This is a genomic window from Myxococcaceae bacterium JPH2, from assembly GCA_016458225.1.
In the GTDB taxonomy this organism is placed as follows: domain Bacteria; phylum Myxococcota; class Myxococcia; order Myxococcales; family Myxococcaceae; genus Citreicoccus.
In genome coordinates this window covers 170,125-226,192 of sequence record JAEMGR010000001.1, presented here as the reverse complement: position 1 = coordinate 226,192, position 56,068 = coordinate 170,125, and the positions used below count along the sequence as shown (strand labels likewise).

The 56,068-nt window shown below is 70.9% G+C and carries 51 protein-coding genes and 1 other RNA gene (2 of these 52 running past the window's edge); 33 read left to right on the top strand and 19 right to left on the bottom strand.

Annotation, left to right across the window (positions count from 1 at the left end):
* The 10 genes from JGU66_01015 to JGU66_00970 form a co-directional block, all read left to right on the top strand.
* A protein-coding gene (locus JGU66_01015; protein ID MBJ6759321.1) for a LysR family transcriptional regulator crosses the window boundary here: on the top strand, positions 1 to 810 show its 3' portion. The gene continues 198 nt to the left of window position 1, outside the view; the window shows 810 of its 1,008 coding nt (coding positions 199-1,008); its start codon lies off the left edge, out of view; the stop codon is at positions 808 to 810.
* Between the two features lie 72 nt (positions 811 to 882).
* On the top strand, positions 883 to 1,575 hold the full coding sequence (gene ftsE, locus JGU66_01010; protein MBJ6759320.1) for a cell division ATP-binding protein FtsE: 693 nt from the start codon (positions 883 to 885) through the stop codon (positions 1,573 to 1,575).
* Positions 1,572 to 2,474 carry an ABC transporter permease gene (locus tag JGU66_01005; protein MBJ6759319.1) on the top strand — a complete coding sequence of 301 codons (903 nt, stop codon included), beginning with the start codon at positions 1,572 to 1,574 and terminating at the stop codon, positions 2,472 to 2,474. Before ftsE ends, JGU66_01005 begins: the two co-directional genes overlap by 4 nt.
* Complete coding sequence (locus JGU66_01000; protein ID MBJ6759318.1) at positions 2,471 to 3,589, top strand: peptidoglycan DD-metalloendopeptidase family protein; 1,119 nt, start codon at positions 2,471 to 2,473, stop codon at positions 3,587 to 3,589. Before JGU66_01005 ends, JGU66_01000 begins: the two co-directional genes overlap by 4 nt.
* 69 nt (positions 3,590 to 3,658) lie before the next feature.
* Positions 3,659 to 4,519, top strand: coding sequence for an alpha/beta fold hydrolase (locus JGU66_00995; protein ID MBJ6759317.1), 861 nt, complete (start codon positions 3,659 to 3,661; stop codon positions 4,517 to 4,519).
* 117 nt (positions 4,520 to 4,636) lie between these two features.
* Entirely contained in the window at positions 4,637 to 5,968 is a 1,332-nt protein-coding gene (locus tag JGU66_00990) for a S41 family peptidase (protein MBJ6759316.1), read from the top strand.
* A 92-nt stretch (positions 5,969 to 6,060) separates the two neighbouring features.
* Positions 6,061 to 8,109 carry a PEGA domain-containing protein gene (locus tag JGU66_00985; GenBank protein ID MBJ6759315.1) on the top strand — a complete coding sequence of 683 codons (2,049 nt, stop codon included), beginning with the start codon at positions 6,061 to 6,063 and terminating at the stop codon, positions 8,107 to 8,109.
* A gap of 2 nt (positions 8,110 to 8,111) precedes the next feature.
* Positions 8,112 to 8,366, top strand: coding sequence for a hypothetical protein (locus tag JGU66_00980; GenBank protein MBJ6759314.1), 255 nt, complete (start codon positions 8,112 to 8,114; stop codon positions 8,364 to 8,366).
* A 185-nt stretch (positions 8,367 to 8,551) separates the two neighbouring features.
* Positions 8,552 to 9,523, top strand: a complete 972-nt coding sequence (locus tag JGU66_00975; protein ID MBJ6759313.1) for a D-alanine--D-alanine ligase — start codon at positions 8,552 to 8,554, stop codon at positions 9,521 to 9,523.
* Positions 9,524 to 9,965: 442 nt separating this feature from the next.
* Entirely contained in the window at positions 9,966 to 11,486 is a 1,521-nt protein-coding gene (locus JGU66_00970; GenBank protein MBJ6759312.1) for a glycosyltransferase family 2 protein, read from the top strand.
* 82 nt (positions 11,487 to 11,568) lie between these two features.
* Here JGU66_00970 and JGU66_00965 read toward each other — a convergent pair whose 3' ends face one another.
* Entirely contained in the window at positions 11,569 to 12,090 is a 522-nt protein-coding gene (locus JGU66_00965) for a hypothetical protein (GenBank protein MBJ6759311.1), read from the bottom strand.
* Positions 12,091 to 12,172: 82 nt separating this feature from the next.
* Between JGU66_00965 and JGU66_00960 the strand changes: the two genes are divergently transcribed.
* Entirely contained in the window at positions 12,173 to 13,192 is a 1,020-nt protein-coding gene (locus JGU66_00960) for a PEGA domain-containing protein (protein ID MBJ6759310.1), read from the top strand.
* A gap of 12 nt (positions 13,193 to 13,204) precedes the next feature.
* Here the strand turns inward: JGU66_00960 and JGU66_00955 are convergent, their stop codons facing one another.
* Positions 13,205 to 13,807: a hypothetical protein gene (locus JGU66_00955; GenBank protein MBJ6759309.1), complete on the bottom strand. Its 603-nt coding sequence runs from the start codon at positions 13,805 to 13,807 to the stop codon at positions 13,205 to 13,207.
* A gap of 50 nt (positions 13,808 to 13,857) precedes the next feature.
* Between JGU66_00955 and JGU66_00950 the strand changes: the two genes are divergently transcribed.
* Positions 13,858 to 15,603, top strand: a complete 1,746-nt coding sequence (locus JGU66_00950; GenBank protein MBJ6759308.1) for an aminopeptidase — start codon at positions 13,858 to 13,860, stop codon at positions 15,601 to 15,603.
* A 9-nt stretch (positions 15,604 to 15,612) separates the two neighbouring features.
* On the opposite strand, the gene ftsY is transcribed toward JGU66_00950, so the two are convergent.
* On the bottom strand, positions 15,613 to 17,178 hold the full coding sequence (ftsY, locus tag JGU66_00945) for a signal recognition particle-docking protein FtsY (GenBank protein MBJ6759307.1): 1,566 nt from the start codon (positions 17,176 to 17,178) through the stop codon (positions 15,613 to 15,615).
* A 69-nt stretch (positions 17,179 to 17,247) separates the two neighbouring features.
* Here ftsY and JGU66_00940 point away from each other — a divergent pair, with 69 nt between their 5' ends.
* A complete protein-coding gene (locus JGU66_00940; protein MBJ6759306.1) occupies positions 17,248 to 17,805 on the top strand; it encodes a hypothetical protein in 558 nt (185 codons plus the stop codon).
* 251 nt (positions 17,806 to 18,056) lie between these two features.
* Here the strand turns inward: JGU66_00940 and JGU66_00935 are convergent, their stop codons facing one another.
* The 4 genes from JGU66_00935 to JGU66_00920 form a co-directional block, all read right to left on the bottom strand.
* Entirely contained in the window at positions 18,057 to 19,529 is a 1,473-nt protein-coding gene (locus tag JGU66_00935) for a DUF2167 domain-containing protein (GenBank protein ID MBJ6759305.1), read from the bottom strand.
* 98 nt (positions 19,530 to 19,627) lie between these two features.
* An RNA gene (gene rnpB, locus JGU66_00930) (RNase P RNA component class A) lies at positions 19,628 to 20,019 on the bottom strand.
* A 91-nt stretch (positions 20,020 to 20,110) separates the two neighbouring features.
* Positions 20,111 to 20,734 carry a ribonuclease HI family protein gene (locus JGU66_00925; GenBank protein ID MBJ6759304.1) on the bottom strand — a complete coding sequence of 208 codons (624 nt, stop codon included), beginning with the start codon at positions 20,732 to 20,734 and terminating at the stop codon, positions 20,111 to 20,113.
* 23 nt (positions 20,735 to 20,757) lie between these two features.
* Positions 20,758 to 21,492, bottom strand: a complete 735-nt coding sequence (locus JGU66_00920) for a hypothetical protein (protein MBJ6759303.1) — start codon at positions 21,490 to 21,492, stop codon at positions 20,758 to 20,760.
* Between the two features lie 161 nt (positions 21,493 to 21,653).
* Between JGU66_00920 and JGU66_00915 the strand changes: the two genes are divergently transcribed.
* Together JGU66_00915 and JGU66_00910 are read left to right on the top strand one after the other, a co-directional pair.
* Complete coding sequence (locus JGU66_00915; GenBank protein ID MBJ6759302.1) at positions 21,654 to 22,433, top strand: hypothetical protein; 780 nt, start codon at positions 21,654 to 21,656, stop codon at positions 22,431 to 22,433.
* 150 nt (positions 22,434 to 22,583) lie between these two features.
* Complete coding sequence (locus tag JGU66_00910) at positions 22,584 to 22,745, top strand: hypothetical protein (protein ID MBJ6759301.1); 162 nt, start codon at positions 22,584 to 22,586, stop codon at positions 22,743 to 22,745.
* A 90-nt stretch (positions 22,746 to 22,835) separates the two neighbouring features.
* On the opposite strand, the gene JGU66_00905 is transcribed toward JGU66_00910, so the two are convergent.
* Complete coding sequence (locus JGU66_00905; GenBank protein ID MBJ6759300.1) at positions 22,836 to 23,126, bottom strand: TIGR02300 family protein; 291 nt, start codon at positions 23,124 to 23,126, stop codon at positions 22,836 to 22,838.
* Between the two features lie 139 nt (positions 23,127 to 23,265).
* Between JGU66_00905 and JGU66_00900 the strand changes: the two genes are divergently transcribed.
* Positions 23,266 to 24,906 carry a zinc-ribbon domain-containing protein gene (locus tag JGU66_00900; protein MBJ6759299.1) on the top strand — a complete coding sequence of 547 codons (1,641 nt, stop codon included), beginning with the start codon at positions 23,266 to 23,268 and terminating at the stop codon, positions 24,904 to 24,906.
* 163 nt (positions 24,907 to 25,069) lie between these two features.
* Here the strand turns inward: JGU66_00900 and JGU66_00895 are convergent, their stop codons facing one another.
* The 3 genes from JGU66_00895 to JGU66_00885 are packed head-to-tail and all read right to left on the bottom strand — an operon-like array spanning position 25,070 to position 27,935.
* Positions 25,070 to 25,312: a DUF3006 domain-containing protein gene (locus tag JGU66_00895; protein ID MBJ6759298.1), complete on the bottom strand. Its 243-nt coding sequence runs from the start codon at positions 25,310 to 25,312 to the stop codon at positions 25,070 to 25,072.
* A gap of 17 nt (positions 25,313 to 25,329) precedes the next feature.
* Entirely contained in the window at positions 25,330 to 26,631 is a 1,302-nt protein-coding gene (locus tag JGU66_00890; protein ID MBJ6759297.1) for an MBL fold metallo-hydrolase, read from the bottom strand.
* Complete coding sequence (locus JGU66_00885; protein ID MBJ6759296.1) at positions 26,628 to 27,935, bottom strand: MBL fold metallo-hydrolase; 1,308 nt, start codon at positions 27,933 to 27,935, stop codon at positions 26,628 to 26,630. The genes JGU66_00890 and JGU66_00885 overlap by 4 nt, the downstream gene beginning before the upstream one ends.
* A 44-nt stretch (positions 27,936 to 27,979) precedes the next feature.
* Between JGU66_00885 and deoC the strand changes: the two genes are divergently transcribed.
* The 4 genes from deoC (at position 27,980) to JGU66_00865 (ending at position 31,787) form a co-directional block, all read left to right on the top strand.
* The gene (deoC, locus tag JGU66_00880) at positions 27,980 to 28,873 is read left to right on the top strand and encodes a deoxyribose-phosphate aldolase (GenBank protein ID MBJ6759295.1); all 894 of its coding nucleotides are present in this window, start codon (positions 27,980 to 27,982) and stop codon (positions 28,871 to 28,873) included.
* 11 nt (positions 28,874 to 28,884) lie between these two features.
* A complete protein-coding gene (locus JGU66_00875; GenBank protein MBJ6759294.1) occupies positions 28,885 to 29,277 on the top strand; it encodes a TraR/DksA C4-type zinc finger protein in 393 nt (130 codons plus the stop codon).
* A gap of 55 nt (positions 29,278 to 29,332) precedes the next feature.
* Positions 29,333 to 31,060: a phospho-sugar mutase gene (locus JGU66_00870; protein MBJ6759293.1), complete on the top strand. Its 1,728-nt coding sequence runs from the start codon at positions 29,333 to 29,335 to the stop codon at positions 31,058 to 31,060.
* 67 nt (positions 31,061 to 31,127) lie between these two features.
* Entirely contained in the window at positions 31,128 to 31,787 is a 660-nt protein-coding gene (locus JGU66_00865; GenBank protein ID MBJ6759292.1) for a hypothetical protein, read from the top strand.
* A gap of 45 nt (positions 31,788 to 31,832) precedes the next feature.
* Here JGU66_00865 and JGU66_00860 read toward each other — a convergent pair whose 3' ends face one another.
* The 5 genes from JGU66_00860 to JGU66_00840 all read right to left on the bottom strand — a co-directional run bounded on the left by JGU66_00860 (position 31,833) and on the right by JGU66_00840 (position 38,103).
* A complete protein-coding gene (locus JGU66_00860) occupies positions 31,833 to 33,002 on the bottom strand; it encodes a hybrid sensor histidine kinase/response regulator (GenBank protein MBJ6759291.1) in 1,170 nt (389 codons plus the stop codon).
* Positions 33,003 to 33,350: 348 nt separating this feature from the next.
* Entirely contained in the window at positions 33,351 to 34,280 is a 930-nt protein-coding gene (locus tag JGU66_00855) for an ABC transporter permease (GenBank protein ID MBJ6759290.1), read from the bottom strand.
* Positions 34,273 to 35,403: an ABC transporter permease gene (locus tag JGU66_00850; GenBank protein MBJ6759289.1), complete on the bottom strand. Its 1,131-nt coding sequence runs from the start codon at positions 35,401 to 35,403 to the stop codon at positions 34,273 to 34,275. The genes JGU66_00855 and JGU66_00850 overlap by 8 nt, the downstream gene beginning before the upstream one ends.
* A complete protein-coding gene (locus tag JGU66_00845) occupies positions 35,396 to 36,853 on the bottom strand; it encodes an ABC transporter ATP-binding protein (GenBank protein MBJ6759288.1) in 1,458 nt (485 codons plus the stop codon). The genes JGU66_00850 and JGU66_00845 overlap by 8 nt, the downstream gene beginning before the upstream one ends.
* A gap of 53 nt (positions 36,854 to 36,906) precedes the next feature.
* Positions 36,907 to 38,103 (bottom strand): BMP family ABC transporter substrate-binding protein, encoded by a 1,197-nt coding sequence (locus tag JGU66_00840; GenBank protein ID MBJ6759287.1) that lies wholly within the window; start codon positions 38,101 to 38,103, stop codon positions 36,907 to 36,909.
* 80 nt (positions 38,104 to 38,183) lie between these two features.
* Between JGU66_00840 and JGU66_00835 the strand changes: the two genes are divergently transcribed.
* Positions 38,184 to 39,488, top strand: coding sequence for a thymidine phosphorylase (locus tag JGU66_00835; protein ID MBJ6759286.1), 1,305 nt, complete (start codon positions 38,184 to 38,186; stop codon positions 39,486 to 39,488).
* A gap of 24 nt (positions 39,489 to 39,512) precedes the next feature.
* Here JGU66_00835 and JGU66_00830 read toward each other — a convergent pair whose 3' ends face one another.
* Positions 39,513 to 40,622, bottom strand: a complete 1,110-nt coding sequence (locus JGU66_00830) for a hypothetical protein (protein ID MBJ6759285.1) — start codon at positions 40,620 to 40,622, stop codon at positions 39,513 to 39,515.
* On the bottom strand, positions 40,619 to 41,548 hold the full coding sequence (locus JGU66_00825; protein ID MBJ6759284.1) for a VanW family protein: 930 nt from the start codon (positions 41,546 to 41,548) through the stop codon (positions 40,619 to 40,621). The genes JGU66_00830 and JGU66_00825 overlap by 4 nt, the downstream gene beginning before the upstream one ends.
* A 505-nt stretch (positions 41,549 to 42,053) precedes the next feature.
* Here JGU66_00825 and JGU66_00820 point away from each other — a divergent pair.
* From JGU66_00820 to JGU66_00810, 3 genes are read left to right on the top strand one after another with little or no spacing between them, the layout of a single operon-like run.
* The gene (locus JGU66_00820; protein ID MBJ6759283.1) at positions 42,054 to 42,419 is read left to right on the top strand and encodes a PilZ domain-containing protein; all 366 of its coding nucleotides are present in this window, start codon (positions 42,054 to 42,056) and stop codon (positions 42,417 to 42,419) included.
* Between the two features lie 19 nt (positions 42,420 to 42,438).
* Positions 42,439 to 42,843 (top strand): cytidine deaminase, encoded by a 405-nt coding sequence (locus tag JGU66_00815; protein ID MBJ6759282.1) that lies wholly within the window; start codon positions 42,439 to 42,441, stop codon positions 42,841 to 42,843.
* 25 nt (positions 42,844 to 42,868) lie between these two features.
* A complete protein-coding gene (locus tag JGU66_00810) occupies positions 42,869 to 44,200 on the top strand; it encodes a 5'-deoxyadenosine deaminase (GenBank protein MBJ6759281.1) in 1,332 nt (443 codons plus the stop codon).
* On the opposite strand, the gene JGU66_00805 is transcribed toward JGU66_00810, so the two are convergent.
* Positions 44,175 to 45,572, bottom strand: coding sequence for a HAMP domain-containing histidine kinase (locus tag JGU66_00805; protein ID MBJ6759280.1), 1,398 nt, complete (start codon positions 45,570 to 45,572; stop codon positions 44,175 to 44,177). The two genes, JGU66_00810 and JGU66_00805, sit on opposite strands and share 26 nt — an antisense overlap.
* 251 nt (positions 45,573 to 45,823) lie before the next feature.
* Between JGU66_00805 and JGU66_00800 the strand changes: the two genes are divergently transcribed.
* The 9 genes from JGU66_00800 to JGU66_00760 form a co-directional block, all read left to right on the top strand.
* Complete coding sequence (locus tag JGU66_00800) at positions 45,824 to 46,561, top strand: PspA/IM30 family protein (GenBank protein MBJ6759279.1); 738 nt, start codon at positions 45,824 to 45,826, stop codon at positions 46,559 to 46,561.
* Between the two features lie 39 nt (positions 46,562 to 46,600).
* Complete coding sequence (locus tag JGU66_00795; GenBank protein ID MBJ6759278.1) at positions 46,601 to 47,788, top strand: ABC transporter substrate-binding protein; 1,188 nt, start codon at positions 46,601 to 46,603, stop codon at positions 47,786 to 47,788.
* Positions 47,789 to 47,820: 32 nt separating this feature from the next.
* On the top strand, positions 47,821 to 48,627 hold the full coding sequence (locus JGU66_00790; GenBank protein MBJ6759277.1) for a hypothetical protein: 807 nt from the start codon (positions 47,821 to 47,823) through the stop codon (positions 48,625 to 48,627).
* A 174-nt stretch (positions 48,628 to 48,801) separates the two neighbouring features.
* Positions 48,802 to 50,451 carry a hypothetical protein gene (locus JGU66_00785; protein MBJ6759276.1) on the top strand — a complete coding sequence of 550 codons (1,650 nt, stop codon included), beginning with the start codon at positions 48,802 to 48,804 and terminating at the stop codon, positions 50,449 to 50,451.
* Positions 50,448 to 51,158 carry an ABC transporter ATP-binding protein gene (locus tag JGU66_00780; protein MBJ6759275.1) on the top strand — a complete coding sequence of 237 codons (711 nt, stop codon included), beginning with the start codon at positions 50,448 to 50,450 and terminating at the stop codon, positions 51,156 to 51,158. Before JGU66_00785 ends, JGU66_00780 begins: the two co-directional genes overlap by 4 nt.
* A complete protein-coding gene (locus JGU66_00775; protein MBJ6759274.1) occupies positions 51,155 to 52,435 on the top strand; it encodes an ABC transporter permease in 1,281 nt (426 codons plus the stop codon). The genes JGU66_00780 and JGU66_00775 overlap by 4 nt, the downstream gene beginning before the upstream one ends.
* Positions 52,432 to 53,223, top strand: a complete 792-nt coding sequence (locus tag JGU66_00770) for a hypothetical protein (GenBank protein ID MBJ6759273.1) — start codon at positions 52,432 to 52,434, stop codon at positions 53,221 to 53,223. Before JGU66_00775 ends, JGU66_00770 begins: the two co-directional genes overlap by 4 nt.
* Before the next feature lie 110 nt (positions 53,224 to 53,333).
* Positions 53,334 to 55,856 (top strand): protein kinase, encoded by a 2,523-nt coding sequence (locus tag JGU66_00765; protein MBJ6759272.1) that lies wholly within the window; start codon positions 53,334 to 53,336, stop codon positions 55,854 to 55,856.
* 87 nt (positions 55,857 to 55,943) lie between these two features.
* On the top strand, positions 55,944 to 56,068 hold the start of the coding sequence (locus JGU66_00760) for an AAA family ATPase (GenBank protein ID MBJ6759271.1). The gene runs 1,633 nt beyond the window's last position; the window shows 125 of its 1,758 coding nt (coding positions 1-125); the start codon lies at positions 55,944 to 55,946; its stop codon lies beyond the right edge, outside the window.

Below are 56,068 nucleotides of genomic sequence, written 5' to 3'. Positions count from 1 at the left end.
GCCCGCTGTCTGCGCATCCTCGAGGACGTGGAGGAGGCTCGGGGCGCGGCGGGCGCGCAGCAGGCGGTGCCGCGCGGGCGCTTGAAGGTGAACGCGCCCATCTCCTTCGGCACGCGCCACTTGTCGTCGGCCATCGCGGACTACCTGCTCGCGTATCCGGAGGTGGCCATGGACATCACGCTCAACGACCGGAAGGTGGACCTCGTGGAGGAGGGCATCGATGTCGCCATCCGCATCGGGGCGCTGCCGGACTCGAGCCTCGTGGCGCGGCGGCTTGCGCCCAGTCGCTCCATCCTCTGCGCGACGCCGGCGTATGTGGCGCGCGCGGGCATGCCGCGAATCCCCGCGGACCTCGCCCATCATGAGTGTCTGGAGTACGCGTACCGGGCGACTCCGGGGGAGTGGCGGTTTCTCGGCGAGGACGGGCAGGAGTCCGTGGTTCGAGTGGGGGGCCGGCTGACCGCCAGCAATGGGGAGCTGCTGCGCGTGGCCTTACTGAAGGGCCTCGGCGTCTCGCTGACGCCCAGCTTCCTCGTCGGTGAGGACGTGGCCGCGGGACGTCTGGTGCGCTTGCTGCCTGCGCACTCGCCCGCGGAGGTGGGCATCCACGCGGTGTACCCGCGCGGACGCCACCTCTCCGCGAAGGTGCGCACTTTCATCGACTTCCTCGTGGACCGGTTCGCCGGGGAGCCACCTTGGGATGTGTGGCGGACGCCTCCGGTGGCCGCTCCCTCGCGGGCTCAAGCGGGCTCACACGGGCGGGCCGTGAAGGCGCGGGGCGCACCTCGGGCCTCGGCACGCAGGAAGTGAGGCGGCCCCCGCACGACGTGCATGCGGCGGCCCAGCCGGGACGTGGTAGGTTCAGCGACCCACGCCCCGGCCATGATTCAGTTCTTCCACGTGTACAAGGCGTATCCCGGCGATCCGCCGGTGCTCCAGGACATCAACCTGAACGTGGAGAAGGGCGAGTTCGTCTTCCTCACGGGCCCGTCCGGCGCGGGCAAGACGACGCTGCTCAAGCTCATCTTCTGCGGCGAGAAGGCCACCAAGGGGCAAATCCTGGTGGGCGGGCGCAACATCGCGCGCATCCGCGAGTCCGCCGTGCCGTACCTGCGGCGCAACATCGGCGTCGTGTTCCAGGACTTCAAGCTGCTGCCGCACCGCTCGGTGGCGGACAACGTGGGCTTCACGTTGGACGTGCTGGGCGTGCCGCGCGCCGAGGGCCGCGAGAAGGTGCGCCGCATGCTCAAGCTGGTGGGCCTGGAGCACAAGGCGGATGCGCTGCCCTTGCGACTCTCCGGTGGCGAGCAGCAGCGCGTGGTGATTGCCCGCGCGCTGGTGAACGATCCGACCATCCTGCTCGCGGACGAGCCCACCGGGAACCTGGACCCGGCGCTCACGGTCGAGATCATGGACCTGCTCACCCAGGTCAACATCCGCGGCACCACCGTGGTGGTGGCCACCCACGACGCCACGCTGCTGTCGCGCTATCAGAAGCGCACGGTGCGGCTGGAGCGCGGGCAGATCGTCTCCGACGAGGACGGCGTCAAGGCAGCGCGCCGGATGGCGGTATGAGCGCGCTGGCGAAGACGGCGTACTTCTGGCGCTCGGCGGCCGGAGGACTGCGGCACGCGCCGTTCGTCCACTTCATCGCGGTGTCCACCATCGCCATCGCGCTGTTCGCGGCGGGGCTGACGCGCGGGGCTTCGCGGGTGGTGGACAACCTCCTGTCCTCGCTCGGGGGCGAGGTGGAGGTGACGGTGTACCTGGCCCCCGAGCTGGGCGAGGACGAAGTGCACGGCGTGCACGAGCGCGTCCAGCAGCTCCACGTGGGCGACGTGACGGTGGTGCCTCCCGAGGCCGCGCTGGCTCGGCTTCGTCGCGAACTGGGTGACCTGGGCGAGGCCTTGGCCGAGCTGCCCGAGAACCCGCTGCCCGCGACGTTGGAGGTGCGCGTGCCTCCGGAGCGGCGTTCGCCCGAGGCGCTGCGCGTGCTCGCGAAGGAGCTGCGCGCCCAGCCCGGTGTCACCTCCGTGGACTACGGAGAGGCCGCGGTGGAGCGCTTGTCCGCCATCGCGCGGGCACTGCGCTTCGGTGCGCTGGTGGCCTTCCTCGTGGTGCTGGGGACGACCGTCATCATCGTCGCGGCGACGCTCCAGCTCGCCATCTACTCGCGGCGCGAGGAGATCGAAATCCAGAAGCTGGTGGGCGCCACGGACCGCTTCGTCAAGGCGCCCTTCCTGCTGGAGGGCTTGCTTCAAGGGCTGCTGGGCGCGGGGCTGGCGCTGCTCGGGCTGTGGACCTTCGGTCGCGTGTTGGGCCCCACGCTGGGCTCGCTGTTCGCGTTCCTGCTGGGCCCGGGTGTCTCCACTTCGTGGGTGGAGCCGCGTACCGCGCTGGAGTTGGTGGCGGCGGGATGTGGGCTCGGGCTGGGCGGCAGCTTCGTCGCGGTGGGGCGCTTCCTGCGCGTATGAGCCGGCTGCTGGCCCTCATGTTGCTGCTGGGCGCAGCCACGGCTCGGGCCCAGAAGGACGAGGAGGCGGAGCGCGCGGCCGTGCGCGACAAGCTGGCCGCGCAGCGCGCCACGCTCGCGCTCATCGAATCGAAGAAGCTCTCCGTGCTCGAGGGCATGGAGCTGATGGAGGACATGGCGGCCTTCTCGCGCCGTCGCGTCCGCGCGCTGGAAGGGGACCTCGCCATCTTCCGGCGTCGCGTCACCCTGGCCGAGCGCGAGGAGGCGGTGCTGCGCGAGGCCCTGCGCGCACAGCTTCGCCGGCTGTCGCCTCGGCTGCGCACGCTCTACCGCGTCATGCGCCGCCGCCCGCTGGAGGTGCTGCTGTCCGCCGATGACTTCTCCGCCCTCATGTGGCGCGCGCGCGCCCTGGAGGCCAGCATGTCCGGCGACCTGGAGCTCCTGCGCACCGTGCAGCACGTGGCCACGCTCCAGCGTCAGGCCACGCTCGAGCTCAAGCGCCTCCATGCCTCGCTGGCCGCGCGCGTGGCCTTCCTCCAGGAGCAATCGAAGCAGGCCCAGGCGCAGCAGGAGGCGCTGGAGGAAGTCGTCGGGCAGCTCGCGGGCGAGGCGGAGCTGGCCAAGCGCGCGGTGCGCGAATTGGAGGGCGCGGACGCGGACCTCACGCGCATGCTCAAGGACCTGCACGAGGCCCCGGCCACCAGCGGCTTCGGCGCGCTCAAGGGCAAGCTGCCGCGTCCGGCGTCGGGCGTCATCGAGGTGGGCTTCGGCAAGGTGGTGAACCCGCGCTTCAACACCGTCACGGTGCAGAAGGGCGTGGACCTGCGCGCGCCCTCGGGCTCACCCGTGCGCGCCGTCGCCGAGGGCACCGTCGTCTTCGCGGGTTGGCTGCGCGGCTACGGCAACCTGCTCATCCTCGACCACGGCGATGACTTCCACACCCTGATGGCGCACCTCTCCACCATCACGCCCGTGGTGGGCGCCCACGTGGCCGCCGGCGAGAGCGTGGGCGAGGTGGGCGACACGGGCTCCCTCAAGGGCGCCTACCTGTACTTCGAGGTGCGCAAGGCGGGGCAGGCGGTGGACCCGGCGCTCTGGTTGGCTCCCGTTCCCTGACGCGCTGCGCCGAATCCAGGGCATCATTACCTTGCGGCGGACAGTCCCTTGGCAAGGAGCGGTGGGCGCATGGACCTGATGGACGGGATGCAGAAGGCGATGCGGCGCATGCTGATGGTGCGCGGTGTCCAGTCCTCGACAGTGCGCGTGGGCGGGCAGGTGGTGCACCACTACCAGCTCGAGGGGCAGGGCAAGGGACCGCCGATTCTGCTGGTGCATGGGCTGGGCGGCTCGGCCAACGGCTTTGGCCGGACGTTCTTCGGGCTGGCGCGGCGCTTCTCGCGCGTGTTCGCACCGGACCTGCCGGGTCACGGCTTCTCCAGCGAGTACCGCGGCGGGCCGGTGAGCGTGCGCAACCAGTTCGACGTGCTGCGCGCGTACTGCGAGCAGGTGGTGCGGGAGCCCGCCTTGGTCGTGGGCAACTCGCTGGGAGGCGCCTTGTCCGTCACCCTGGCGGCCGAGTGTCCCCAGTGGGTGAAGGCCCTGGCGCTGGTGGCGCCCGCGGGGGCGGAGCTGCCGGAGCCGGTGCTCGGCGCGCTCTTGGGGGCCTTCTCGGTGCGCACCACCGAGGATGCGCGCGCGCTGACGAAGCGGCTGTTCCACAAGGCGCCACTGCCGGCGCTGTTGCTGGCCTCGGAGCTGCGCAAGTTCTACACGACGAACACCGTGAAGGCGCTCACGCAGGAGGCGCTGGAGACGCGCGCCAGCCTGGAGCCCGAGGCCGTGCGCGGCCTGGCCATGCCCGTGCTCTTCCTGTGGGGCGGCAGTGAGCGGCTGTTGCCGCCCGAGATTCTCGCCTGGTATCGCACGCACCTGCCGGTGCACGCGGAGGTGCACGTGGTGGAGGGCTTTGGCCACGTGCCGCAGATGGAGCGTCCGGACGAACTGGTGTCCTACCTCACGCGCTTCGCGGACCGCGCGAGGCTGTGAGCGCCGGGAATCGCCCGCGCGACCGGGTGTAGACTGCCGGGGCGCCGCGAGGGCGCACACGACCGAGCCGGGAAAGGACGCACCGCCGTGACAGGGCTTCTGCAACCGTGGCGTGGGATGCTGGCGGCCCTCGTGCTCCTGGGAGTGCCCATGTCGGCGCTCGCGGAGGGCACGCCCGCGCGCGTCGTCGAGAAGGACGACTCGGCCTACCGCCAGCTCGAGTTGTTCGCGCGGGTGCTCTCCTACGTGGAGAACAACTACGTGGAGCAGCCGGACCGCGCGCGGCTCATCCACGGCGCCATCCAGGGCATGTTGGAGACGCTGGATCCGCACACGCTCTACATGCCGCCGGAAGTCTTCCGGGAGATGAAGATCGACACGTCGGGGGAGTTCGGCGGGCTGGGCATCGAGATTGCCCGCAAGGCCGAGCACATCGTCGTGGTCGCCCCCATCGATGACACGCCCGCGGCGCGCGCGGGCATCAAGGCCGGCGACGAGCTGCTGGGCATCGACGGAGAGAGCACGCAGGGCATGGACGTGGGGCGCGCGATGCAGAAGATGCGCGGTCCGGCGGGAGGGCGCGTGCTGCTCACGGTGATGCGCGCGGGCTTCAACGCGCCCCAGGAGATCGCCATCATCCGCGACCACATCCGCATCGTGTCGGTGGAGGGCGCGCTCTACGACGGCATCGGCCACATCAAGGTGAAGAACTTCCAGGACCGCACGGACCTGTACCTGCGCAAGGAGCTGGATCGGCTGCGCGGGCTCAATGGCGGCAAGGAGCTGCAGGGGCTGGTGTTGGATCTGCGCAACAACCCGGGCGGCTTGTTGGATCAAGCCGTGGCCATGAGCGACCGCTTCCTGCCCGGCAACCTGCTCATCGTCACCACCCGCGGGCGCGACGGCCGCAACGCCACCGAGGAGCGCAGCCGGGACCGGGACACGGAGAAGGACTATCCGCTGGTGGTGCTCGTCAACGCGGGCAGCGCCTCGGCCTCGGAGATTGTCGCGGGCGCGCTCCAGGACCACGGGCGCGCCGTCATCATGGGCACGCAGACGTTCGGCAAGGGCAGCGTGCAGACCGTCATCGAGCTGGAGGATGGCTCGGGGCTGAAGCTGACCATCGCGCGCTACTACACGCCCAAGGGCCGCAGCATCCAGGAGAAGGGCATCACCCCGGACTTCCTCGTGCCAGAGGACCCCAACGGCAAGGCGGGCCGGGATTCCGTGCGGGAGAAGGACCTGCGGCGTCACTTCAAGGCCGAGCCCGCGGTGGCGACCGAAACGAGCGCGGCGCCGCAGACGCTGCCGGCGAACCTGAGGGACTGGGACGTCACCGCGAAGCTCTCGGACTGGCAGCTGCGGGTGGCCCTCAACTACCTCCACGGCGTGTCCGCGGGCCCGCCGAGGCCGGCAAATCGGCCCCCGGGGGGCTCGGCGGGTCGTTAAAGCCCTTTCCCCTCTGGCATTCTGGCGCCCAGTGCGTGTAATTCGCGACGAGCGAGGGTGACAGAGTGATTCGACGTCCTTTCAATCGTGCGATGCACGCGGCGCTGAGCGGCTGGCTGGTGGGACTGTTGGCCGTGGGGCCCGCGGCGGCACAGCCGCAGCACATGACCTTGCGGCTCGTGCCCCAGTCGCTTCCGGCGGCCACCGGCCCCCGGGTGACGGTGGTGGCCGTGCCGTTGGATCCGTCGGCTCGCGAGGATGCGCTCCGGCTGTCCTATTGGGCCGAGCAGGCCCTGGCCCGCTCCGGGCGGTTGGAGCCAGTCCGGATGGCGGACGCGCTGGACGCCGATGGCGCCCAGTCCCGCGAGGCCAAGGCCGAGGAGGGCGCCGCCGCCATCAAGGAAGGACTGCACGCCTACGACGAACTGGACACGCAGAAGGCGCTCCAGCAGTTCGACAAGGCGGTCCGCGCCTACGAGCAGAGCGACCTGTCTCGGCACTTCACCGAGCTGAGCCACGCGCGGGTGATGAAGGCCGCGTCGCAGGTGGCCAACGGTGAGAACAAGGCCGCCGAGCTGGAGATGCGGGCCGTGCTGGCGGTGGACCCCCGCGCGCAGTTCTCGCCCAACTTCTTCCCGCCCGAGGAAGTGTCGATGGTGGAGAAGGAGCGCAAGGCCCTTCTCGCCGCGAACCCCAGCTCGTTCCAGATCCGCTCGCAGCCGGTGCCCGCCGAGGTCTACGTGGACGGCGTCTTCCGCGGCGTGACGCCTGTCGCGGTGACGGGCCTGCCGCTCGCGGACCACTACGTCACGCTGCTGGCGCCTGGCCATGCGCTGACCCAGGGCCGCGCGCGTGAGGGCGAGGTCTCCTTCACGCTCCAGCGCCTGCCCGCGCAGACGCGCGTGGACGCGCTCACCCAGCGCGTGGTGAAGACCCCGAACGGGCCGGATCGCGACCTCGCGCTCGCGGAGCTGGCTTCGCTCGCGGGCGTGCCCCAGGTCCTGGCGCTGCTGGTTCGCGGTGGCCCGGGCACGGCGCCGCTGGACGTCACGGGGCTGCGCCTGGACGCGGCGGATGGACACAACCTCGCTTATGGCCAGGGACCGGTGCCGCGCGGGGACGCGATGGCCACGGGCTCGCAGGGGCTGCTGACGGACCTGGTGGCCGCCGACGCGGCGCGCGTGAACGGCAAGCCGCTCAAGCACTTCTCCGGCGGCGCGAGTTCAGGACGTCGCACCGCGGGCTACGTGCTGCTGGCCACGGGCGCGGCGCTGCTGGCCGGTGGCATCTACTTCGGGCTCGAGGCCTCCTCGAAGCAGGACACCTTCAAGCGGACGCCGCAGGTGAGCCCGCGCGCCCAGGACCTCAAGGACACGGGCAAGACGTACGCCCTGGTGGCGGACGTGGGGCTCCTGGCGGGCCTCGTCTCCGCCGGCATCGGTGGCTACCTGTCCTTCACGAGCGGCAGCTCAGGCACGTCCTCGTCGAAGGGCTCGCGCGCATCGCCGCCCCCGGCGCGTCCGGCCGCGACGCCCGCGTCCTCTCGCTCGCTGTCGATGCCGCCCCCGCCCAAGGGAACGCAGACGCGCGAGCCGACGCCGACGCCCGCGCCCGCCGCGGCGCCCACCCCCACGAAGCAGCTGGCGACTCCCGCGGCCGAGCCTGTCGCACCGGCGCGCCCCGCCGCTGAGTCCGTGGCGCCCGCCGCCGCGCCCGACTTCGAGCCGGTGGCGCCCGCCGAGACACCCGCGGCGCCGCAGCCCGCTCCAGCCCCCGCGCCCCCGCCGGAGCGCCCGCTGACGCGCCGTGAGAAGGCGCTTCAGGAGCGCAAGCGGCGCCTCGAGGAGGCCCGCCTCAAGCGCGAGGAGGCTGCTCAGCGCCGGAAGGAAGAGGCGCAGCGCAAGAAGGACGAGCTGCAGCGCAAGAAGGAGGAGGCCCGCCTCAAGCGCGAAGCGGCCGCGCAGCAGAAGCAGGACGAAGTGCAGCGCAAGCAGGGCGACACGCAGCGCAAGGCGGAGGACGAAGCCCGCCTCAAGCGCGAGGAAGAGGAGAAGCGCAAGCGCGAGGAAGAGGAGAAGCGCAAGCGCGAGGAACCGAAGAAGAAGCCCGCCATCGACGAAGACGATCTCCGGAACTACTAGCCATGCGCCGTCCCTTGCGTTTTTTCGGGCCCTTCGTGGCCCTCTGCCTCTCCGCGTGCAGCCTGCTCGTGGACTTCGACCCGGAGGGGCAGCCCTGTGACAAGGGGCAGTGCCTGCCCGGCTACGTCTGCCAGAACGACGTCTGCGTCCCGGGCGAGTCCGACGGTGGCTCGGACGCCGGCTCACTGCCCGTTACCGACGCGGGTTCTGACGCGGGCCGGGATGGCGGCGCCGACGCGGGTCGCGACGGAGGTTGAGCCTCGCTCGCGGCGGCGGTGTGGCCTCCAGGCCGCGCCGTGGTCGTGAGAACACGGTCGTGGGCCGCCAGAGCGCGGCGCGGCCTCGTCGTATCGCGGGTTTTCGCGTGGCGTCCCGGGGCATCCGGACGCTCCGCGCGTGGCACTCCGCATGCTGTAGGGCGGGCCCAGGAGGCGTCATCGACATGGGCAAGCGCGTCGGAGTGCTGATGGGCGGGTGGGGCGAGGAGCGGGAGATTTCACTGAAGACCGGGGAGGCCGTGGTGGCGGCGCTGGAGTCGCTCGGTCACCACGTCACCCGCGTCTTCGCCGGCCCCGGGTTGGACCGCGCGCTCCGGGCCGCCGACTTGGAGGTCGCGTTCCTCGCGCTGCATGGCCGCATGGGCGAGGACGGCCGGGTGCAGGGCCTCCTGGAACTGCTGGAGCTGCCCTACACCGGCTCGGGCGTGCTGGCCTCGGCGCTGGCCATGAACAAGCCCATGGCCAAGAAGCTCTTCCGGCTGCACAACCTGCCCACGCCTCGGGGCTACCGCGTGGGGCGCGCCGACCTGGCTCGGCTGTCGGAGCTGCACGCGGACTGGGGCTTCCCCTGCATCGTGAAGCCCTCGTGCGGCGGCTCCTCGGTGGGCTGCGCGGTGGTGCGGGACGCGGAGGCTCTCCCCTTGGCAGTGGCGCGCGCGTGCCGCTACGGCGGCGAGGCCCTGGTGGAGCAGTTCGTCGAGGGCCGCGAGGTCACCGTGGGCATCCTCGGCGACGCGGTGCTGGGCTCCTGCGAGATGGACTTCTCCGGGGACGCGTTCGACTTCGACGCCAAGTACAAGGGCGGCGCCCGCTACTTCCATCCGCCGCGTCTGTCCCCCACGCGCATCGCCAACGTGGAGGCGCAGGCCCTCGCCGCGTACCGCGCGCTGGGCTGCCGCGGGTATGCGCGCGTGGACCTGCTCTGCTCCGACTCGCAGAACGACGTGGTGCTGGAGGTGAACACGCTGCCCGGTCTCACGCCGACCAGCCTCCTGCCCCGGATTGCCGAGCACGCGGGCCTGTCCTTCGCCCAACTCGTCGAGCAGGTCCTCGCCGCCGCCACCCGCGACGAGGCCCAGGTCTCCGAGCCGCCCACCGTGGCCGCGCCGCTCGTCCCGCTCCGCGCCGCCATGTAGCCCCTGGGGCGCTCCTGTCGCCGCTGCCCCCACCCAGCCAACCCGCCGCGTGCCGCGCCACGCCAGGGCCCCGCGTGGACTACCTCCTCGCGGGGCTTGAGTGCCTGCAACCCCCTGGATAGGGGAGCCTTGTCGCCGCTTCAGCCCCGGTGACTCGCGCTCCACCTCCGGCTTCACTTCCAGGCAGGTGATAACGCGGGCCGTCAAACAAACGTCTCCGTGGGTCTCAATTCCGGGGAATAGTTTGACACGACCTTGACGCGTCCCTATTGTCCGGCGCCGATCAATTCCCGGAAGATTAAACCCTTGTCTTTTCGGGCACATACGGGGCGGGGGCTCACCGGACCCAGCAGGCGGCGGTCAGCGTGAGGATGGGTGTTCGGGCCGCCGCGCAGGGAAGGACCGCAGGCGACAGTGCCGCGGGAGGGGCTGAGCGTCACCGATGACCACCGTAGAGATCATCTTCCTGGGCGTGTACTTCAGCGTCCTGTGCGTGCTGGCGGTCTACGGATCGCACCGGTATCGCATGGCGTTCCTGTACTACCGGCACAAGTTCAAGCTGCCCACGCCCAAGGGAACACTGAAGGCGTTGCCGCGCGTCACCATCCAACTGCCCATCTTCAACGAGATGTACGTCGTGGAGCGGCTGGTGGAGTCGGTGTGCCGCATCGACTATCCGCGAGACCTCCTGGAGATCCAGGTCCTCGACGACTCGACGGACGAGACGTGCGGTATCGCTCGGGCCTGCGTGGAGCGTCACCGGCAGAAGGGCCATGACATCGTCTACATCCACCGCACCAACCGCCAGGGCTTCAAGGCGGGCGCGCTGGAGAACGGGCTGACGCTGGCCCGGGGCGAGTACGTGGCGGTGTTCGACGCCGACTTCGTCCCCAGTCCTGACTTCCTGATGCGCACGGTGCCGTTCTTCGCGGACGCGAAGGTGGGCATGGTGCAGGTGCGCTGGGGCCACCTCAACCGTGAGTTCTCCATCCTCACGCAGGCCCAGAGCATCTTCCTGGACGGCCACTTCATCATCGAGCACACCGCTCGCAACCGCTCCGGCTGCTTCTTCAACTTCAATGGGACGGCGGGCATCTGGCGCCGCGACACCATCGCGGACGCGGGTGGCTGGCAGCACGACACGCTGACCGAGGACCTGGACCTGAGCTACCGCGCTCAGCTCAAGGGCTGGCAGTTCGTGTTCCTCCCGGAGGTCATCTCCCCGGCCGAAGTGCCGGTGGACATGAACGCCTTCAAGAGCCAGCAGCACCGCTGGGCCAAGGGCTCCATCCAGACGGCGAAGAAGCTGCTGCCCACCATCCTCAAGAGCGACCTGCCGCTGGTGGTGAAGCGCGAGGCCTTCTTCCACCTCACCAACAACATGGCCTACCTGTTGATGGTGCTCCTGTCCGTGCTGATGCCGGTCAGCATGGTGGTGCGCTTCCAGCACGGCCTGTACGGCACGCTGTTCCTGGACCTGCCGTTCTTCATCACCGCCACCGCGAGCGTGTGCGTGTTCTACGTCGCCGCGCAGCGCGAGCGCGGGGTGACGGGGTGGGAGCGGGTGAAGTACCTGCCCTTCCTGATGAGCCTGGGCATTGGCCTGGCCATCAACAACGCGAAGGCGGTGCTCGAGGCGCTGCTCAACCAGCAGTCCGGCTTCGCGCGGACGCCGAAGACGGGCGCCGAGGGCAAGAGCGTCAAGGCGGTGAAGAAGAGCTACCGTGGCAGCAAGACGCTCATGCCGGTGGTGGAGCTGCTGTTCGCCTTCTACTTCACGGGCGCGCTGTGGTTCGCCATCGACGCGCGCATCTACACCTCGGTGCCCTTCATCGTGCTGTTCCAGGCCGGCTTCATGTATGTCGGCGTGTCCAGCCTGCTCCAGGGGCTGGCGGGCCGCGTGAAGCTGTCCGACGCCGCCGTCGTGAAGCCCGCCGAGGAGCACACCCGCCGCGCTGCGTGAGTGCTCGGGCCTGGCCCGCTTCCACCGCCGCCGCGTCCTCGCTCCCTGGAGCGCTGGGCCGGCGGCGGAGTCGTTTCAGGGCTCAGGTGCCCGCGTCGGGCGGCACGCGCAGCAGCTGCTGCTCCAGCCGAACGGGCGGAGGTCCGGAGGTGGCGGCGCGGCAGCCCTCGTCGATGGCGGTGCTGGAGACGGAGCGCAGGGTGAGCCCCGCGTCGCCGCAGGCGATGGCCTCGGTGGGGAAGGCCACGGGGCAGGGGGCTCCGGAGCCGCTGAAGCCCTGGGCGCGTGTCTCGCCGATGAAGCCCTCGGATGTCCGATTCAGGACGATGGAGACGGAGCCCGCGTCGGGGGCCTCGACGCCACCGTCGGCCCAGGCGCGCACCACCGCGAGCGACAGCGTTCCGCCGTCGTCCTCGCCCAGGTAACGGAACGCCGCGTTCTGCGCGTGGCGGTACTCGCCTGCCTGGTTGCGCTCACAGCCGGGCGGCACCTTCACCGGTGGAGCGGACGCGGACGCCTCCGCGCGCGGAGGTGCCTTGGCCGGGCACGCCGTGAGACTGAGGGCACAGACTGCGAGGGCCACGGGAGGCAAGACGCGGTGCATGGCTCGCGATATTCCTCCAACGCGAGGGTCGGTGGGACTCTGTTTGCTTCCCCTCGGATGACTCTCTAACCTTCGGGCCGTCATGATCCTTCGTCGCGTGGTGCTCTCCCTGCTGGTTGCCGCACTGGTCATGCCGTCGTCCGCGTTCGCGCAGGATGACGACCTCATCGAGCCGCTGGGTCCCCAACCGAAGACGTCGCGCACGAAGAAGAGCAAGGCCGTCCGCACGCCCAAGCTGCCCAAGACGCGCGCTCCGAAGAAGGAGCGCACGGCCACGCGCAAGGGGCAGTCCGTCAAGCCGCCTCCCGCGCCGACTCCGGAGGAGGATGATCTCATCGCGCCGCTGGTGCCGGTGAAGACGGAGCTGGTGCTCAAGCTGGGGACCAACGCGCGCGGGGCGAAGCTGTTCCTGGACGGCAAGGAAGTGACGGCGGGCTCGGGCCCGCTGGCCGTGACGCCCGGCGAGACGCACACCGTCGTCGCGCGGCGCTCCGGCTACGCGGAGTACAGCGAGCGCGTCGTGGTGGAGGAGGGCAAGTCCTCGGAGCTGGTGGTGGCGATGGATGCGGTGGTGGGCTTCGCCACCGTGACGGCGGACGTGAGCCGGGCCACCGTGTTGCTGGATGGCGTGGAGATGGGGACCACCCCACTCTCCAACATGCAGCTCAAGCCGGGCACGCGTGAGTTCGAGTTCCGCGCCAAGGACCTGAAGGACGTGCAGCACATCACGGTGCGCGCCGGCCAGCAGTACGTCGTGGAGGGCAAGCTGCGCCCGGTGTCCGTCGCGGACGCGAGCGACCAGCCGCGCAACCCCGTGCTCATTCCGGAGCGCACGCCGGTGGAGCAGCCGGGCCTCGCGCTCAACCCGCAGGGCCAGGAGCCGGAGCCGGTCGTCTCCACGAGCAAGTCCTGGTACCAGCGCTGGTACGTCTGGGCCGGCGTGGGGCTCGTTGCTGCCGCGTCCGTGGGCGCGGTCATGGCGACCCAGAACAGCGCCAAGCCGCTGGCGCCCAACGAGGTGTGCGGCGTGAACTGCGACGGCGTGATTCCCGCCGCGGCCCGCCCGGCGGCGCTGCCCTCCGGGGGCGGGCTGCGCTTCTGACCGAAGGGGTGGCTACTGGCCCCGCAGGTCGTCTTCTCCCCTGCGGGCCTCGGGTGACAGCACCAGGTACACGTTGCTCACCCGGCCCACGCCCCAGTAGTCGAGCGCGGTGGTGCGCACGCGGAACTCGCCGGACTCGGGCAGCAGCTCGGTGACGTCCACCTCGCCGGGCTCGAAGGCGAAGGCGCGGCGGCCCACGTTGTCCACCTGTTGATTCCCGATGAGGACGCTGTCGGTGTAGCCCACGGCGGCCCGGCGCAGCACGGTGCCGCGTCCGTCCACGACCTCCAGCAGCAGGAAGTTGTCCACCGAGAATCCCTCGGTCCCCTTCGCGTCGCCGTAGAGGCGCGCGCGGGCCCCCTCCAGCTTCAGCGGCTCGGTCTGTCCGGTGGCCACCACATGGGGCGTGCGGTCCGCGTCGCGCGTGTCGACCTCCACGTCCTGGCGCAGCTCCTTGAGCCTCGCCGTCTCGCGCTCGGGAGTGTCCTTGAGCAGCAGGATGGCGCGGGGAGCCGCGGGGGAGACAACGGGATGGGCGGCGGGAGCTTGCCGCGCCGCGCAGGCGGGGAAGACGCAGACTGCGGCCAGGGCCAGGGTAAGCGTTCTGGAGGGCATTTCCGGGCTTGTAGCGAGCGGCTGCGCAACGGGTCAATTAGCATGCCCCCATGCGCGCGCTCCTCCGGTGGAGTCTCCTGGCCCTGTTCGTCAGCGCTCGGGCCCAGGCCGATGTGCCTCCAGAAGTGCAGCTGTGCCTCCAGCACCTCAAGCCCTCCGAGCGGGAGCGGGCGGCGCGGGCGCTCGGGCCTTTGGAGGCGCTGCCGCGCTACCGGGTGCAACTGGAGGTCGACCCGAAGGAGCGCCTCGTCTGGGGCAAGGTGCAGGTCGAGCTGACGGCGCGCGGCGGGCGCCCGCTCTCGGAGCTGTATCTGCGGCTGACGCCCAATGCTCGGGCGCGGCGGGTGTCGCTGTCGCAGGTGAAGCTCAACGGCCAGCCCGTCACGCTGGAGCAGGGCCCCGAGCCCACGCTGTCACGACTGGCGCTGCCATCGCCGCTCGCGCCGGGGGCGAGCGCCACGCTGGAGATGTCGGTGAAGGCCACGGTGCCGCGCGCTCCGGCGCAGAGCGGTTCCTTGCTGGGCGGAGGCGGTGCCGCGAGCGGCGGAGACCACGGGGCCTTCTCGGCGACGTCGGACTTCCTCAGCCTGGTGGGCGTGGTGCCGCAGGTGCCGCCGCTGGATGACCAGGGGAAGCCCTGGGCGGGGCCGCAGGGCATCGGGGACCTCGCGCTGTACGAGCCGGCGCACGTGCTGGCCACCGTCACCGTGCCCCCGGGCTGGACCGCGCATGCCACGGGCGCTCCCATGGGCGAAGTGCCCGAGCCGGATGGTCGCGTCCGCTTCGGGTTCGCCGCGGCGGCGGTGCGAGACTTCCCCGTGTTCGTGTCGCGCGGCTATCGGTCCGAGACGACCACCGTGAACGGCGTGACGGTGGAGAGCCACTTCCTGCCCCGGGACGAGGCCAGTGCCCAGCGCGTGCTGAAGTACGCGACGCAGGCCCTGTCCGAGTTCGAGCGCCGTCTGGGCCCGCTGCCCTACACGCACTTCCGCGTGGTGGAGGCGCCGCTGTCGGGGGGCGCCGGAGGCATGGAGTTCCCGGGGCTCGTCACGGTGGCGACGTCGCTCTATCGGGCCTCGACGGACCCGAGCGCGGTGCTCTCCGGCATGGCGGGCATGGAGGACCTGCAGGCGCTGCTGGGCGATGCGGGCGGCGGGGCGATGGCGCAGATGGGGGCGACGCTGGAGCGCACGCTGGAGTTCACCGTGGCGCACGAGGTGGCGCACCAGTACTTCGCGGCGCTGGTGGGCTCGGACCCCATCAACGCGCCCGTGGTGGATGAGTCCCTGGCCCAGTACGCCGCGGTGCTCTACTTCGAGTGGGCACACGGCAAGCCCGCCGCGGAGCGCATGCGTCGCGAGGGACTGGTGACGCCCTACCACTTCTATCGCTTGTCGGGCGGTGAGGACGGCCGGGCGGACCGGGCCACGGGCGACTTCGACGATGAGATGCAGTACGGCGCGCTCGTGTACGGCAAGGCGCCGCTGTTCCACCAGGCCGCGCGCCAGCTCGTGGGGGATGCGCCGTACTTCCAGGGCCTGCGCTCCTACGTGGACACGTACCGCTTCAAGTGGACGTGCAAGGAGTGCCTGGTGAAGGAGCTGGCGAAGGCGAGCCCCGCGCATACGCGAGCACTCGGAGCGTTGCGCGTGCGTTGGTGGGAGGAGGCGCACGGCGACGCGGACCTGGGCGCGCCGGACCTGGGGTCGATGATGGGCGGCCTGGGCGACATGAAGCTGGACGCTGAGACGCGCAAGATGCTGGAGGAGATCCTTCCCCAGCTCACCGGGCAGTGAGCCCGGGCCTCAATCGAACAGGGCCTGGACGAACTCGCGCGGATCGAAGCGGCGCAGGTCGGCGATCTTCTCGCCCACGCCCACCCAGACCACGGGCAGCTTCAGCTCGTCGCAGATGCCGATGATGACGCCGCCCTTGGCGGTGCCGTCCAGCTTGGTGAGCGCGATGGCCGTGACGCCCACCGCCTCGTGGAACTGCTTGGCCTGCTGGATGGCGTTCTGTCCGTTGGTGGAGTCGAGCACCAGCAGCACCTCATGCGGCGCGCCGGGCAGCGCCTTGTCCATGACGCGCTTGACCTTCTTCAGCTCCTCCATGAGCGGCGCCTGGGTGTGCAGGCGTCCCGCGGTGTCGGCGATGACGACGTCCGCGTTCTCCGCGCGCGCGCGCTTCACGGCCTCGAACACGACGGAGCCCGGGTCCCCACCGTCGGCGCCCCTGACGAGCTGCGCTCCGGCGCGCTCGGCCCACACGTCGAGCTGCTCGGTGGCGGCGGCGCGGAAGGTGTCACCCGCGGCGACAACCACCTTCTTGCCTTGGCCCGTGAGCTGCGCGGCCAGCTTGCCAATGGTGGTCGTCTTGCCGGCGCCGTTGACGCCCACGACCATGACGACGTGGGGCGGGCCGCCGCCCTCCAGCGAGCGCGGCACGGGCAGCGCCACGATGCGCTCCACCTCGTCGCGGATGACGCGCTTGATCTTCTCCGGGTCGCTCAGCTCCTTGCGCTTGAGCTTCTCGCGCGCCTCCTCGACGAGCCGGTTCGCGGTGCGCACGCCGATGTCGGCGGTGAAGAGGATCTCCTCCAGGTCCGCGAGCACGGACTCGTCCACCACGCGCTGCTGGCCGAAGAGCCCGTTGAGGCGGGCCATGAAGCCCTGGCTGCGCGTCTTGTCCAGGCCCTGGGCCAGCGTGCGGCCGGCCTCGGCCTGGACCTTGGCGCGGGCGGCGGCCTCCTCGGCGCGCCTGGCCTCCTCGGCGGTGGCGGCCTCGCGGGCGCGCTGCTCCTCCTGGAGGCGCTGGGCCTCGGCGACCTCGCGGCGGCGGCGCTCGCGGGCCTCGTCATCCGCGGCCTTCTTCGCGCGGTACTCGGCGCGCTTCTGCTCCTCCTCGCGCTCCTTGAGCTCGCGAGCCTCCGCCTCCAGGCGAGCGCGCTCGGTGGCGTCGGTGGTGGTGCGCGCGGCGCGGGCGGCCTCTTCGCGCTGGCGGGTCAGTGCCTCGGAGCGCGCATGGGCCTCGTCCAGCTCGCGGAGGCGCGCCAGCTCCAGCTCGGAGGGCGGCAGGTCCACGCGCAGCTCGGGGCGCGGCTCGGGGAGGGCGGGCTTCTCCTCCGCCTTGGGGACCGCGGGCTTCTTGTCCTCGGCCTGACGGCCCCGGGTGAAGAGCTTGCGCGCGGCGAGCACCACGAGGAGGACGAAGAGGGCCGCCACGCCCATCCCCACCACCTCGCCCATGGGGAGGCCATGCTCGGGCGGCGTGCCCGTTCCCGGCTGCGTCGTGCCTCCGCCCGGCGTGGGAGCGGGGGAGGGAGAGGGCGGGACCTGGGTGGCCAGGGCGGCGAGGAGGGGTGGGGTGTTCATGCGCGGCCTCGCATACACCAACGCGCAGTTGGATGCAGCGCCCCCGGCCGAGTAGAACCGCGCATCGCCATGCGCTTCCGTCCCTCGACCCTTTGGGTGTCCGCATCCCTGCTGTTGGGCAGTGCCTGCATCGTCGAGGCCCCGGGAGGCGCCAGCCCCGAGGAGCGGCGCGCGGCCACGGTGACCCAGGTGCCGCCGCTGTCCGTGCGCAATGGCGCCAATCTGGGAGGGAAGGTGGAGCTGGTGGGCGCCACGGTCCAGCCCGGCCGCGTCGCCCCGGGGGACCAGGCCCGGGTGACGTTGTTCTTCAAGGTGCTCCAGCCGCTGGACGACGACTACATCGTCTTCGTGCACGTGGAGGACGCCGACGGCCGCGTGGAGCGCACCAACGTGGACCACAAGCCCGCGAATGGTCTCTACCCGACAACGCAGTGGAAGCCGGGCGAGACGGTGAAGGACGAGTTCATCGTCTCGGTGCCGCCGGGCTCGCCCGTGCGCGCGCTGAACCTGTGGATGGGCCTGTGGGAGCCGCGCACGGACACGCGCCTGAAGCTCACCAACCCGGACGTGGTGCGCAACGACGGCAACGACCGGCTGCTGCTGGCCCAGGTCCCCGTCGGTCGCTGAGCGCCGTCCCGCTGCCTCCGGCGGGAGGCTCGAGCCGGGCGCGGAGGCGGTGACCGCGCGGCTCCAGGCTGGGCTGAACCTGCAGGGTGCCTGCCGCCGCTCGGCGCTTCAAAGGGACTGCCCGTCCTGCTCGGACGGGGTGGGTGGGCTCGTGGGATGAACCGAAGCGCGAGTCCGAGGCGCCGTGCCCGTCATGCTTCATGTCGAGTCAGGCTGCGTGTGCGAAGGACTCGCGTCGTTTTCCCCAGAGGTCACAGATTCTTCTGCAGGAGGGTGTTGAGGTCTCCCTGCACCGCTTCGCCGTCCTGGGCCACGTAGTCCTTGTATCGCGCGCCCTTCTTGAACTGGATGCCATTCAGAAGGTTGAGAAGCGCTGCGTGCACCGCCTTCACCTCGTCGGGCTTCCCGGTGTTGTAGAGCGCTACGAACCCATTGCGGCCCAGAACCCAGCCTTGGTCGATGACCGCCGGAGTGCCCGTCTGCGTGGTGTCCGCGGCCAGGGTGAGCTGGTGTTTGCCGCGATGGTAGGACGGCCGGGTATGCCATCCGGTGATCATCAGCTCAGGCCTTTGGTACCTCTCCTTGACGGTGGCGAGGATCTGGATTGCATCCAGCGGGCGCTCGTCTCGGAAATAGCCCACGTTTTTATAGGTGAGGATGAGTGCCGCCTGCTTGTCACTGGGCATGATGAGCCCTAGCCAGTAGGGCTCCCAGCCCAATGCGCAGCGCGTCTTCAAGAGGTCCTTGGAGCGCTCCTCCCCCAGGAAGAAAAAGCCCGCGGGGACATCGAACGTGAACTTCTCGAACTCCACCTTCATGGGCCCGGCGATGGCCAATGCGCGCATCGTGTTCATGCACGTGGGTTGTTCGGACGGTGCGCTCGGTCGGGCCGCGGTCGTCGTCTGACCGGACGAAGCCTGGGGGCCCGGCTGTGAGCGGGGCTGCGCGGTCGGAGGACTCGCGTCGTCTCCCAGCCGTTGGAGCAGGTCTTCCGCATAGGTATTGAGGTCTTTTCGCGAGGCGCCGTCGGCATGGGCGTCGTAATCCTCGTAGCGCGCCCCTGGCTTGAACTGGATGCCGTCCAAGACCTTGAGCAGCGCGGGGTGCATCGCCGTCACGACCTCAGGCTTTCCGAAGTGGGTCACGGACACGAACCCCCAGCGGCCCAGCACATACGCCTCCTCATGGAGAGCGGGAGCGCCCCCCGTGAGGGTATCCAACGCCCACGTGGCGCGGTGCTTGGCGCGGTCGTAGGTTGGCGGGGTGTGCCAGTCGAGGGTCTGCATCGCCGTCCCCGGGTCCAACCGCTTGCGAGAGGCGAGGAGGAGCCTTTCGTCGAGCGGGTTCTCCTGCAGGTGGCCCACACCGAAGTGGCCGAGGAGAAGCTCGCCCTGCGCCGTGCCGGTGGGCAGGACGAGTCCCATCGAGCCTTCGAGCAGGGGATTTCCGCACTGGCGCTTCGAGAGTTCCTTGGCGTGTTCTGCCCTGAGGAAGAGGAGTCCTGGGGGAACATCGAGTGTGAGCGCCTCGAACTCCACCTTCACGGGCCCGGGCTCCGCCAACGCGCGCATGATGTCTCGGCACGTCTGGGGCTTTGCTGCCGCACTCTTTTGTTTCGCAGCGGCCGCTGGAGGAGACGAACCGGTGGACTGGGGACTCGCGGCCCAGGTCAGGTTGGGAAGCGACAGGCACAGGAGCAGCAGGACGGTGGGACGGACGTTCATGCGCGCACTCAAACGCCAGACGCGCGTGCACATACCGCTGCGTGCACGCCGCGCCGAACGCGAGCGGCTGCGCTGAAGTGGCTGTGACAGGGAAGAAGCGCCAGAGCGGCCCTGTAAGCCGAGTTTTGTCCCCACCCCTTTCGGAATGGGCGATGAACATTCATCTAGGGCCCTGGTTGCCCAGGGGCCTCATCAGCGAGCAACCCGAGCGCTTGGGACGGGCCATCCTTGTCCCCTTTCGGGGACGCGCTCCTATTGGCTCTTGCTCCAGGTGGGGTTTACCGTGCCGTCCGAGTCACCCCGGACGCGGTGCGCTCTTACCGCACCGTTTCACCCTTACCCGCCCCTTGCGGAACGGGCGGTCTGTTTTCTGTGGCACTGTCCTGCGAGTCGCCTCGACTGGCCGTTAGCCAGCACCCTGCCCTCTGGAGCTCGGACTTTCCTCCCGCCACCCATGACTGCAATGGCCGGCGTTCATCCGGGCCGCTCTGGCGCTCCAGGGGATACAACAGCGGTGCCGTTCGGGTCCACTCCGCTCAAGACTGCGCCGCGCGCGGTGAACACGCCTGCGGCCCTTCGCGCTACATGCGCTCGTCGATGGCGCGGTTGCTCATCTCGTCTGCCTCGGCGTTCTGCGCGCGGGGGACATGGGTGAGCTTCACGGCGGAGAAGCCCGCGAGCAGCCGCCGGGCCTCATCGAACAGCGGCTTCAGTGTGGGGCTCTTCACCTGATAGCGGCCCCCGAGCTGCCGGATGAGCAGCTCGCTGTCCGCGAAGACCTCCACCTCGGAGGCGCCCAGCCCCCGGGCGTGCTGGAGGCCCAGGAGGAGCGCCGTGTACTCGGCGAAGTTGTTCGTCTGGACGCCGAGGAAGCGCCCGAGCCGCGCCACCACCCGGCCTTCGACGTCTTTCACCACGGCGCCCGCGCCAGCAGGTCCCGGATTGCCGCGCGCCGCACCGTCGGAATAGACGCGCAGCCGGGGAACCGGGCCCGTGGTTCGCGAGGTCTCCACCGTTGGGGGAATCGGGGCAGGGGACGAGGGCTCGGGAGCGGACGAGGCGCCAGGACCGAGCCGGTCGGCGGCCTCCTCCAGCAACTGGCCCAGGTGCTCCCGGGTGAGGCCCCGGAAGGCCCGGACCGTGCTCGTCAGCGGCTCCTCACGCGCGATGAAGCGGAGGAGGTCGACGAGGGAGGGCCGGGCCATGGGACGAAACAGGACGACCGCGACTACTCGTCAGCGGCCGGCTGCTTCTCCTGGAGCGCCTCGATTGCGTAGATGATGCGGTTGCACGAGGGACACACGTCCGTGCCCAGCGTGGTGCGCAGCATGTTGTAGAGCTGGGGCGGCACGTTCATGTTGCAGCCCTGGCAAGTGCCCGCCGCCACGCCGACGATGGCGGGGAGCTTCTTCTTGCGGATGACCTCGTAGCGGCGCAGCAGCGTGGCGTCCACCGCGGCGGCCACCTCCGAGCGACGGCCCTCCAGCGACTTCACCTGGCCCTCGGCCTCGCCCAGCTTGCCGCGCAGCTCCGTCATGCGCCCCGAGAGGCTCTGCTGACGGGTCGCGAAGTCCGACTCCTTGGACTTGATGGCCTCGCGCGCCGCGGCCAGCTCCTTCACCTTGTCCGTCAGCTCCTCGGACTGGGTGAGGATGCCCTTCTTCGCGATGTCGATCTCCCTCGCGAGCGCCGAGTACTCACGCGTCGAGCGCTGATCGGACAGGCGACCTTCCCACTTCTTCACCTTGTCCTTCTCGTCCGCGATGTTCTGCTCGAGCAGGGCCTTCTGCCGCTCGAGGTCGGTCACGCGCGCGCGCTCCGCCTCGATGGCACTCCGCGCCACCCCCAGGTCCCGCTCCAGCTCGGAGATCTGACGGGGATGCACGTCCGCAGCCTTCCGGAGCGAGGCGACCTCCAGGTCTACCTTCTGCAGCTCCGCCAGGGCCTTCAGTTTCTCCCGCAAGTTTGCTGCCTCCCACACGGCCGCACCGACGCGCGGCGCGGCTCTTGTACCAACAAGGATGATGGGGGTCCAACGCCCAAATGGGCCAGTCGTCATCCCACGCTGCCCGTGCGGCCATCCGGCGTTTGAATCCGCTTCACGCACCCGTTAGACCGGGGCACGTGTTCCGGCCCTCCTTCCTTCGCGCCTGCCTCCTGCTCGCCCTGGCCTCCGCCTGTCGCGAGTCTCCTCCTCCCGCCGCGCCCCCCTCCTCGGGCGCCCCGCCTCCCGCCGCCCGTCCGGTGGCTCCCGTGGCGGAGTGGGGGACCCTGGAGGGCAGCGTGCGCCTGTCCGGCCCTCCGCCCGCCCCCGTCCTGCGCGATACCAGCGCCACCGCCGCTGGCGTCTGTGGAGAGCAGTCCGAGGACCGCTCTGTCGTGGTGGGGCAGGGCGGCACGCTTGCCTATGCTGTGGTGTCGCTGAAGGACGGCGCTGCCTTCGCCGCACCTCCCGAGCCCACTCCCGAGCCGGTGCTGGACCAGCGCAAGTGCTCCTACGAGCCACCCGCCCTGGCGGCCCGGGCGGGGAGTTCCCTGGCCCTACGGAATTCGGACCCGCTGGTCCACAACGTGCGCGCCGCGTCCGCGGCCAATCGTTCAGTCTTCAACGTGGCCATGCCGCTGGAGGGGATGACCCTGCACCGGCCGCTGCCCACCGAGCCGGGCACCGTCGCCATCCGCTGCGACGTCCATCCCTGGATGCACGCCGTCGTGCGCACCTTCGACCATCCCTACTTCACGACCTCGGGCGTGGACGGGCGCTTCCGCCTCAAGGTCCCCGCCGGGAAGCACACCCTCGTCTTCTGGCACGAGCGGCTGCCGGAGACTTCGCGCACCGTGGACGTCCACCCGGGAGAGACCGTCACGGTGGACCAGGCGTGGGGCGCCGCTGACCTGCGCTGACCCCGACACCCCCAACTCCAGGGCGAGACGTGGAAGGAATCGGCCGCTCCGCGTCTAACGCTCTGTGAACCGCGGCGGGCGGTTTCGGTTTCCGTCTTAATGGCAAAATTGTTATGAGGGTGCTTGCACCACACAAGAGGGGGGCACGTCATGCACCAGCCAAAGAAGCGAGTGATGCCACCGGAGCCACGCCCCGCGGCGCCCTCGGGCCGGGCGGCCCGGCCCGTGGGGATGCAGGAGATGGGGCCTGGCCTCTATGAGCAGATTCGCCGCGCCCTGACGGAGCTGTCGCCGGCGTCGTCGAACCCGTAGGCAGCGTTCGCGGGGCGCTGCAGAACGACGAAGAGGCCCCGGGCCTGCTGGCCACGGAGCCTCCCCGTGCATGACACCCACTGCTGCTGGCTAGATTTCGTCTTCCTCGGCCTCGCCGGCGCCAGCCTCCTCGTCGTCGAAGCTCTCGAGGTCCTCTTCCTCCTCCTCGGAGGCCGCGGGCTCCTCGGGCTCGACGGGCTCGATGACCTTGGGCGCGGCAGACAGCCGGCTGCGGCGTCCTTCGGGCGCGGGCTTCAGGGCAGGGCTTTCACGCTGGTCGGCGCCGCACTTGGGGCACACCGGATCCGGCTTCTTCATGTCGTAGAACTTCGTGCTGCACTTGAAGCAGACGAACTTCGTCCCGAGGTCCTTCGCCGACATTCGCCACCTTCTAAAAGGCTAGAGAAGACAGGGAGGCGGCTGAATAGTTGGGCCGACGGGCAGAGTCAACGGTGGGTTTGCGCGGGCGATTTCTGGCGGTAGCATCCGGGCCCGTTTCCCCGCGAGTCGGACACCCCCCTTGAACTTCACCTGCGACAATTGCCAGAAGCGGTACTCCATTGCGGACGAAAAAGTCCGCGGCAAGACGGTCAAGGTCCGCTGCAAGAATTGTCAGAGCGTCATCACGGTGCAGGGCCCCGCCGAGGAAGAGAGCACCCGCGTGGTGTCTCTGGCCGACGTGGAGCGCATCCGCGCGCAGGAGCGCTCGCTGAGTGAGACGGCGAGTGCCTCGGCTCCCGCTCCCGCTCCGGTTCCTGCCGCTGCTCCCGTCGCGAGAGCACCTGTCACCGCGCCCCAGACGCCCTGGGATGATGAGCCGACGCGCGCGGCTCCCGTGCGCCAGGCCGCGGGAGCGCCCTGGTTCGTCATGGTGCGCAACAAGCAGGAAGGTCCTCTGGATGAGGCCGCCCTGGCGGATTGGGTGTCGTCGGGCAGCATCAGCGCGCGCAGCTTCTTCTGGCGCCAGGGCATGCCGGACTGGAAGCGCGGTTCGGACATCCCGGAGCTGGCTGCGTTCTTCGCGCCGCCCCCCGAGCCCGTGGCGCCGCCCCCTCCCGTGGCGGCTCCTCCTCCTCCGCCTGCTCCCATGCGGGCCGCGCCCCGTCGTGAGCCGGAGCCCCAGGCGTTCATGCCCGAGCCCGAGTCCGAGCCGCCCGCGAACGAAGAGGACGAGCCCGAGCGGACGTTCTTCTCCGAGCCCGCGGCGAAGCCGGCGCCCGCCTCGTCTGGACGGCGTGGTCAGGCCGCGCGCGCGGAGGCTCCCGCCGCGAGTGCCGCGCCGCTCAACGAGCTGTTCTCCGACCTGGACCTGCCGGGCAACCGGGGCGAGGGCGAGGATGACGGAGCGCCCGAGTCCGACGAGCAGGGCGCGCCGCTGGGGGCAGACCCCGACGACGAGTCCGCGCCGGTGGAGGACACGCGCTACTTCATGAAGAAGTCGGGCGTCACGCGCCGCAATCCGGCGTGGAAGATCGCGCTCTTCGTGGTGCTCATCATCGTGGTGCCCGTGGGCATCCTGTACGCGCTGTCCGCCACCAAGGTGGTGCCGCTCACGGTCAAGCGAGTGGACGCCGAGGGCCGCACGGTGGAGCAGCCCGTGTTCTCCGTGGAGGGCGTGGGCGCGCTGCGCGACAAGCTGCTGGGCCGCACGCCGCCTCCTCCCCCGTCGCGCCCGGTTGAGTCGGAGAAGCGACCGGCGGCGGCGCCGAAGCCGGCGGAGGCGGGCGCGCAGGGCAGCACTGCTCCGGCGAATGGGAAGGCCCAGGCGGAGCTTGCGGCTGCCTACGCCGATACGCAGAAGGCGGAGGTGGGCCCGGAGGTCCGCAAGGACGCGGAGGTCGCGGCCAAGGACAGTGCCTCCGCGGGCGGTCCCGCTCCTGAAGAAGTGCAGCGCGTGGTGGCCCAGACGCAGCCCGGCTTCCGCAACTGCATCGAGCAGGAGCTGCGCAAGAACCCGAAGTTCCGCGGTGGCAAGGTCACGCTGACCGCCACCGTGGGGGCCTCGGGCACGGTGAAGGCCGCCTCGTTTGATCGGGCGGACATCAACGGGTCGGGAGTCGGGGAGTGCCTGAAGGACCGCGCGAAGCGCATGGTCTTCTCGAGCTTCTCGGGCGACGACGTGGACCTCCAGGTTCCGCTCGTCCTCTCCGGCACGATGTAGCCGAACGCTGGGCTTCACGGTGCTCCTCGCGGGAGCACCTGTGGCCCGGCGTGTCTACGTCACGGGTCGTAGTCGCTCAGGCGCGGTAGAAGACTGACCTCTCCGCGCGCGTTGGGCATCGCTGCGCCTACCTGCGTGCTGAGCAGAGCCCGGCGTGCTCACGTCACAGGTCGAAGTCGCCCGAGGGCGGTGGGGGCTTGCCTCGCTGTGCTCGCTCGCGCGCCTCGCGCACCTCTTCGCGCAATGCCGCCGTGGCCTTCGTGTCCACCGTGAGGGTCTTCAAGTCGATGACGTCGCCCTCGCGTGCGCCAGCCGGCAGTTCGCGCATGGGGCGCGTCACTTCGCGGCCATCCACCACGAGCACGGCGATGTCGCCCTCGATGCGGTCCAACGTGGCCTTCGACATGGGGCTCCGAGTGGGACTCATGGGTTGCAGTCCCGCGCCGGCCGGAGCTTCCGGGCGGCTTCCTCGCGCGTGGCGAAGTGGATGAGGTTGCGCGGGAGGATCTTCTTCGCGGCGGGGCACGAGGGCACGTGGAAGGACTCGCGGATGCGGCTCGCCACGTAGCCCTGGGTGGGCATGGGTTGAGGTGTCTCTGGCGCGGGCGGTTTCCGCGTGGCGGGCAAGTCGTCCACGTGGGTGATGCCCGGACCCTGGCGAGGTGTTTCCGTCGCGGGCTTCGTCTCGGGGGTCTTCGCGACAGCGGGCGCTGCGGTGGGGGGCAGCAGGTCCGCGCCGGAGAAGGTGTAGCGCGTATCGATGGGCACTCCGGCGGGCAGTCGCTGCGGCGTGAGCACGAACTGCCGACCATCGCTCACCGCCTGCACCTCGCCCGCGAGGTCCGTGCGGAAGAGGCGCGCGCTGCTCGTGCCGAGGCGCTCGAGAGTCGCACGCGCGGGCATGCCAGGACCGCCGCCCGCGCCCACCGAGACGATGGCCGCTTGAGGACGCACCGCCGCGAGGAATGCGGCCGTGGAGGCGTCCGAGATTCCGTGCGCACCCACCTTGAGCAGTGTGGAACGAGAGAGTGCTCCACGCGCGACGAGATGCGCTTCGGTCTGGGCTCGCGCATCGCCCATGAACAGCACGGACGTGTCTCCGTAGGTGAGCCTCAAGACGATGGAGTTGGACTCCAGCGCGACCGCACCATCGCCCGGCAGCAGTGCTTCCGTCGGCGCGCGCGGCCAGAGCACCGTCAGCTCCACGCCCGCGCCCACCGGCAACTTCAGGGGTGCGTTGGGTGTGGATGACGAAGGCGCGGGGGAGAAGACCTGCACGCCGCGCGAGCCCACGCGTCCGAGCAGGGCGTCGTAGTCCTCGGGGGCGCCTGGGAGCTGTGGCTCCAAGAGCCGACGCGCGCCCACTCGGCGCAGCAGCGGATCCAACGCGCCGCGATGGTCCGCGTGCGGATGCGTGAGGATGACGAGGTCCAGCTCGCGCCGCAGCAGCTCGGGCAGCCGGTTCACCAGGTGCCCGGCGGCGGAGGCGGGGCCCGCATCCACCAGCACCGAGTTCCCCTCGGGCGACACGATGAGCGCCGCGTCACCCTGGCCCACGTCGAAGAAGTAGACGTGCAGCTTCCCGTCGGGAGGCGGCCCGAAATAGCGCGAGGGCGTGGCGGGCTCGCTCGCCTCGGGTGGCGGCGCGGGGGCAGGCGGAGGTTGCTTGCAGGCCTGGGAGGCAACGAGCAGCAGGCCCAGCAGGAGAGGCAGTCGCGGGCTCATGGGTGGCAGTCCTCCGCCGGACGGCGCTCGCGGGCGGCGGCCTCGCGGCTGGGGTAGACGGTGCGCTCATTGTGCGAGCGCTTCAAGGTCGGGCAGTCCTCACGGTGGAACACCTTGCTGCCCTTCAGCGATACGTAGTGCTGTCCCTCCGCACTCACGGGCGCGCGCTCCACGGGAGGTGGGGCGGGGCGGCTCGGGCTCGAGGGCTCACGGCTCCCGGGCTCTTTCTCTCGCTCCTTCGAACCGCCTGAGCGTCGATGCACGCTGGGCTCGATGGGACCGAGCGCCACCGGTCCTGGGCCCTGTTCTCCCTGCACGACCCCGGGCGCTGTGATGCCTCGGGCCGAGCGCAGGGTGACGGAGGTTCCATCACTCACCGCGACGACCTCGCCGTCCTGGTCGGTGCGGAAGGTGCGGACGCCGGCGGTGTCCAGCCGTTCGAGGACCTCCGGGCTGGGGTGGCCATAGTCGTTGCCCTTGCCGCAGGAGATGACCGCGACGCGCGGCTTCACCCGGCGCAGGAAGGCGGCGGTCGTGGAGTGGCGGCCTCCATGGTGGGCCACCTTCAGCACGGTGGCCGTCAGGTCGAGCGGCTTCTGGAGCAGGACCTCCTCGGTGTCCGGCTCCGAGTCTCCTGTCAGCAGGAAGGACGTGGATCCGAACGTGAGCTTCGTCACGATGGAGTTGGAGTTGGGATCCGAGCGCGTGTCGTCGAGGAACGACTCCTGCGGCACGCGCGGCCACAGCACCGTCAAGGCCACGCCCTCGCCCAGTCCGATGGTGAGCAGCGACTGGGGTGAGCGCGGGTTGGGCTGGGGCGTCATCACCTGGCCCACCTCCTTGCCCACGAAGTTCAGCAGGTCGCGGTAGGCCTCGCTCGGGTGATTGAAGCCAGGGTCCATGAAGCGCCGCGCGCCCACTGCTCGAATCGCCGCGGTGAGTCCACCCAGATGATCCAGATGCGGGTGCGTGAGGATGACGAGATCCAACGGGCCCTTCACCAGTTCGCGCAGCCGCGCCGCCAGCCGAGGCGCCGCTTCCGGAGGGCCACCATCGACGAGCACCGTCTTGCCCTCGGGGGAGACGATGAGCAGCGCGTCGCCCTGGCCCACGTCCAGGAAGTACACCGAGAGCTGCCGGCCCGCACTGCTCGATGGCACGGCGGGTGCGGCGGCAGGCCCTCCGAGTGGAGCGAGCAGAAGGAAGAAGAATCCAAGGAGCCGCGCGAAGAACGTCACGAATCGCACTCTACCGCTCCGCTCCCACCCTCGGCACCTGGGTGCGACCTGTTCAGCAGCACCCATCCGAGCGCTTCCCGAGGGCAGCGAAGTGGGCTAAGGGGCGCGACATGTCCGACTCCGAGGACTTCTTCAAAGCCGTTGAGGAGCTTGCTGACCACGCCCGCCGCCGCATGCTCGCCTGGGCTGAGGCCCGGGGAGCGGTGCCGCCCGGCGCGACCGCCGAGGCCGAGACGACCGCCGAGGACTCGACCGTGGAAGTGCTCGTGGAGCCCGCGCGGCGTGAGCCCGGCGTGAAGACCGCCACCGCGCGCGTTCCTCCTGACGCCATTCGCGGCGCGGCCGACCTGGCGCCCTACATCGACCACACGCTGCTCAAGCCCGATGCGCGCACCGAGGACGTGGTCCGCGTGGCGGAGGAGGCGCGCCAGTACAGCTTCGCCACCGTGTGCGTGAACAGCGTGCATGTGGCCACGGCGGCGCGCGTGCTGGCCGGCGCGCATGCCGTGCCCATCGCCGTGGTGGGCTTCCCGCTGGGCGCGTCGCTGCCCGCAGCCAAGGCCTTCGAGGCGCGCGAGTCCATCCGCGCGGGCGCGCGGGAAATCGACATGGTGATCAACGTGGGCGCGCTCAAGGCCCGGGATTACCGCCTGGTGCACCAGGACATCGCCGCGGTCGTGGAGGCGAGCCACCCGCTGCCCGTGAAGGTCATCCTGGAGACGGGGCTGCTGACGGACGAGGAGAAGGTCGTCGCGTGCGCGCTGTCCAAGGCGGCCGGCGCGGCCTTCGTGAAGACGTCCACGGGTTTTGGCCCTGGCGGCGCGACGGTGAAGGACATCGAGCTGATGCGCCAGACCGTGGGCGATGACGTGGGCGTGAAGGCCTCCGGTGGGGTGCGCTCCGCCGAGGACGCGCTGAAGATGATCCGCGCGGGCGCCAACCGCATTGGTGCGTCGTCATCCGTTGCCATCGTCACCGGGCAGATCTCCACCGCGCAGTACTGACCGCCACGACCGTGACGCCGAAACAGCGAGAGGCCTACCTGCAGCAGCTTCTGGCGCTCCACGCGGAGCTGACGGGCAAGGCCCCCCAGCGCATCGAGCCCAATCGCACGGACGATGCGCGCGTGGGCGGCGATGAGGACGAGCAGCCGCTCAACGAGATGATGCAGGCCATCGCCTCCAGTCGGAATCGCAACACGGATGGCGTGTTGGCCCGCGTGGTGAAGGCCCTGGGCAAGCTGCGCGAGGACCCGGACTCCTTTGGTGAGTGCGAGGAGTGCGGCGACGACATCCCCACCGGCCGCCTTCAGGCGATGCCCTACGCGGAGTTCTGCGTGGCATGTCAGGGCGGGAAGGATGGGCCCAAGGCCCGGGCCACCCGGCGCAAGCTCACCGACTACACCTGAACCGCGACGGGACCGAGCCCGCCGCACCCCACCCGGCGACACGAGGCGACAACACATGGACACCACCGGACTGAGAGAGCGGGCGGAGGCGTGGCGTCAGGCGGATCCGGATCCCGAGACCGCGGCGGAGCTGGCGCAGGTTCTCGCGGGCGGTGACCTGGCGGACCTCGCGGACCGCTTCGCGGGCGACCTGGAGTTCGGCACCGCGGGGCTGCGCGGGGTGCTCGGCGCGGGTCCGAACCGGATGAACCGTGCCGTGGTGCGCCGCACCACCGCGGGACTGGCGCGCTATCTCAAGGCCCATGTGCCCGACGTGACGACGCGGGGCGTGGTGGTGGGCCGCGACGCGCGGCGCCTGAGCCAGGAGCTGGCCGAGGACACCGCCGCGGTCCTCGCCGCCGAGGGCATCCCCGCGCTCTTCTTCCCCGAGCCGGTGCCCACCCCTGTCACGGCCTTCGCCGTGCTGCACCTGGGCGCCGCCGCGGCGGTGATGGTGACCGCCAGCCACAACCCCCCCGAGTACAACGGCTACAAGGTCTACTGGGGCAACGGCGCGCAGATCATCCCCCCGCACGACAAGGGCATCGCCGCCGCCATCGCTCGCGTGGAGCCGGCCAATCAGGTGCCGCTGCGCCCCGCCGCCGAGGCTCGGGCGAAGGGCCTGTGGCGCGACCTGCCGGCCTCGGTGGGCGAGGCGTACTTGAGCGCCATCCAGGGACTGCGCCTGCACGGGCGCGGCTCCGCGTCGCTGTCCATCGTGTACACCGCGATGCACGGCGTGGGCGGCGTGTGGGCCGAGCGGGCCCTGCGGGATGCGGGCTTCGCGCGCGTCACCCCGGTGGCCGAGCAGCACGTGCCCGACGGGCGCTTCCCCACGGTGCGCTTCCCCAATCCCGAGGAGCCGGGCGCGATGGACCTGTCGCTCGCCACCGCGGAGCGCGTGAAGGCGGACCTGGTGCTCGCCAATGATCCGGACGCGGACCGGCTCGCGGTGATGGCGCGGGAGAATCACGGCGCGCTGCGCATGCTCACCGGCAACGAGGTGGGCGTGCTGCTCGGGCACTACGTCCTCACGCAGGGGACCAAGCGCGCGCGTCCGCACGTGGTGACGACCATCGTGTCGTCCACGCAGCTGGGCGAGCTGGCGCGCGCGCTGGACGCCGCCTACGACGAGGTGCTCACCGGCTTCAAGTGGATCGCCAACCGCGCGCTGGAGCGCGAGCGCGCCGAGGGCACGCAGTTCGTCTTCGGCTACGAAGAGGCGCTCGGCTACACCGTGGGCACCGTGACGCGCGACAAGGACGGCGTGGGCGCGGCGCTGGTGTTCGCGGACCTGGCGGCGTGGTGCGAGTCGCGTGGCACCACGGTGCTCGGTTACCTGGAAGAGATCCAGCGGCGCTTCGGTCTGCACGTGGGCGCGCAGCGCAACGTGACGCTGCCGGGCGCCTCGGGGGCCCAGGCCATCCGCGGCATCATGGAGGGCTTCCGTGCGTCGCCGCCCGCGCGCATCGGAGGCGAGGCCGTGCGCGCCGTGCGCGACTACCAGCGCGGTGACGGCGGACTGCCCCCGTCCAACGTGCTGGCGTATGAGTTGGAAGGCGGCGCGCGCGTCACGCTGCGGCCCTCCGGCACCGAGCCGAAGATCAAATACTACTTCGAGCGCAAGGAAGCGCTGTCACCCAGCGAGTCCCTGGCCACGGCCCGCGAGCGCGCCGAGGCCAAGCTGGCCACGTTCATCGACGCGTTTCTGGTGCTGGCGCGTGAGCGAGGCCAGCCGGCCTGAGTCCTGAATCGCAACTCTCTCCCACTGGCCGTGGCCCCCCGCTCGGCCCTTCGCAGAAAGGCACTGTGTGAAGCGTCTCGTCCCAGGTTTTCTCCTCGCCTGCCTGCTGTCCCTCCCCGGCACGGCGCTCGCCCAGCGTGGCCAGGGCTGGTCCATCCTCGGCGCCGATGCGCTGGGGACGGGCAACACCGTCTTCTCGGGTCAGGTGGGCTGGCCCGGCCTCACGCTGGGCTTGCTGCACGGTGGCTCGTCCAACGTGGATGTCGGCGGCAAGTTCACCTTCAACTGGGGCCGTGAGGGCGCGGTCGACTTCGTGGACCCCGGCGTCAAGCTCCAGCTCTGGCTGCGCATCATGCTGGCGAAGACCAACAAGGTCTCGCTCGCGCTCACGTTCCAGCCCGGGCCCATCATCTACTTCGAGGACTTCTACCGGCGCTATCACGGGGGCGCGGACTTCGGCATGGCGCTCCCTGTCAGCCTGACGGCGGGCTTCCCGGTGGGCAGCGCGCTGATGCTGAACGCGGGCATCGACATCCCGTTCCACGTCTACTTCGGCGAGGACATCGGGGCGGTGGTGCCCATCCTGTTCGGCGGCGGCGTGGAGTACTTCCTCAGCAGCCAGATGAACGTGAACTTCAGCCTGAAGATGGGGCCGTCCGTCTACACGCGGCTCGATGACAGCTTCTTCACCATGGAGGCGCTGGCGGGCATCGCCTACCGCTTCTAAGTCTCCCAGGCGCGCGCGGGCCCGAGGGAGGGCGGCCCGCGCGGCCTACCAGGAGGCTGTCTGCTCGGGCAGCTCCACCGTGAAGGTGCTGCCCACGTTGACGAGGCTCCTCGCCATGAGCTTGCCACCCATGGACTCCACCAAGGTGCGCGCCACGGTGAGGCCCAGCCCCACGTTCCGGTCGGGCGCCTTGGTCGTGTAGTACGGCGCGAAGACGGCCTGCAGCTCGTCCTCGAAGATGCCGATGCCGTTGTCCTTCACGAAGAAGCGGGGCCCGAAGTCGCCGAACATGTCGGGCAGCTCCACGCCCACATGCACCACGCGCGGCCGATCCGTGACGTCTTCCAGTGCGTCCACGGCGTTGCTCACCAGCTCCACCAGCACCTGCTCCAGCTGACGCCGGTTGAACACGCCGCCGATGGGGTCCTCCGGCAGCACCATCCGCACGTCCGCCTGGCCCAATCGTCCCTTCGCGCGCATGCGCTTGAGGACCTCGGGCACCAGGGTTCGCAGGTCGAAGCGCTGGATGTCCGCCGGGCCCGTCGGACCGAGCGACAGCAGGTGCTGGCCGTGCAGCCGCATCTGCTCGCCCGCGTGCCCCAGGCGGTGCAGTTCCTCGGGATCCGGAGCCAGGCCCTGGGCCGCTCGCGAGCGCACGTGCTCCAGTGCTCGCTGGAGTCCTTCCCCCAGCTGGCCGAGCTGCTGCGCCACGTCCGCCGCCAGCGTCCCCACGCGCGCCAGCCGCTCCATGCGGACCCAGCGCTGGCGTGGATCCTGGAGTGCCTCGCGCGGCCCGCTGTCCTCGCGGTGGGACTTCAGCTCGAGCAGGGTGTGGACGCGCACCTTCAGCTCCTGTGCGTCCAGTGGCTCGGTGATGAGCAGGTCATCCACGCCGGCCTCCAGCACCTCGCGGCGCGTCTGGCGATCCGCGGACGGCGTGAGCATGAGGATGGGCAGCGAGGGCCGCCGCAGCTCCTCGCGCAGGCGCCGGAAGGCCTCGAGCCCCACCGTGCCGGCGCGCTCCACGTCCAGGAGCACCAAGTCCGCGGTTTGGTGTGCCGCGGCCTCGAGCGCCGCGGTGGTTCCCCGCGCGGGCAGGACGTCATAGCCCGCGGGTGCCAGGATGGAGCGGACTCGCTCCGCGCCTCCCGACTCCACGTCCACCGCCAGGACTCGCGGTCGGTTCGCCGCGGTCGTTCCCGTCGTCTCCCGCATCACGCCACCCCGCCGTCGTGACCGGGCCCGATGCACCCGGGTGTCGTCCTGTGTTTCGCGAACCGCGTGCCGGGCAGGCTCAGACTCCCCCCGGCGTCCGGGTCGACTCCGGCACGCGGTCCGTCATGGCCTTGGGCACATGCCAGCCGCATGCCGTGGGTCCACCCACGCTGAAGCGCGCGTCTTGATTGATGCGTTCCCGACAAGCCCAGTCGTGGCGCGGGCTTGAACTCCCCGCATCGCGATCAGGCGCGTCGGACCGAGCCCCACTCGCGAACGCGAGTGAGTCAATGGAGACCAAGAATCAGAGTTGACCCAGGTTTGAACAGACCCGGTGCCGCACCCGACTCAGCGGGACTCCTGCTCGAAGGGGACACCGAGGGCGGCGGGGGCACTGCTGCGCTGTCCCTGCAGGCCCAGCAGGACCAATGTCATCAGATAGGGGAGGGCGAGCAAGACGCCCTGCGGTACGAGGTCCATCAAGTGGGGCGCGCTGGACGCGAGGCCAATGCGCAGCGCGTTTCCGAACGCGAAGAAGAGCGCGGCGAGGAATGCGCCCACGGGCGTCCAGCGACCGAAGACCATGGCGGCCAGGGCCATGAAGCCGAGCCCCGCGGGAGTGTGCTGCTCGAAGCGATCCAATACGGCCGTGGAGAGCACCGCGCCCCCGAGTCCGGCCAGGAGTCCCCCGCCCACCACCGCGCCCCAGCGCAGCGCGGGCACGGACAGGCCGAGCGTGGCCACCGCGTGCGGCTTGTCGCCCACGGCGCGCAGTCGCAGGCCCAGCGGCGTGCGCGTCAGCAGCCCCTGGAAGAGGAAGGGCAGCAGGAGCGCAAGGTAGGTAGGCGCGGCGTGTCCGGAGAGCGCGCCCAGCACGGGCACCGAGGCAAGTCCCGGGATGTCCCAGCGCGACAGCTGGGTGATGGGCGGCGTGCCGTTGGGGCCGAAGAGGGACTCGAGCAGGAAGGTGCCGCCCGCGAGCGCCACGAGGTTGAGCGCCATGCCGGACACCACCTGGTCCGAGCGCCAGCGGATGCACAGCCAGCCGTGGATGGCCGCCATGCCGGCGCCCGCGCCCATGCCCACCAGCACCGCGAGGGGGGTGGGCATCGCCAGGGCCGCCACGGCCGCGCAGAAGGCGCCCGCGCGCATCATTCCCTCGACGCCCACGTCCACCACGCCCGCGCGCTCGGACAGTACGGCGCCCAGCGCGGCGAACACCAGGGCCGGTGCCGCGTCCAGCGTGGAGAACAGCAGCGAGTGGAGCACCTCAAGCACGGGGGACCTCCACCACCGGAGCGGCGGGCGCGACCACGGCGCGAGGCCGGCGGCGCAGGACGGCGAGCCAGATGAGCCGGCCCGCGACGAACAGCAGCGCCAGCCCTTGAATCAGCTCCGGGAAGCTCTTGTGCACACCCAACAGCTGCATGCGTGTGCCTCCCGCGCGCAGCACGCCGAAGACGAGCGCCGCCACGGTGAGGCCCAGGGGATTGTTGTTGCCGATGAGCGCGATGGCGATGCCGTCGAAGCCATAGGGTGCGCCGAGCGTGCCGGGGTAGCGCCCCTCGGTGCCGAGCACCAGCACCGCGCCCGCAAGTCCCGCCATGGCGCCCGCCAGCACCATGGCCTGTCCCGTGCGCCACGCCACGGGGATGCCCGCCGTGCGCGCCGCGTCCGGTCCCAGGCCCACCGCGCGCGTCTCGAAGCCCACGCGCAGGCGCTTGAGCCACAGGTCCACACCCACCGCCGCGGCGAGCGCCAGCGGGAAGCCCAGGTTGAGGCGAGACAGGTCGCCCAACAGGCGCGGCAGCTGCGCGCTGGAGAGGATCTCCGCGGTGCCGGTGATGGAGGACTGCTGCCCCTGGGCCACGGCCTTGAGCGGCCCGATGACGAGCCAGTTGTCCACCAGGCTCACCGCTACCCAGTTCAGCATGATGGTGGAGATGACCTCGTGCACGCCGCGCCGGATGCGCAGCGTGGCGGCGATGCCAGCCCACAAGCCTCCGGCGAGCGCGGCGGCCGCCAGTGCGGCCGGGATGTGGAACACCGCGGGCACGTTCAGCTGCGCACCCACCACCGCCGCGGCGAGCGCGCCCAGAATCATCTGCCCCTGCGCGCCGATGTTGAACAGGCCGACCTTGAAGGCCACCGCCACGGACAAGCCCGTGAGCGTCAGCAGCGCCGCCTTCATCGCGGCCTCGCCGAGCGGGCGGGTGAGGGCGCTCACCGGTCCGCCGTCGAGGAACGCGGGCCAGTTGCCCACGCCGCCCCAGAACATCTGGAGATAGGCGCGGGTGGCGGTGTCCACGTCGCGAGTCATCGCGATGGCGATCCAACACAGCACCAGCGCCAGGAGCACCGACAGCACCGAGGGGAGGGCCTGCCTCGCGCGCTCACCCATGGGCCGCCTCCGCTCCCGTCATGCGGCGGCCCAGCTCGCGCTCGTCGAACTCGGCGCGCGTGAACGTGCCCGTCACCCGGCCCTCGAACAGCACATAGACGCGGTCGGACAGCGCCAGCACTTCCTCCAGGTCCAGCGACACCATCAACACTCCCGCGCCTCGGGCTCGCGCCTCGCGCAGCCGGGCGTGCACCTGCGCCACCGCGCCGATGTCCAACCCGCGCGTGGGCTGCACCACCACGAGCAGCTTCGGGTCGGCGTCCAGCTCGCGCGCCACCACGACCTTCTGCTGGTTGCCTCCGGACAGCGCGCGCAGCGGCAGCTCGGGGTCCGGCGGGCGCACGTCGTAGTCCCGCAGCAGCTTCTCCGCCCGCTCGCGGCGCCCGGCGAAGTCCACCCACGGGCCCTTGGCGAAGGGAGGCTGGGCGTGTCGGCCCAGGGCCACGTTCTCCTCCACCGTCATGTCCTTCACCACCGCGCGGCGCAGGCGATCCTCGGGCACGTGGCCCACGCCCCGGCGGCGCGCCTCGGCGGGCGTCAAGCGTCCCAGGCCACCGCCGAGCAACGTGCCCTCACCGCTCTCCAGCGAGCGCAGTCCGGTGAGCACCTCGGCCAGCTCGCGCTGACCGTTGCCGTCCACGCCCGCGATGCCGACGATTTCTCCCGCGTGCACTGTCAGGCTCACGCCTCGAAGGGCGGGGCGGCCGTTGTCGCCCACGGCCTTGAGGTCCTTCGCGTCGAGCACCACGGGCCCCGGCGCATGCGCCTCGGTCGACACCTGGGCCGCGACGGGCTGGCAGTCGCCCACCATGAGCGAGGACAGCGCGGCGGCGGTGGTGTCTTGCGCACGGACCTCCGTCACCAGCCGGCCTCGGCGCATCACCGCCACGCGACTGGAGACGCCGAGCACCTCCTCGAGCTTGTGGCTGATGAGCACCACGGTGCGCCCCTGTGCCACGAGTCCGCGCATGACGCGCGCCAGCTCCTCGGCCTCCTGGGGCGTGAGGACCGCGGTGGGCTCATCGAGGATGAGCACCTGGGCGCCTCGGTGCAGCGCCTTGACGATCTCCACCTTCTGCTGCGAGCCCACCGTGAGCGTGTCCACGCGGGCGCGCGGCTCCAACTGGAACCCGAAGCGCTGGCAGGTGGCGGCCACCTCCTCGCACGCGCGCTCCACGTCGAACACGCCACGGCGGGTGGGCTCGCGGCCGAGCACCACGTTCTCCGCCACGCTCAGCGTGGGCACGAGCATGAAGTGCTGGTGCACCATGCCGATGCCGCGCGCGATGGCGTCGCGCGGACTCTTGAAGCGCACGGGCTGACCGTCCAGCACCAGCTCTCCGGCGTCCGGCTGGTACAGCCCGTACAGCACGTTCATCAGGCTGGACTTGCCCGCGCCGTTCTCGCCCACCACCGCGAGCAGCTCGCCCTCGCGGATGTCGAGCGACACGTCATCCAGCGCGCTGACCGCTCCGAAACTCTTGGAGATATGCCGGAGGGAAATCAGGGCGCGACAGCCTGGAAGGAGGCGAGTTCCGCCTGCGTGCCCGGCACCGAGAGCTGACCCGCCACGATGCGCTGGCGCAGCGCCTCCACCTTCTGGAGCGCCTCCGCCTTGCCCGGGAAGTCCACGCGCACGTCGGCCATGCCCACGCCGTTCTCCTTCAGCCCGAGCACCTGCTCACCCGCCAGGAGCTTGCCGTCGAGCAGGTCGCGCGACGCCTGGTACACCGCGAGGTCGGTGTGCTTCACCATGGACGTGAGGATGGCGTCCGGCGCCAGGTGCGACTGGTCCGAGTCCACGCCGATGGCGTACACGCTCTTGCCCGCCGCGCGCGCCTCCTTCACCGCCTGGATGACGCCCAGCCCGTCCGCGCCCGCCGCGTGGAAGACGACGTCCGCGCCCTTGGCGATGAGGTCCTGCGCCACCTGCTTGCCGGCCGCCACGCTGTTGAAGCTGCCCGTGTAGACGCCCATCAGGCTCGCCGCCGCCTTCGGGTTCGTCGTCATGACGCCCGCGCGGTAGCCCGTCTCGAAGCGCTTGATGAGCGGCACCTCGATGCCTCCCACGAAGCCCACCTTGCCCGTCTTCGTCACCAGCCCCGCGAGCGCGCCCACGAGGAAGCTGCCCTCCTGCTCCTTGAACAGGATGGTGCGCACGTTGGGGAGCTGCCGCGCCTTGCCCTGCGCATCCAGCACCTGGCTGTCGATGAGCAGGAAGAGGGACTTCGGGTTCTCCGTGGCCACGTCGCGCACGGCGTTGGCCAGCATGTAGCCATTGCCGATGGTGAGCTGCGCGCCCTGCTCGACGAGGAGCTGGAGGTTGGGGGCGTAGTCCTCCTGGGCCTTGCTCTGGAGGACCAGCGGCTTGACCGCCAGGGGCTTGATGTTCGGGGCGATGGAGGCCAGGTCCGAGGAAATGGACTCGCGCAGCTCCTCGGCCGAGGCGTCCACGTAGCGGCCGCCCTCGTAGCGCTTGCCGGACGCCCACAGCTCCAGGCCTCGGAGGGCCGCGTCGTTGAAGGAGTGGTCGCCGCGCCCGCCCACGTCGATGACGAGTCCCACGGCGTTGGGGGCCTTCTCGGCCGCCTGGGCGGTGGCGGCCGGGGTCGGGGCGGGGCCCGAAGACGGCTCTTCCTTCTTCTTGGAGCACGCGCACGCAAGCGCGGCCAGGGCGAGGACCAGGAGTCGGCGTTGCATCATTTCCCGGTATCTACCAGATGCTCAGGCGCCTTTCCCGGAGTGCATGGGGGGCACTGTTCCTGGTATGGCCTGACCTTGTGCAACCCTACGAGCTCATCAAGGCCAAGCGCGACGGCCAGAAGCTGGACCCGTCGGACATCCGGGCATTCATCGAGGCATACACCGCGGGCACGGTAGCGGACTACCAGATGGCCGCCATGTGCATGGCCATCTTCTTCAAGGGGCTGGACGCGCGGGAGCTGGGCGCGTGGGCCCGGGCGATGCTGGAGTCCGGCGAGGTGCTGGACCTCTCGGACACGCCGGCGGTGAAGGTGGACAAGCACTCCACGGGAGGCGTGGGGGACAAGGTCTCCCTGAGCCTGGCGCCCCTGGCGGCGGCCTGTGGCGTGCCGGTGCCCATGATTTCAGGCCGAGGCCTGGGCCACACGGGCGGGACGCTGGACAAGCTGGAGTCCATCCCCGGCTTCCGGGTGGACCTGCCCACCAGCGAGTACCGTCGGCTGGTGCGCGAGGTGGGCTGCTGCCTCATCGGCCAGACGGCGCAGGTGGCGCCCGCCGACAAGAAGCTCTACGCCCTGCGCGACGTGACGGCGACGGTGGACTGCATCCCGCTGATTGCCTCGTCCATCATGAGCAAGAAGCTGGCGGAGGGCATCGACGCCCTCGTGCTGGACGTGAAGGTGGGCAGCGGCGCGTTCATGAAGACCGTGGATGACGCCCGCACGCTGGCGCGCACCATGATTGGCCTGGGCGCGGAGATGAACCGCAAGGTCGTGGCGCTGCTGACGGACATGGACCAGCCGCTGGGCCGGCAGATTGGCAACGCGCTGGAGGTCCGCGAGGCGGTGGACATGCTCCGCGGCGACGCGCCCGAGGACTACACCGAAATCACCTACGCGCTCACGGCGGAGATGCTGGTGCTGGGCAAGAAGGCCGGCTCGGTGGCCGAGGCCCGCGAGAAGCTGCGCAAGTCGGTGGAGGACGGCAGCGCGGTGCGCAAGCTCAAGGAGATCGTCCAGTCGCAGGGCGGCGACCCGCACGCCATCGACGACTACTCGCTCCTGCCCACGGCGCGGTCCACCGTGGACGTGGTGGCGCCCGCGGATGGCTTCGTGACGAGCATCCACACCGAGGGCGTGGGCCTGGCCGCGGTGGCGCTCGGCGCGGGCCGCCAGCGCGTGGACAGCCGCATCGACCCGGCGGTGGGCTTCACCCTGCTGAAGAAGGTGGGGGACGCGGTGACGCGCGGCGAGCCGATGGTGCGCGTGCACTACAACGACGCGGCCCCCGTGGAGGACGTGAAGGCGCGCCTGCTGGCCGCCTACCGCGTGGGAGCCCAGGCGCCCGCGCCGCGTCCGCTCGTCATCGAGCGGGTGGAGTAGCGAGCGCCAAGCCGGGACCCGCGTCTACCGCGGGTTCCGGTGCGGGCTGCCCTGCGCGAGCGCGCTTCGGCGTGGGGGCGTGAGCGCATCCAGCTCCGCCACCAGGGCCGGGACGTTGCCTCGGGGGATGGTGCGGCAGGGCAGGAAGCCCGCCGCCCGGTCCGTGGCGATGACCGGGATGCCTCGGGCGATGGCTCGGGCCAGTTCGGGCGGCTGGCTCTCGCACCAGGCGGGGGCGAGCACCGCAGCCACACCGTCCAGGGCCTGCTGCTGCTGGGCCGTCACCACGCGGACCCGGGGATGCTCCAGGCGCATCAGGTCCGAGTCCTCGGCGGGGCGCACCCAGAGGGTCCATTCAGGGCGGGCTTCCAGGGCGGCCAGGGCCTCGGGCGCGCCCATTCGCGCGAGCGCCGGACCCGCCAGCAGCGCCACGCGGTGCAGGTGCGTCACGCGGTGACCCGTGGACGTGCGCTCTCTCGAAGCGTCGACGGTCTCGGGGCGAGGGTGCAGCTCTCGAATCCGCTCCGCCGGGACGCCGGCGCGCAGGAGTTGCTCGCGAGCGAAGTCACCCCGCACCCAGATTTCGTCCGCGAGGAGTCGCTCCGCTTCCTGCCGTGCCACGTCGCGGGCGCTGGCGCGATGGTTGCGCAGGAAGTGCTCCTCGGGGTGGCGCGCGAAGGCCTCGTCCAGGTCCGCGTGGAGGGCGCGCAGGTTGGGCAGGTCCTCCACCAGGACGCATCGGGCGCCCCGCGCTCGCGCCGCCACGAACACCTCGCGCGCCGCCAGGGACGGAGCGACCACGCGGGACAGCGCGGCCGGGGTTCGGAGCGCGGCCAGTCGCGAGATGCCCTGGCGCAGCGCGAAGCGAGCGCGGAGCCGGGACTGGGTGGTGGTCCCCCATGCGCGCAGCCCGGCTTCGAGCGCCATCCACCCTGGCACGGAGACCACCTGGCTGCTTTCGGGGGCCTCCAGGCGACGACGGCGGAGGGCCGCGCGCAGGGCGGAGGGAACGAGCGGGGCCGGCAGGTCCGGAAGTGCCCACGGTGCCAACACGCGCGCGCCTGTCCCTCTGCCGAGAAGCTCCGGGAGGTGCGCCACCCACTCGCTCGGCTCCGGCACGATGACCCACTTCATCGGCCTCCTCCTGCGGCGTGGCTTCCCCAGGTCGTTTCCCGCTCTGCGCGAGGGACCTCCACGCGGGCATGGCACGCGGTCTCACCGCACGACAGGCAGGTGCGCCGCCGCTCATGGGCGTGCATCAGGCGTCGGCGGTTCGTGGCGATGGTTCGCTCGTCCAACTCCGAGCCGTCGCGCAGGTCCACCACGCGCCGGACGACCCGGTTCACGCGGAAGCGCCCCTCGGAAGTCTCCTCGACGCGGTCGTCCTCCGCGCGCAGCTCCGCGCGAGTCCGGGCGGGCCGGGCGGCGTGGACGGAGAGCCGCAGCATGTCCCCCGCCACGCGGGCTCCCAGCCGCACCGGCCCCTCCCGAGGGGCGACCACCAGATCCACGTCCGGCCAGGCCACGGTCGCGTCCATGCCCCAGAGGGTGTCAGGCTCGGGCGGGACGGCCTCCAGCGTGTGCCCGTGGCGCTCCAGGATGTGCCAGCCCTGACGCGCGGCCAGGGCGAACAGGGCATTGGCCAGCAGGCAGATTCCGCCGCCCACCGAGGGCGTCAGGCAGCCGCCACTCAGCGCCAGGCCGTGCCGATAGCCGGCGCTCGGGGAAAGGCGGCCCACGGTGCGCCAGAAGGACAGGGGGCGCTCGGGTGTCACGAGCAGACCGTCAAAGGCCGGGGCCGCCAGCCTCACGTTGTGCAGCTTTCCCGCCTCCAGCACCGGGTCCGCGTCCGGGTCCGCCCGACCCACCGCCACGGACAGGGTGCCCAGACACAGCTCAGTGCCCCCGAGCGCGGCGAGTTGGGGCTCCGGCCACCTTTCAGGGCTCGCCACCCACGCGGCCAGCCGCCGGGCTTGGTGCACCACCCGCTTGCTCCGGTACCACCCGAGGGCGGCGAGGGACTTGTCGACGAGCCGGGGCGCGAGCGGGGTGGGGGCCATGGTGGGCGAGTGTCGATGCAACGCGCCTGCCAGCGACCCAGGGGCGGGGTGGGAAGCCCTTTCGGGTCGAAATTTCGGGGCCGGGTGGCGAGAGCTGCCGGATATGATGGGCAAGCAATGGGGCATTTCGAACAGGTGACCGCGTCCACCGCCACCGCGCTTTCGCGCCGGGTGGGCGGGGCGTCGCGCGCTCCGGTCTCCAGGACACCCGTGTCGTGCCTTCCCGGTCGCTGCTGCACGCGGCCTGGGGAGGCGGGCCGGGGCGCTGGGAGACAGGAAAGGCGGGCGGCGGTCCTGTGCTGAGAGGTGCCTTCGATTCAACGGATGGGCGGACCCGGCCGGGTGTCCGCTACAGCACCCATCCGCATGACGGTATTGGAGAACATCCGCCCACTCGTGAGGAGGTGGCTGGGAAGGCAGGTCGGGATGTGGCCGAGGGGGCCCGATTCCTGACGCACCTCATTCCGGTGACGGCGCGGGCATGAGCGGTACGGAGGCAACGGCGATGGCCGAGCAGAACGAGACACAGGGCAGCAAGGCGGAGGACCGGCGCGACTCGCCCCGGGTTCCCATCCGTCTGAAGGTGCGTCGCGCCAACAGCGCGGAGGCCTTCATGGAGCGGGACGGTGACCTGTCCCTGGGCGGAGTGGGCTGGACGGGCGAGGGGATCGCGACGGAGGGCGTGGTGGAGATCCGCTTCAGCCTCCCCGGTGCGCCGAACGAACTCGAGGTGCGGGGCGAGGTGCTCGACGCGCGACAAGGGCCTCATGGGCCGGTCTCGCGCGTGCGCTTCGTGGACCTGCCCATGGACGTGGAGCTGGCCATCGCGCGCCACTTGGACGACGTGCGACTGGCGGGCGGCTCGCGGTAGGGACTCGAAGGAGGGCGGAATGGCGGAGGACATTCCCTGGGAGCGCTTGTTCGAGGAGGCCACGCGCGTGCGTCAGCGCGCGCATGTGCCGTACTCGCGCTTCCCGGTGGGCGCCGCGGTGCTGTACGCGGACGGCTCGGTGGTCGCGGGATGCAACGTGGAGAACGCCACCTACGGCCTCACCGTGTGCGCCGAGCGGGGCGCCTTCGCCGCGGGCGTGGCTCAGGGGCGTGCCTCACCGGTGGCCGTGGCCATCGTGGTGGACACGCCCGAGCCCTGTCCTCCCTGCGGCATGTGCCGCCAGGTGATGGCCGAGTTCGCCAAGCCCGGCCTGCCCGTGCGCAGCCGCAACCTGAAGGGTGACGAGGCCCGGTACACGCTCGCGGAGCTGCTACCGCACGCCTTCACCCGCGACTTTCTGTAGCTCATTCATCTCTAGGACATACCCAGTGGATCTGCTTCTCACCGGCGGCACCGTGGTGACGATGAACCGTGAGCGTGCGGTGCTCGCTCACGCCGACGTGCTCGTGCAGGACGGTCGCATCGCGAAGATTGGCAAGAACCTGAAGCCCAAGGGCGCGCGGCGCGTGCTCGACGTGACGGGCAAGGCGGTGCTGCCGGGCCTCATCCACGGCCACCTGCACGCCTGCCAGACGCTGTTCCGGGGCCGCGCGGACGGGCTCGAGCTGCTGGACTGGTTGAAGCAGTGCATCTGGCCGTCGGAGGCCGCGCACGACGCGGACTCGATGCGCGCCAGCGCGGACCTGACGTTCGCGGAGCTCATCCGCTCGGGCGCCACCGCGGCGCTCGACATGGGCAGCGTGCATCACTACGACGCCGTCTTCGAGTCCGCCCGGGACAGCGGCTTCCGGTTGGTGGGCGGCAAGGCGATGATGGACGCGGGCGAAGAGGTCCCCGCGGGCCTTCGCGAGTCCACCGCCGAGTCCCTGGCGCACAGCCTGGCGCTGCTGGAGCGCTGGCACGGGGCGGAGGGCGACCGGCTTCGCTACGCGTTCGCGCCGCGCTTCGTGCTGTCGTGCTCGCCGGAGCTGCTGCGGGAAGTGGCTCGGCTCTCGCGCGAGCGCAAGGTGCGCATCCACACGCACGCCAGCGAGAACGCCAAGGAGGTCGAGGCGGTGCGGCAGGTGACGGGCCAGGAGAACGTGGCCTACTTCCAGTCGCTCGGCATCACCGGGCCGCAGTCCACGCTGGCCCACTGCGTGTGGCTGTCCGCCGAGGAGCAGGCGGTGCTGCGCGAGACTCGCACGGTGGTGTGCCACTGCCCGGGCTCCAACCTCAAGCTGGCGTCGGGCATCGCGCGCGTGCCGGAGCTGCTGGAGGACGGCATCCCCGTGTCGCTCGGCTCGGATGGCGCGGCGTGCGACAACACGCTCGACATCTTCCACGAGATGCGGCTCGCGTCGGTGCTGCACAACCCGCGCGTGGGTCCGCGTGCCATGACGGCCATGCGCGTGATGGAGATGGCCACGCTGCACGGTGCGCGAGCGCTGGGCCTGGAGGATGAGGTGGGCTCGCTCGAGCCGGGCAAGCGCGCGGACATCACCGTCGTGGACCTGAGCGGCCTGCACACGGCGCCCGAGCCCGAGAGCGTCCTGTCCTCCATCGTCTACGCCTCGCGCGCCAGCGACGTCGCGCACGTCGTCATCGACGGGAAGCTGGTGCTCAAGGACGGCGTGCTCACCACGCTGGATGCGCCCGCGGTGATTGCCAACGCGCGGACGCAGTCGGCCCTGCTCACCGCGCGACTGCGGAAGCGCTGACGCCCTCGGCCTCGCGGGGCAGGCGGAGGACGAAGGACGTGGCCCACCCGGTCGTGTCCTCCACCGCCAGCCGCCCCCCGTGGGCCTCGGCGGCCAGCCGCGAGAAGTAGAGCCCCAGGCCGTAGCCCCTGCGGCCCTCCAACTCGCGAGTGCCCTGCACATACTTGTCGAAGATGTGCTCGCGCACCTCGTTGGGGATGGGCGGGCCGTCGTTGCGCACGGCGAGCCACAGGCAGTCCGCCTCCACGCCGGCCTCCATCCGCACGCGGCCTCCGGACGGCGCATAGCGCAGCGCATTGGTGGCCAGGTTCTCCACCACGCGCACGAGGAGCCCCGCGTCGCCCACAAGCTCCAGCCCCGCGGGCGCGCGCACCTCCAGCTCCAGCTTCCTCAACCGCGCGGCCCCTTCGAGCGAGCGGCGCACCTCGTCGAGCAGGGGCTCGGCGGGGAAGGGCGCCTTGCGCGGCTCCAGGCGCCCCGCTTCCAGGCGCGGCACGTCGAGGAGGTCGGAGATCATCCGGTCCAACCGCGCGGTGACGGCCAGGCCAGTGCGCACGGAGTCCACCAGCGGCCCTCCGGGCGGCAGCTCCTGCTCCATCCACGACAGGGACAGGGTGACGGCGGACAAGGGCGAGCGCAGGTCGTGCACGAGGAACTGCATGAGCTGCTCCTGGTGCGCCTGGAGGGTCACCAGCTTCTCGTTGCTGGCCTGGGCCTCGCCGAGCATGTGCTCGATGGTGCTGCGGGCCTCCTCCACCTCGCGGTGACGGCGCGCCTCCAGGTGCCGATCCACCTCCGCGCGGGTGAGGGCCATGGCCAACGTGCGCAGCCGCCCCGTGCCGTAGTGGCTGACGGCCGCGGTCAGCACCAGCGTCACGGTCGCGAGCGCCACCGCGCCCCAGCCCACGCCTGCCTCTCGCATGAGCGCGCCCTGGGCGACGGACGCCAGCCCGGCCGTGCCGTAGACGACGGCGGGCATGAGGGACAGCCCGCTCAAGGCCACCACGAGCCCGAACAGGCCCAGGCTGAATCCAGCCACTCCCGCGGGGAAGGGCGAGATGGGCAGCGCCAGCGACTGCAGCGCGAAGACGAGCGCCACGTCCACCGTCGGCTGGGTCAACCCCAGCCACCGCGCCACGGAGTGCCGGCGCAGCAGGAACATCGTCACGGCCACGCCCAGGTAGCCCAGCAGCAGCGGCGGATAGGGCGCCCAGTCCGTCCCACCGCCCGACCACAGCACCGTGCACACACCCAGGAACAGGGCCGCGGCCACCACGCGCACCGCCGCGCCCACCGCCAGCACCCGCTGCCGCTGGCTGCTGACCGCCCGGGCCAGGTCGTCGTCGAAGGGAGTGAGGGGAGCGGGCGTCATCGCGGAGGGTGCCGGTTTTCCCCGCTTCTCCCGCCCACTTCAAGTTCCCGGTCAGGAAGGGAGAGGCCGCCGGGCGGGTTGCTGGCCTTGCGCACCGGCGTCCTGGCGGTGAGTTGCAGGGCGCCGGCAATCATCGGGTCGAGGTGCGCGTAGCAACAGCAACGGACAGGAGGCGATTCGGGCGGTGCTTGCGGTCCATGGGGATCGTGTAATGTGCCCCTGAATTCGCACAGGTGGAGGTAGCCGGCGACATGTGGGAACGATTCAAAAGAGCGATGCGGAGCTTCGCGGGCTTCTTCGTCTCCTCCATCGAGGATCCTGAGCTTATCCTCGAGCAGAACGTGCGGGACCTGAACGACCAGGTTCCGAAGATGAACGAGTCCATCGCCATGGTTCGGGCGAACGTGACGCTGCTGGAGAAGGAGAACGCCAAGTACCAGCAGGACGTCCGCGAGCTGACGGCCAAGGTGAAGGCGGCCATCCAGGCGGGGCGCGACGACCTCGCGGCGCAGTACGCCTCGCGGCTGCAGATCGAGAAGGACGCGCTGGCGCGCAACGACGCCCAGCTGCAGACGGCCCGCCAGGCGTACGAGAAGTCGCTGAACGTCAAGAAGGCGTTCATGCGCGAGAAGGAGAAGAAGACCCAGGAGGCGATGACCGCCATCCGCGAGGCGCGCCGCGCCAAGTGGCAGGCCAAGGTCGCCGACACCATGGAGTCCTTCACCGTCGCGGGCATCGACTCGACGCACGACGAGATGCTGCGCAAGGTCCAGGAGAAGTCCGCCATCAACGAGGCGCGCATGCAGATGGCGCTCGAGTCGGTGGACCACCAGGCCGCTGCCATCGAGGAGGAGGCCGAGAAGATTCAGGCCAACGAGCTCGTGAAGCAGATGAAGATGGAGATGGGCTTGATGGACAGCCCCGCTCCGGTGTCCGACGTCGGCTCCGGCACGGAGAAGACCATCGGCAAGAAGGTGGAGATCAAGTAGTTCTCGTTCTTCCCTGGAAAGAGGCCTGCACCGACTCGGATGAAGCTGCACCGCGGACCAGGCCTCTTCTTGTTCCTCTCGCTCTGCGTGCTGGGCGGCGCGTACTCGTTCGCCTCGCGCGCGGGGTACCTCGACCGGCTCCAGGCGCGGTTCTTCCCCTCGGTCCGCGAGACGGTGCGGCTGTCCCCCGGAGACTTCCCGGCGGGCGTGGCCGCTCCGGTGGCGGACGTGGCCTCGGTGCCGCTGCGCCCGGTGCTGGTGGGCTTCACGCCACGCGGCTCGGCGGCGGCGCTGCTCGTCGCCACCGGAGGCGCTACCACGCTGGACTCCCCCGCGCCTCCGGCCGGTGCCGCGCAGGGCCTCTTGAAGACGGCCTATGCGCTGGACTCGCGCGCCGTCCTGTTCGCGCGTGAGGAGGAGCTGCGGCAGGCCTTCGCCATTGGCGCGGAGAACGGTGGCGTGGACATGGCCACCCTGTCCGTGGACCGGCTGGCGTCGTGGGCGCCGCTGCTCCGTGACGCCGCGCCGCGCACGGTGCTGCTGGTGGGACGCAGCCGAGGCCAGGAGGCGATGGCGGCGGTGGGCGTGCCGGACCTGGCCAGTCTCCGGGGCAAGCGCGTGGGCGTCTACCCGTTCAGCTCCTCGCACTACTTCGCGCTGTGGGTGCTGTCCCGCGCCGGCCTGCGCACCGCGGACGTTCGCTGGGTGGACCTGCCCTCCACGCTGGATGCAGGGCGCGCGCTGCGCGAGGGCCGCGCGGATGCGGTGGTGGGGCTGTGGGGCGATGTGGAGCTGGCGGCTCGGGACCGAGGCGGCGCGGTGCTGGCGACGACCGCGGACGCACCGCATCTGGTGGCCACCGTCCTGGTGACTCGCGGGGACTTCGCGGCCCGTTACCCGGATGCCGTGCGACGGGTGCTGCGGGGCCTGCTGGACGCGGGCCAGGGCGTCCTGAAGGACCCCACGGCGGGCGCGCGCATGCTGGGCGAGGTGGCGCCCTATCTGGGAGACCCCATCGAGGCCATCCGGAGCGCCCCGCCCGCGACGTTGGCGGACAATCGGGCCTTCTTCGGCCTTTCCGGCGAGGCGCCCGTTACCTATGACGAGCTGTTCCAGAGCGCCGCGTCGCTCTTCCAGAAGCTCAAGCGCGGGCCGGTGGCGCCTCCCGCGGAGGACACGCGGGACCTGGGCGCGCTGAAGTACGTGTCGGAGGCGCGCGGCCCCTGAGGCCGGGCGCGGGCAGGCAAGGGGAGTGGAACGTGGCGAGCAACCCCAACTACATCAAGGCGGCCTTCCTGATGCCCGCCAACCTCGTGGGACTGGGCACGGCGGCGATGTCCGCGGCGCTCACGCACGAGCCGCTCCCCGCGCTGGTGGCGCTGGGGTTGGAGGGGCTCTACCTGGGCGTCGTGTCGTCCATGAAGCGCTTCCAGCGGGCCGTGCGCGCCAACACGCCCAATGACCCGGAGGCCGCGCGGCAGGCCGTGGACGCGCTCCAGGCGGACCTGGCTCCTTCGCAGCGCGAGCACTACCAGCAGCTCGTGGGCCTCAAGGAGCGCATCCTCGCCAACTACCGCAAGCTGCCCGGGGGCAAGGTGCTGGTGGCGGACAGTGAGCCCCGCCTGGACGCGCTGCTCACGTCCTTCCTCCGGCTCATCTCCACACTCAACCAGTACCGCACCTACCTGAACAGCTCGGACCGGGAGCCCCTGTCCGCGGAGGTGCAGGCCCTGGAAGGCGAGCTGGCCCAGGAGACGAACCCGCGCCTCAAGGACGTGAAGGGCAAGCGGGTGGAGATTCTGCGCAAGCGCCTGGCGCGCTTCGAGCAGGCGGGCGAGAGCCGCGAGGTGGTGAGCCACCAGCTCGCGGGCATCGAGGACCTGATGCGCCTGACGCATGAGCAGTCCATTGCCATCCGGGACCCGGAGAGCGTGAACCGGCAGCTCGACGTGCTGAGCGCCGAGGCCGAGGCGACGGACGAGACGGTGCGCCAGATGGAGCAGTTCCTCGAGTTCACCGAGGAGACGCGGGGGCCGCTGCCGCACGGGGGCGCGCGGGTGCGCTGAGCCACGGGCCCGCTCCGGGTTCGTCTCCGAGCGAACGCGGACCCACCCCACCTGGCGCGTGGGTGGGCGCGAGCGTCACCTGCCGTTCAACCCGGTTCCCCAGCCAGGGGCCGGACATGCGCCCCTCGCACGAATAGATTGACTCTCTGCTTCAGCCGTCCTGTCCTCCCGCCCATGCACCGTCGCGCCTGGGCACCGTTCCTGTTCGTGTTGGTCGTGATGGCTGGCTGTGCTCGCTGCGGCAAGGACGCCGCGAGCCCAGGGGGGGCCACCACGGGCGTGGCCCGACGACTTCCCCGCGACGCGCAGGCCGCTGTCGTCATCAATGACCTGGGCTCGCTGGGTGAGAAGCTCGCGCGCTTCCAGAACCTGAAGGTCGCCTCCTTCCTCGCCCAGCTGCAGAACGCATCCTCGGCGGAGGGCTATGTCTCCGCCGTGATGCGGCAGGTGGGCGTGGACCTGCGCAGTCGGCAGGCGATGGAGGCCGCCGGCATCGATCCGAAGCGAGGGGCGGGCGCGGCGTTCCTGGGTGAGAACAGCGTCGTCTCCGTGCTGGGCGTCAAGGAGCGCGAGGTGCTGCAGCGCACCTTCGGAGGTTTCGCTCGCTCGCGCCTGGGGGCCACCGAGGACAAGGAGTCGAAGGTGGAGGGCGGTACGCTCGTCACCTTCGGACGGGCGGGGGCGCAGCCGCTGTTGGGCATCCTGTTCCTGGAGCGCGAGTCGCTGGCGCTGCTGGGCGCTGGGCCCTCCATCAAGCGCCTGCCGGAGCTGGCGGCGATGGCGGAGGACCGTTCGCTCGCGCACGAGCCAGTGCTGGCCGCGTCCCTCGCGCGACTGCCCGCTGAGCGCGACTTCCATGTGTGGTTGCCGGGCGGCGGAGGACTCGTGCCGGCGGGCACCGTGCAAGGCGTGACGCTCACGGGCCGCGTTGACGAGCGCGCGGTGACGGTGCGCGCGGACGCGCCGTGGCCGGACTCGGAGGCGGCGCTGACCGCGTTGGATCCGAAGGACACGCCGGGCCTCGTGGGCTTCCTGCCCGCGGACAGCTTCCTGGTGGCGCGCTTCCGGGGGGACCCGGCTCGGCTCGATGGCGTGTGGCCGTATCTGGTGGGCCCGCAGGTGACGCGCGCCGTGCAGCAAGCCGGCTTCGACATGAAGACCGAGCTGCTCGACAACCTGAAGCCGGGCATGGTGCTCGGCCTGTCACTGGCTCCCAATGTGAATCTGGGCGCGGGCATGCCGGACCTGGACCTGCGCCGCACGAACCCGTTCCGCTTCGTGCACCTGGTGGCGCTCAGTGAGGCGAAGGACGCGGAGCGCGCGAAGGCTACGCTCGACAAGGTGCCTGGCATCGCGGGCGGCTTCGGCGCCAAGGTGGAGCCCACGGACGTGCAGGGGCAGCGGCTGTACCTCACGTCCTACCGCGCGGGCGAGGGTGCGCACTTCGCGCTGGGCCCCGCGGGGAAGCTGGTGCTGGCGGCGCCGCGCGCGCGCCTGGAGGGGACGCTGGCCGCGCTGGGCCGCGCAGGAGGCGAAGGGCCCGTGGCGGCGGACCTGCGCGACGCGGGCGCCAACGCGGCGCTGACCGTGGTGTTGGACCTGCGTCGGCTGTCCGAGGCGGTGAAGGCGCTGCCCTCCGAGGCCTGGGGCATCGGCGGCTTCGCCATCAAGGCCACCACCGTGCGCTGGCTGGACGCGACGGATGATCTGCGCGCGGTGACGCTGGCGCTGTCCCGCAAGGAGAAGGCCCTCCAGGCCGAGGTGTCCCTGCGACTGACGCCCGCGCCGACGGCGTCCACCACCACCTCTCCGGCCACTCCGTGATTCGCGCTCGTGATGTCGTGAAGGAATACGAGGATGGGGACGGCGCTCGCGTGCGCGTCCTCGATGGCATGTCTCTGGATGTGGAGGACGGCGACTTCGTCGCGGTGGTAGGCCCGTCTGGCAGCGGCAAGTCCACGCTGCTGCACCTGCTCGGTGGATTGGACATCCACTACCGGGGCGACGTGGAGGTCGGCGGCGTGAGGCTGTCCGGGCTGGGAGACCAGGCCCTGGCGCGTTTTCGCAACACCCACGTGGGCTTCGTCTTCCAGTCGTTCCACCTCATCCCCAACCTGTCCGCGCTGGAGAACGTGCTGTTGCCCTCGCACTTCGGCGCGGGCACGGGGGATGCGCGCAAGCGCGCCGAGGCCTTGTTGGAGCGCGTGGGGTTGAAGGAGAAGAAGGACCGCGCGCCGGTGCGGTTGTCCGGCGGCGAGCGGCAGCGGGTGGCCATCGCCCGAGCGCTCTTCGGAGGCCCGCGCCTGTTGCTGTGCGACGAGCCCACCGGCAACCTGGACGCCGCCACGGGCGCGGGCGTCATCCGCCTGTTCCAGGAGCTGCACCAGGAGGGGCTGACCGTGCTGGCCGTCACGCACGAGGACCGGATGTCCGCGGCGGCGCGCCGGGTGCTGCGCCTCAAGGAGGGCCGACTCGTGGAGGAGTCCGCGCCCAGCGCCAGCGCTCCGGTCGCTTCGCGGGGGGCGCCATGAGGTTGGAGGCGCTGTCCCGGTTGGTGCGGCTGAGCCTCGCGCGTGAGCGCAAGGGCGCCTTCTTCTCCGCGTTCGGTGTCGCCATGGGCGTGGGCGCGCTGGTCTTCTTCGTGGGACTGGGGCTGGGCGTAGGCCGGGTGATTCGCGAGAAGATCTTCCCCACGGACTCGCGACTGGTGGACGTGGTGCCGCCCGCGGTGTCGCTCGGCTCGCTCTTGGGCGGCGGCAAGCTGGACGCGGCCGCTGTCGAGCGGCTGGCGGCCCTGCCCGGCGTGGAGGCCACGTACCGGAAGATGGGCATCCGCGTGCCGGCCGTGACGCGCTACGACGGCAGCTTCTTCGGCGCGCGGCTGCGCATGGGCATGGAGGTCCTCGCGGTGGGCGTGGACCCCGGGCTCGTGCGCTCGGACGTGGCGATGGGCGAGTTCAAGGACGCGGGCGAGGGACAGCCCATCCCCGCGCTCGTGTCCACGCGCTTGCTGGAGCTGTACAACAAGACGTTCGCCCCCGCGCGCAAGCTGCCCCAGCTGTCGGCGAACATGCTGGTCGGGTTCGGCTTCCCGGTGGAGTTCAACCGCTCGTACGTGGCGGCCACCGCGCCCGGCCCCGTCACCGCCGCGCAGGCGCAGGTGGTGGGCGCCTCGGACCGCGCGATGTTCGCGGGCATCACCATCCCGCTCGAAACCGCGGTGCGGCTCAACCGGGCCTCCGGCGTGGACGCGGACACCTTCACGGGCGTCACCCTGGTGGCGAGCGATCCGGCGCAAGTGCCCGCGCTCGTCGAGGCGGTGAAGGCCATGGGCTTTGAAATCGACGACCAGGAGCGTCGCCTCGCGGAGAACGCAGGCGCGGCCGTGGCGCTCACCACGTCGGCCCTGGCGCTGCTGTCCATCCTCATCTGCCTGCTGGCCGCGGTGAACATCGCCCATGCCATGTCCGCGTCCGTGCGCGCTCGGGCTCGGGAGATTGGCGTGATGCAGGCCGTGGGCGCCTCGCGCTCGGATGTGCGCAACATCGTGCTGGCGGAGGCTGGCGTGGTGGGCGCGCTCGGCGGCGCGGTGGGCACCGCCGTGGCGCTGCTGCTGGCGCTGGTGGTGGACCGGTTCGCGTCTGGCTACCTGCCCAGCTTTCCGTTCAAGCCCGAGAGCTTCTTCTCCTTCCCGTGGCCGGTGGTGGTGGGCGGTGTGGTACTCGGCCTTGTCGCCGCGCTCTGCGGCGCTTACTTCCCCAGCCGTCGCGCGGCGGCCACCGACCCCGCCAGGACACTCGCCGGATGACGTTTCCCTCTCGAAAGACGCTGGTTGGCAACGCGGTGAGCCTGGCCGCCATCGGCTGGATTTATGGCGGGGACCTCATGGATGCCCTGCGCGCGCGCGGCGCCGAGGTGGCCGCGTTCGGCGAGCTGCCCTCCGCGTCCCGCCCCGCCGAGGTGCTCGTGCTCGCCGCGGGCACGGTGGCCGTCACCCTCTGGGGGCTTCTGCGCCGCAAGCCCGAGGGCTTCAAGGGGTACCGGCTGCCGCCCATCCTCCTGGTGGGAGCGCTCTTCGTGGACCTCGTCTTCGCCGAGAGCCGCGTGCCCATCGCATCCGCGGAAATGGCCTCCATGTCGCTCCAGCGCTTCCAGGAGTCCGCGCAACAGCTCGCCACACCCCTGTCTGTCCCGGCCGACCCTCGCGTCCTCCAGCCCATTCTGGCCGAGCTGGGGCGCCCGCCGTACCTGGTGCACGGCCACCCCGTGGCCGAGTACACCCTCCAGGTGCGCGAGGACTGCCAGGGCCCTGTTCGCGAGGCCCCGGGAGTGCGCCCCGGCACGCTCCTGTACTGCGTGGCCCCCGAGCGGAAGGGCGCGTGGGTGACCCTGGTGGGCCTGCCCGTCGAGAAGCGCTTCGGCGCGCCCGAGGTGCTCTCCGCGGGAGGCGAGCCGCGCTTCGTGCTAGTCCGGCCGCATGAGGCCGGGGATGATGCCCAGGACGGGGAGGGGGACGCCTTTCGCGACGGCGCTGGTTTGGGGCTGACAGGCGTCCCGGATGGCGGGGACCGCGGCGCGGCCTCTGTCCAGCCTTGACGGCGGGTCACAGCCTCCCCGGGCTTCGTGATGCGATGAGACTGCCCGTACGGTTGACCCTCTGGATGTGCGATCGCTAGGCTCCCCCGGAACCCACACCGCTCCCTCACGTGACGACCTCCCAACCGAAGCGTCAGCCCATCCCGTTCGGGAAGTATCTCCTCCTGGACCGAGTCAACATCGGCGGCATGGCGGAGGTGTGGCGTGGCAAGCAATTCGGCGCGAGTGGCTTCGAGCGACTTGTCGCCATCAAGCGCATCCTCCCGAACATCGCCGAGGACGAAGAGTTCATCTCGATGTTCATCGATGAGGCGAAGATCAGCGTCCAGCTGACCCACGCCAACATCGCGCAGATCTACGAACTCGGGCAGATCGCGACCAGCTACTTCATCTCGATGGAGTACATCCCCGGCAAGGACATGCGGGCGATCTTCGACCGCTGTCGCAAGAAGGGCGAGCCCGCGCCCGTCCCGCTGGTGGCCTTCTGCGTGGCCAAGATGTGCGAGGGCCTCGACTACGCCCACCGCAAGAAGGACGGGATGGGGCGCGACCTCAACATCGTCCACCGCGACATCTCGCCGCAGAACGTCCTCATCTCCTTCGAGGGCGAGGTCAAGGTCATCGACTTCGGCATCGCCAAGGCGGCCGGCAAGGCGACCAAGACGCAGGCCGGCATCCTCAAGGGCAAGTTCGGCTACATGAGCCCGGAGCAGATCCGCGGCTTGCCGTTGGATCGCCGCTCGGACGTCTTCGCCATCGGCGTGTGTCTCTACGAGATGCTCACCGGCGAGCGTCTCTTCGTGGGCGAGAGCGACTTCAGCGTCCTGGAGAAGGTGCGCAAGGCCGAGGTGGCCCCGCCCTCCACGTACAACCGCCGCATCCCCGAGGCGCTGGAGCGCATCGTCCTCAAGGCGCTCGCCAAGGACGTGGACGAGCGTTACCAGTACGCCAGCGAGCTGGGCGACGACCTCCAGCGCTTCCTCATCACCAGCGACTCCATCTTCAGCCGCAAGGACCTCATGCAGTACATGAAGTCCACGTTCGCCGAAGAGGTGGAGCGCGAGAAGCAGCGCCTCGCCGAGTACGCGGACATCCGGCCGCCGGATGGCATGCTGGCCGCCATCGAGGCGGGCTTCAGTGGACCTCCGCCCCCGGCCATGACGCAGAGCATGCCGGCGGTGCCCGCCGCGCCGGCCAACCCGGTGCCGGTGGTGGACCCCGTGGCCTCGCCGCCACCTCGGTCGTCCAACCCCGCCTCGTCGGCGCCCTCCGCGCCGCAGGCTGTGCGTCGCGCGCCCACGCTCACGGCCCTGCCGAAGCTGACGGCCGCCACCGCCGCGCCGCCGCCCAAGGGGGACGAGGATCTGGCCACCCAGATGGTGGACCGGGATCAGGTCTTCAGCGACACCCCGGAGCCCACCACGCAGCCGGGCGCCGCCGTGGGCCGGGCCATCACGCCGCTGGAGTCCGAGGCCACGCTCGCGGGCGGTGACGGCGAGGAGAACGAGGACAGGACGGGCAAGACCTCCGTCATCCCTCCGCCGGCCCCGCTGCCGCCCTCGCCGCCGCGGCTGACCCAGGCCCCGCCCCGCTCCTCGCTGACCAACGTGCCCACCTTGTCCCCGGTGGATGCGCCGCCCCGACCGGGCCGGGGTGACAACGAGCTGCCCCGCATCGTTCGTCCCGAGTCGCCCTCCGAGGCGATTCGGATTCCGCCCCACATTGCCCGCCAGGCCGCGTCCCCGCCGCGATTCCCGCAGCCGCCGCGGGTTGAGGAGGACGACCCTTCTGAGCGCACGACCGCCCAGGTGGATGCGATCCCCGGCGCGCCGCGGAAGTCGCTCGACAAGCGGATCGTCTTCGGCGGCGCGGCGTTGGGTGTCCTGCTCCTGCTGGTCGCGGTGGGCTTCGCGATCCGGCCGGGTGCCCCTGTGCAGGGCTACGTGATGGTCGAGCTGAAGACGACCGACGCGAAGGACAAGGCGCAGGTCTCCATCAATGCGCAGCCCGGCGAGAAGTTCCCCTCCAACGGCTTCGTCCTCAAGCAGGTGGCCGCGGGCCAGGCCCTCATCGTGGTCAGCGCGGAAGGCTACGACACCGTCACGCAGACCGTGCAGGTGGCGGAAGGGGCCAGCCCCACGCAGGTGAAGGTGGCCCTCACGCGCCAGTCGCGCTCGATGTCGCTCGTCGTCTCCACGGATCCGGCCGACGCGGAGGTGAAGATCGACGACAAGGTGGTCCGGGCCCAGGGCGCCCGCGACATGCTCATCAAGGACGTCCAGGTCCAGGGTGAGACGCTGCTCGTGCAGGTGTCCGCGCCGAACCACAAGCCGTTCATCCGGCGCATCCCCGTCACCGGTGTCAGCCCCTTGGAGGTGTCCGCCAAGCTGGAGACGGATGGCTACAAGGTTCGCGTGGACTCCAAGCCCTCGGGCGCCACCATCGTCATCGGGGGCAAGGAGCTGACGACCATCACGCCGGCCATCGTCCAGGTCCCGCCTGGAATGCGTCAGCTGACGCTCCGGCTCAAGTGCTTCGCCGACCTCGACGTGGACCTGATTCCGCCTGCCGCTGGAGAGAATCAGGCGACGGCGTCGGGCTCGCTCAAGCGACTGGCGGGGCGCTGCCACTAGGGTTGTTGGTGTAGGACGTCGAGGCCCGCCCCGAGCGGGGTGGGCGCGCAGACTCCCCTGGGGGGAGTTCATGGAAGGGGTGTGCCCGTGACGAAGGTGCGCAAGGTGAACAAGGCGGATCCGCTGGCGGATCTGCCCAGGTGGGCGCAGCAACTCGCTCGCAAGTACTACACGAAGACGGTCAGCACCTTCCTGCTCTACGGCGCGGTGCG

What these genes read in the sequence shown, in the direction of transcription:
- ftsE (MBJ6759320.1), top strand. Translation starts at nt 883, where the DNA reads ATGATTCAGTTCTTCCACGTGTACAAGGCGTATCCCGGCGATCCGCCG.
- JGU66_01005 (MBJ6759319.1), top strand. Translation starts at nt 1,572, where the DNA reads ATGAGCGCGCTGGCGAAGACGGCGTACTTCTGGCGCTCGGCGGCCGGA.
- JGU66_01000 (MBJ6759318.1), top strand. Translation starts at nt 2,471, where the DNA reads ATGAGCCGGCTGCTGGCCCTCATGTTGCTGCTGGGCGCAGCCACGGCT.
- JGU66_00995 (MBJ6759317.1), top strand. Translation starts at nt 3,659, where the DNA reads ATGGACCTGATGGACGGGATGCAGAAGGCGATGCGGCGCATGCTGATG.
- JGU66_00990 (MBJ6759316.1), top strand. Translation starts at nt 4,637, where the DNA reads ATGCTGGCGGCCCTCGTGCTCCTGGGAGTGCCCATGTCGGCGCTCGCG.
- JGU66_00985 (MBJ6759315.1), top strand. Translation starts at nt 6,061, where the DNA reads ATGCACGCGGCGCTGAGCGGCTGGCTGGTGGGACTGTTGGCCGTGGGG.
- JGU66_00980 (MBJ6759314.1), top strand. Translation starts at nt 8,112, where the DNA reads ATGCGCCGTCCCTTGCGTTTTTTCGGGCCCTTCGTGGCCCTCTGCCTC.
- JGU66_00975 (MBJ6759313.1), top strand. Translation starts at nt 8,552, where the DNA reads ATGGGCAAGCGCGTCGGAGTGCTGATGGGCGGGTGGGGCGAGGAGCGG.
- JGU66_00970 (MBJ6759312.1), top strand. Translation starts at nt 9,966, where the DNA reads ATGACCACCGTAGAGATCATCTTCCTGGGCGTGTACTTCAGCGTCCTG.
- JGU66_00965 (MBJ6759311.1), bottom strand. Translation starts at nt 12,090, where the DNA reads ATGCACCGCGTCTTGCCTCCCGTGGCCCTCGCAGTCTGTGCCCTCAGT.
- JGU66_00960 (MBJ6759310.1), top strand. Translation starts at nt 12,173, where the DNA reads ATGATCCTTCGTCGCGTGGTGCTCTCCCTGCTGGTTGCCGCACTGGTC.
- JGU66_00955 (MBJ6759309.1), bottom strand. Translation starts at nt 13,807, where the DNA reads ATGCCCTCCAGAACGCTTACCCTGGCCCTGGCCGCAGTCTGCGTCTTC.
- JGU66_00950 (MBJ6759308.1), top strand. Translation starts at nt 13,858, where the DNA reads ATGCGCGCGCTCCTCCGGTGGAGTCTCCTGGCCCTGTTCGTCAGCGCT.
- ftsY (MBJ6759307.1), bottom strand. Translation starts at nt 17,178, where the DNA reads ATGAACACCCCACCCCTCCTCGCCGCCCTGGCCACCCAGGTCCCGCCC.
- JGU66_00940 (MBJ6759306.1), top strand. Translation starts at nt 17,248, where the DNA reads ATGCGCTTCCGTCCCTCGACCCTTTGGGTGTCCGCATCCCTGCTGTTG.
- JGU66_00935 (MBJ6759305.1), bottom strand. Translation starts at nt 19,529, where the DNA reads ATGAACGTCCGTCCCACCGTCCTGCTGCTCCTGTGCCTGTCGCTTCCC.
- JGU66_00925 (MBJ6759304.1), bottom strand. Translation starts at nt 20,734, where the DNA reads ATGGCCCGGCCCTCCCTCGTCGACCTCCTCCGCTTCATCGCGCGTGAG.
- JGU66_00910 (MBJ6759301.1), top strand. Translation starts at nt 22,584, where the DNA reads ATGCACCAGCCAAAGAAGCGAGTGATGCCACCGGAGCCACGCCCCGCG.
- JGU66_00905 (MBJ6759300.1), bottom strand. Translation starts at nt 23,126, where the DNA reads ATGTCGGCGAAGGACCTCGGGACGAAGTTCGTCTGCTTCAAGTGCAGC.
- JGU66_00895 (MBJ6759298.1), bottom strand. Translation starts at nt 25,312, where the DNA reads ATGTCGAAGGCCACGTTGGACCGCATCGAGGGCGACATCGCCGTGCTC.
- JGU66_00890 (MBJ6759297.1), bottom strand. Translation starts at nt 26,631, where the DNA reads ATGAGCCCGCGACTGCCTCTCCTGCTGGGCCTGCTGCTCGTTGCCTCC.
- JGU66_00885 (MBJ6759296.1), bottom strand. Translation starts at nt 27,935, where the DNA reads ATGGGTGCTGCTGAACAGGTCGCACCCAGGTGCCGAGGGTGGGAGCGG.
- deoC (MBJ6759295.1), top strand. Translation starts at nt 27,980, where the DNA reads ATGTCCGACTCCGAGGACTTCTTCAAAGCCGTTGAGGAGCTTGCTGAC.
- JGU66_00870 (MBJ6759293.1), top strand. Translation starts at nt 29,333, where the DNA reads ATGGACACCACCGGACTGAGAGAGCGGGCGGAGGCGTGGCGTCAGGCG.
- JGU66_00860 (MBJ6759291.1), bottom strand. Translation starts at nt 33,002, where the DNA reads ATGCGGGAGACGACGGGAACGACCGCGGCGAACCGACCGCGAGTCCTG.
- JGU66_00850 (MBJ6759289.1), bottom strand. Translation starts at nt 35,403, where the DNA reads ATGGGTGAGCGCGCGAGGCAGGCCCTCCCCTCGGTGCTGTCGGTGCTC.
- JGU66_00840 (MBJ6759287.1), bottom strand. Translation starts at nt 38,103, where the DNA reads ATGCAACGCCGACTCCTGGTCCTCGCCCTGGCCGCGCTTGCGTGCGCG.
- JGU66_00830 (MBJ6759285.1), bottom strand. Translation starts at nt 40,622, where the DNA reads ATGAAGTGGGTCATCGTGCCGGAGCCGAGCGAGTGGGTGGCGCACCTC.
- JGU66_00825 (MBJ6759284.1), bottom strand. Translation starts at nt 41,548, where the DNA reads ATGGCCCCCACCCCGCTCGCGCCCCGGCTCGTCGACAAGTCCCTCGCC.
- JGU66_00820 (MBJ6759283.1), top strand. Translation starts at nt 42,054, where the DNA reads ATGGCCGAGCAGAACGAGACACAGGGCAGCAAGGCGGAGGACCGGCGC.
- JGU66_00815 (MBJ6759282.1), top strand. Translation starts at nt 42,439, where the DNA reads ATGGCGGAGGACATTCCCTGGGAGCGCTTGTTCGAGGAGGCCACGCGC.
- JGU66_00805 (MBJ6759280.1), bottom strand. Translation starts at nt 45,572, where the DNA reads ATGACGCCCGCTCCCCTCACTCCCTTCGACGACGACCTGGCCCGGGCG.
- JGU66_00800 (MBJ6759279.1), top strand. Translation starts at nt 45,824, where the DNA reads ATGTGGGAACGATTCAAAAGAGCGATGCGGAGCTTCGCGGGCTTCTTC.
- JGU66_00795 (MBJ6759278.1), top strand. Translation starts at nt 46,601, where the DNA reads ATGAAGCTGCACCGCGGACCAGGCCTCTTCTTGTTCCTCTCGCTCTGC.
- JGU66_00785 (MBJ6759276.1), top strand. Translation starts at nt 48,802, where the DNA reads ATGCACCGTCGCGCCTGGGCACCGTTCCTGTTCGTGTTGGTCGTGATG.
- JGU66_00775 (MBJ6759274.1), top strand. Translation starts at nt 51,155, where the DNA reads ATGAGGTTGGAGGCGCTGTCCCGGTTGGTGCGGCTGAGCCTCGCGCGT.
- JGU66_00770 (MBJ6759273.1), top strand. Translation starts at nt 52,432, where the DNA reads ATGACGTTTCCCTCTCGAAAGACGCTGGTTGGCAACGCGGTGAGCCTG.